This window comes from Rhodococcus sp. SJ-3, assembly GCF_051918125.1.
Lineage (GTDB): Bacteria > Actinomycetota > Actinomycetes > Mycobacteriales > Mycobacteriaceae > Rhodococcus.
Genome location: NZ_CM123306.1, coordinates 3148650 through 3206320, shown reverse-complemented (window position 1 = coordinate 3206320; position 57671 = coordinate 3148650). Strand labels below are relative to the sequence as shown.

Genomic DNA, 57671 nt, shown 5'->3' with positions numbered 1-57671 from the left:
CATCAGCGGAATCTTCTCGTAGTCGATGGGTGTCCCGAACGTGGTGATCGAGCGGACCGGTAATTCCGGGTGGGCCGCGGCAGTCAACAGCGCAAGGCTTCCCGCGATGCTCCACGCGACGAGATCGACGTTGCGTCCGCCCGACAGTTCCGCAACACGATGAATCGCCTCGGGGAGCACGTCGTCGATCCAGAATTCGAGTCCTAGGTCGCGATCGTCGTCGGTGATCTCCCCGTACTCGATGAGGAAGACGCTGCGACCGAGCCCGACGAGGTGCGCGGCGAGACTCTGCTCGGGCATCAGGTCGAAGCAGGTCGGCGACGCCGCGAGCGGCGTCACGAGCAGCACGGGGTCGCCGCCGTCCTCGGGACCGAAGCGTCGCAGTGTGCGGTGGAGACCGTCGCCGACCACGACCGACGGCGTCCGGTGCGGCTCTGCGACACCGTCCGCCACGAACATCGACCACGCGTTGTGGGCGGCCTTCGACACGAAATCCGCGATCCCCATCTGGCTCCCTACCTGCCCTACCGAATCGGCATGATGCGAAACGCAGTGTAGAGCAGGTCGGGGTCTCACTCCGGGTGCAGGCGTGGCATTCGCACGCGGAACGTCGCCCCCCGGCCGGGGATGCTGTCGACGTCGACCGTCCCGCCGTGCGCGGCGACCAGCGCGGCGACGATGGACAGTCCCAGACCACTGCCGCCCCCGGTGCCGCCGGTGCGTGAACGAGAACTGTCGGTGCGATAGAAACGCTCGAACACGCGCTCCCTGTCGATTTCCGACAGTCCGGGCCCGGTGTCGGAAACCTCGAGCACGGCATCGGCGCCGACCGTACCAACCCGGACCGTCACCGCTGCGTCGGCCGGCGTGTGGGTCAAAGCGTTGGTCACGAGGTTCCCGAGGACCTGGCGCAACCGGACATCGTCGCCCAGTACCTCCGGTGTGCCGGGCCCGTCCAGGACCTCGAGGTCGATGCTGCGGTCCGGCGCGACGACCCTCGCCCCGTGCACGGCGTCGGCAGCGATCGCGAGCAGATCCACGGGCTTGCGTTCGAGCGGTCGTTGCGCGTCGAGCCGTGCCAGCATCAGCAGGTCTTCGACGAGGACGCCCATACGGCGGGATTCGCTTTCGATGCGCGTCATCACCATGTCGGTGTCGTCGCTCGCACCCTGCTTGTAGAGCTCCGCGAATCCGCGGATCGTGGTGAGGGGCGTGCGCAGTTCATGGCTCGCGTCGGCGACGAAGCGGCGCATCCGGTCTTCCGACCGGCGAGCGGACTCCTCCGACGCGGCGGTCGCGGTGAATGCCTCCTGAATCCTGGAGAGCATCGTGTTGAGCGCGACGGAGAGCCCGCCCACCTCGGTCCTCGGATCCGTTTCAGGGACGCGCTCGTTCAGGTCGCCGGCCGCGATCGCAGCCGCCGTACGCTCGACCTCCTGTAGCGGGCGCAGACTGTGCCGGATTGCGAAATATCCGGCGATGCCGAGAAGAACGAGCACGACTCCGCCGATCACGAGTTGCAGAACGACGAGTCGGTCGACGAGGTCCTCGGTCTCCGACAAGGTCAATGCGACCGTGGTGGTGCCGCCGTCCCGATCATCGGTCGTCAGGACCCTCCACTCGACACCCGACCCGTCGGTGGAGCCCACCGTGCGCAGTCCCGCTTCGGGTACCGGAGGCAGGTCGGGAGACTCGGACTGGTCGTTGATCAGCAGCCGAACATCGCCGTCGGCGTCGGTGAGATACACGTAGAACGGACTCGGCGGACGTCCCGGGTCCGCAGCCTGCCGCGGTGGAGGAAGTAACCCCAGCGGCTTCGCCCAGGTCTGCCCGGCATCATGCAGATCCCGGTCGACGCGGGAGATCATCGACGTCTCGAACGCCGAGGTGACAGCAAAGCCCGATGCCAGCAACCCCAGTCCCGCGAGCAGGACCAGTGCCGCAACCAGCTTCAGCCGCAACGGAACAGCATGCAGTCGCAGGAGCGAACGCGAGTTCACGCCCTGGGCTCACGCATCACGTAACCCACGCCCCGCAGGGTGTGAATCAGGGGAACGTCACCGGTGTCGACTTTGCGCCGCAGGTACGACACGTACGACTCCACCACCCCCACCTCTCCCCCGAAGTCGTAGTTCCACACGTGTTCCAGGATCCGTGGCTTGCTCAGCACCGTGCCTGCGTTGACCACGAAATAGCGCAGAAGTGTGAACTCGGTGGGAGACAGCGAGACCGGCTGCCCGGCCTTGAACACCTCGTGGGTGTCGTCGTCGAGTTCGATGTCGGCGAACCTGACGCGCCCCGAGCGCTCGGACTCCGACACTTTCCCCGCACGCCGGAGAATCGTGCGCAACCGTGCGATGACCTCTTCGAGGCTGAACGGCTTGGTCACGTAATCGTCGGCGCCGAGTGTCAGCCCGGAGACTTTGTCCTCGACGGCATCCTTCGCGGTGAGGAAGAGGACCGGGGCGTCGATGCCGTCCGCGCGCAGGCGCCGCAGCATCCCGAACCCGTCCATGCCGGGCATCATGACGTCGAGAATCATCGCATCCGGACGGAAGCGGCGGGCCCGGTCGAGACCTTCGGCACCACTCGCAGCCGTCTCGACCTCGAACCCCTGGAACTTCAGGCTCACCGACAGGAGTTCGACGATCGTCGGCTCGTCGTCGACGACCAGAATGCGGGCTTCGGATTTATCGGTCACGCCGACGATTGTCGCGCCCGCCCCTGGAGTCCCGCTGGGCGTTCGCTGTGAGCTTCCTGGGAACGGATGCGGTGAGATAGCCCACCGGCCTCTTGCCGCCGTCGGCCGTCGTTCCTAGCCTGGAGCGATGGTGACCGCATCTCGGTCTCCCGGACGAGCGCACCGTACCCGGCCAGCGACAAGACGGTGCAGGAGTTGTCATCATGGCATGGATCGTCCTTGTGTTGTCCGGTGTCCTCGAGGCCGTGTGGGCCACCGCTCTGGGAAAGTCGGCGGGATTCACCCGGCTGGCTCCCAGCATCGTCTTCCTCGTTGCGCTGACGCTGAGCATGGCCGGCCTGGCCTACGCCATGCGCACTCTCCCGATCGGCACGTCCTATGCGATATGGGTCGGTATCGGCGCGGCATTGACCGTGGGGTACGCGATGGTCAGCGGTACCGAGACCGCGTCCGTCGTGAAGATCCTGTTGATCGCCGGGATCGTCGTGTGCGTCGTGGGGCTGAAAGTTCTGCACTGATCGCGGGGCCGATTTCTGTGTGTCTCCGGTTACAGTGAATTCATGAATTTGGGGTCCGTGCTCTCGGCACCGTTGCGAGTCGGCCTGGCCGCGGCAGATTCCGCTCTTCTCGTCGCCGAAACGGTCATCGGCACCATACGTGTCGCGGTGTCGCCGACGACCTATTCGGCTCTCGGCGCGGTCGGTCTGAGCGATAGTCGGGGCTCGCTCGGGTTGCTGCAGCAGGTGTCACGGTTGACCGCAGACGATCGAGGGCTCGGGCAGGCCCTGCGCCCCGGTGGGCCACTCGACCGGCTCCTCGCGACCGGCGGTCCGGTGGATCGGCTCACCGCCCCCGGCGGTCCACTCGAACGACTCCTCGAACCGGGAGGCGCACTCGACCGGATCACGGTTCCTGGTGGCCCACTCGACCGGGTTCTCGCCGACGACGGAGCCCTCGACCGGCTCCTGTCAGAGGGCGGGCTCCTCGACCGCATCACCGCGCCCGACGGCCCGCTCGAACGACTACTGGCGCAGGACGGCGCGGTCGAGCGCCTCACCGCGCCCGGCGGCCTGGTCGATACGGCGCTCCGCCCCGGCGGGGTCATGGAACGCGCACTCGCCGAAGGCGGCACGCTCGACGTACTGCTGTCCGAGCGTGGCGCCCTCGAACGCCTGCTCGCCGAAGGTGGCCCCCTCGATCAGATCGTGTCGCTGTCCGAGACCCTCGCGAGTCTCACGCCGGGCATCGTCCGGATGAACGAGAGTGTCGACACCCTGCAGGAAACTGTGGAATTGCTCCGCAGCGCGGTCGGGCCACTCGGCGATCTTGCAGGAAAGCTCCCCGGACGGTGGCTACGCAGCAGCAAGGGCGAACTGCTGCCGCCGTAACCGCCCGTCAGCGCTCGTCAGCGCTCCTCCCGGCGCAACCCCACGAGGTGTGCCGCGGCGGTGGCCGCCCGCATCGCAGCCTCGCGCAACGGCACCCCGGTGCCGAGCAGAGCCGCGAGCGTGCCTGCGAAATGGTCGCCTGCACCGGTCGTGTCGACCACGTCGACATCCGGTACCGGAATGTGTTCGACGCCGTCCGCCGTGCCGATCACCACGTCGTCGCCTCCTCGTGTCACCACAACGGAGGGGGCCATGCCCAGCAATCGCTCGACGATGACGTCGATGTGGGTGCCCGGGGCTTGTTGCGCGTAGTGCGCAGCCTCGTGCTCATTGACGACCAACGGGTCTGCTGCCCGAAGGATCTCCGGTTCGACCGGGGCCGTCGGGCTGGGATTGAACACGAACCTGCGCGCACGATCTCGCGCCCAGAGCGCCGCCGCGCGAGTCACCGACGGTGGCAACTCGAGCTGGGTGAGGACAACCGCCGGATCAAGGTCGTCCAGCGCCTCGGTGACATGCGCGGGGTCCAGGAGACCGTTCGCTCCTGCGATCACGATGATCCGGTTGCTCCCGTCCTCGGCGAGAACGACGATCGCGCGACCCGTCGCGGCGTCGAGTGCGGTCAGGTGCGACGTATCGACGCCCGCGGATCGCTGTGCGGCGCGCAGGACGTCTGCCGCATCGTCGTTGCCCACCGCCCCGACGATCGCGGTCGCGGCGAGCCGTGCGGCACCGATCGCCTGGTTGGCGCCCTTCCCGCCGGGATAGGTCGACAGACTCCGGCCGAGCACTGTCTCCCCATCGTCCGGGGCACGACTCACGAGTGCCGTAAGGTCCAGATTCAGAGATCCGACGACCGCCACGACACACTGCCGTGGCGTGCCGACGTCAGTCGGCGGCATTACCGGGTTCGAGCCCCGGGCACACCATGTGCACCACGTCGTCGGCCCAGGTCTCGTCGACCCGTCCATGCCGCAGGTATGCACCGAGGTACGAACCGACGAGTGTGGACACAGCGGTGTCGATGTCGAGGTCCGCTCGGAGCGCACCTGCATCGACAGCGGCGCGGAGCACTTCGGCCGCGACTTGGCTGCGACTGTTGATGATGTCGCGGAACGATTCGGTCAGATCCGGGTCCGCGTCGGTGAGGACCGCGCTGACGCTACCCATACCGATGTCGCTCGAGAGAGCCACGCGAAGCAGGTCGAGGGTCCACTTCACCCGGTCGTACACGCAGAGTCCGTCGGGTATGCGCGGCGCCGCGGACTGCGAATCGAGTGCGGCATCCAGTAGTTCGTCGCGGTTGGCGTACCGGCGATAGATGGTGGTCTTCGCGACACCGGACAACGCTGCGACGGACTCCACGGTGACCCGGTTCGGTCCGTGCTCGCGCAGGATCGCGAGTACCGCGCCCAGAATCCTCGCGTCCGTCCCGGCACGCGACTTGGCGGAACGTCGCGGCGATACGGACGCGGGTTCCACGTCGGCATCGACAACCATGTCCATCCCTTCTAGGGCGAGTGTTCCCCGCCAGTGCATCGAGTCTGCGGAAGATGACCCCCCGAAATCAAACACTACGAAACGATACGCTACGCTGAGCGTATCGTTTTGCCAATTTTTCAGATTTCAGGAGCTGCGCATGACAGAGATCTACGCACCCACTTCGGGATACAACTTCGATTCGGAGACGCTTCTCGAGAGCTATCGCACATACGACGCAGTGGAACGCGCGATCGACCATCTCTCCGACGAAGGCTTCGCCGTCGAGTACCTGAGGGTCGTGGGCCAGGGCGTCACCACCGTCGAACAGGTAGAAGGACGGATGACGACGGCGCGCTCGACCGCCAAAGGCGCAGGCGTTGGCGTATGGACAGGCCTGCTGTTCGGACTCCTGCTCGCCGTGTTCCTTCCGGCAAGCACCGTCGCCGGACCCATCCTCGTCGGCATTGCGTTCGGAGCTCTATGGGGCGGTGCACTCGGCTTCGTCGCCCACTACAGCACGGGCGGCAGGCGCGACTTCATCTCCCGCAAGAGCATCGAGGCGAGCCGATACGACCTGATGGTCGAAGAGGACTTCGCCGCCGAAGCTCGGGAGAAGCTCGCGCTGCGGTGAATCCATCGCCGTGCGAGTACGCGCTTTCACCCCGCCGAGCCCGCCTCGAGATGGCATGATCCGAATATGGCCGGTCCAGCGTCGAACTCCTCCCATCAGTTGTCGGTGGGTGCTGCCGTGATCGTAAGAGCCGGCGTCGCCGAGACGAGATCGACGCCCGGGAAGATCGTGGAGGATTACGGAACCTCGCAGCAGACCGTGGGCGACGACCTCGGACGCGACTGGGCCCCGATCCGACGGTGGGCGGTCGCGCTCGACAACGGGCGTCTCGTGTTCGTCGACGACGACGACCTGGAGATCGCTCCTGCCTGATCCCCGCACTCAGGCCGCGACGATCCCTGCCACCGGAATCCTGGCATCGACGGCCTGACGGAAATTGATCATCGCGCGCTCGAGATGATCCTTGTTGGTCACCAGCACAGCGCCCGTTGCGCGGCGCTCGAGCAGGACATTGTTGGTGAATCGCGCGTTCTCCACGGTGGAGGACGACTCGGATTCCTCGATGATCCGCTCGGGCGGAATACCCCGCGATACCAGCCACTCCTTCATGGCGCCTGCCTCGGTGGTGCCGTCACGCGGCACTCCCCCGGTGACGACGATAGGCGCTGTCGGATAGCGCTCCGCCGCGCGGAGGGCCGCTTCCAGCCGCTGCTCGAGCACGGGCTGAATCCTGCCGTCCTCGGTCAGGCCCGCTCCGAGAACGACGAGATGCGTACCGATCGGATTCAGATCGAGCATCACCGGAAAACGCGGAGTCAGCTCCTCCAACTCGGTGCAAGCGATGATCAACTCGTCGATCGTGCCCTGACAGAGCGGTGTGACCGACAGAATTCCGTTGACGATCGTGTCCACCGAAGGTGCTGCAGCTGCCTGCCCTGTCGAAAGTCCGAGCGTGGCTGTCGCTGCCACTGTCGCCGCGAGCACTGTCCGTCGCACACCACTCATACACGTCCACCTTCCAAGGAGCGGTCGGATTCCGGTTGGGCCGCACTGTGCCACATCCAGTGGGCCACGCGGGCATGGCACCCCTGCGATCGGGACCTGTCACCACACCCACAGGAAGATTTGAGGACCCCCGACAACGTGGCACGCCTGCTCGTGGGCGGGCGCCACCGCACAACGAGATCGACAGTGCGGCGCTCGTCAGAGGCGTGGACAAACCCGAACCGCATGTGCCAGAGTTTCGACCACAAATGAAAAGGCCCGCCGCGAGATTAGGCCCTCGCGACGGTCACTGTCCGACTAAAAGGGAGTCGAACAGTGACCGAGCATACCCATGTTCCCAGCACGGGTGGTATCCGTCGTGGGCCACGTCTGGCCGACAACTTCACCATCCTCTCCAACGCCCTCATCAACGATGAGCGCCTCAGTTTCCGTGCACGCGCAGTGCTGATCTGGCTTCTTTCCAAGCCCCACGACTGGAGTATTCGCTCCGACGCCATCGCCCGGCAGTCTCCACGCGAAGGCCGCGAAGCGATCCGCACCGCGATGCGCGAACTCGCCGAACACGGCTATCTCGTCCGCGAGAAGATCCAGGACGAGCGTGGCCGCTGGTCCACCATCCAGACCGTCTACGAAGACCCCAGACCGTCATGCCTCCGCCTCCCGTTCCGAAGCCCAGGAAATCGGATTCCGGTAAAGCGACCGACGGCGAACCGGGCGCTCTGACAAAGGACGGATCACCAAGGACCGAAACCGACAACGACGCCGCGCGGACAATCGAATCGACCGGAGACGACGCAGCAACCTCCACGTCGTTGTTGTCAGCGGCAGACTTTCTCGCCAGGAAGACTCGCGCGGTCGTCGACGAATCCTGCGCACTCTTCACCACGCTCGAATCGGCAACTCTCGCTGCGGGACTGCTCGCGTCGTACGCGCGCATCAAACCCGAGCAGAGGCGCGAGCTCACCGCGATGATCGAGCTGCACGGCATCGAAACGCTCGTCGCGGCGGCCACCCGCGCGCACCGGCCCGAGAACCCGACGATGCACGTCCACGGCTGGATCCGCCTGTGGAAGTCCTTGCCGGTCCGCCGCTCACGGCCTCGAACGAGTTCTTGCGGCAAGTGTGTGAACGGGTGGGTCGAGGACGACGAATACGAGATCGTCGGCCGCTGCGAGTGCCGACGTGCCGCGTGATGCGCGACGGGCGCCGAACTCGGTATCTCGATGCGCTGAGGTGTACACGCGCACCAACTTTCGCCTATGACGCTAGACTAAAAACAGTCTAGAAGGATGGACTGTACTGGCAAGCACCAGCCGTGACCCCGGGGATCCCCCTCACCCAACCCCTCACCAGAGCTCGAGGACAAGAACAGATGACGAACTACAAAGTCGAGGTGACCCGCGACGGCAAGTGGTGGATGGTCTCAATCCCTGCACTGGACGGACTCACCCAGGCTCGCCGTATCAGCGAAGCCGAACAGATGGCTCGCGAGTACATCGCAGTCACCACCGGCACTCGCATCGAGGACAACACCGTGACCATGCACCTTGATGTCGAGGGCGTCCCCGCCGGTGAGCGCGCCGACAGAATCCGCACCGACCGCGCCGAGGCTGCCCGCCTCGAGGCCCGCGCCCTTGCTGAAGCCAAGGCGCTCGCCCACGACCTGGCCGAACATGGCGTCCCCGTCCGCGATATCGACGCGATCCTCGGCGTCACCTTCCAACGAGCCAGCCAACTCGTGAACTCCAGACTCACAACGCCTGCGGTCGAATGCGCCCCGCCTCACGAATACGTTGAGGCACAGTGCGTCAGGGGGTCTGGATAGCAGAAAGGAGGGCTGCCCACCGCGCCCGCCGCGGGCAATTCCCCCTATCCGGAGTTGCGGCGCCCCCTATCCGAGACGCCGGCTGGCAGCGAGGGCGCCAGCCGTGCGACATTGGTTCATGAGCTTATCGGCGTTCCATGAAGAGTTGCCCCCACAGGGCGTCTCGTGAATGCCGGGCATGGCTCGATTCTTGATCTGACGGTCTGTTGTCCATACTTGTAGCCCAGCTTGGCGTTGATCAAGGTGCCGATGCATTGACACATGTGGCGGAACTGATGGCCCTCGGACGCTGGTGGGCTCGACCAGCAGCGTCCATCGCAAGTTCGTTCTGCCGCTGCCAGCGGGTAAATCGAATGCAATCTGAGAATCTGGACGCGTGGCCCACAAGGGTGGCCATACTGCACGTGACGGCCGGTCGGACTCGAGCACGACGGGCGGCATTTCGTCTGCCAAGAGATGCAGCCAAGGTCGGCGGGCTGGCGATCCAGGTTGACGAGATCGCCAAAAGTCCGTATGTCGATCCTTCGCAATCAGGCGCACCCACGTCGCGCCTCGACGTCGAGCCAAGCCACAAAACGGCTCTATTATCACTCAATCCTATTGGGCTGCAGTAGTTCTGGATGGCACCAAGATGCCGATAAGCTAGATTGTGTCAACCTAACTACTACATATACTGCATCGGATGTATCACTCCGCCCTCATATGCCTTCGGCATCCCCCAACTCAACAACCGAATCCTGCCCGGATACATCCGACATTTGGCGCGTCCCGTCGCTGACACTGAGTGACGTTTCCAGGTCGGCCTGCTGGCAAATTTCGTGCGGTATCTCACCCCCGGGAACGCACAGGTGGCGCACGCCTCTCGGAGTAGGCCGCGACGTCGTCATAGAAGTGTAAGCCTCAGGGTTGACCAGGTCGTAGGTAGCGCCGATGTGGTCTTCTGAGATAGCGGCGGCGTCGATCACTGCTGCTTGGTCGGCCCCGCCGACCGGAGCGAGTGCTCGAGAACAAGGTCGACGTCTTCCAGCCCGAAGGGACGCTCCTCGGGGTCGGAGAGGCTCACCACGCCAGCTGAGTCAGCACTATCGCGAGCGGCCATGACAGCCCGTGGATCTCACTCGCACGAAGGCGCTTTCCGACGACAGCGGGGAGACCAGAACATGATTTGTTGACCCCCTCGGTAGCACGACCGAACCCCGCGGGATGGTCATAGGCGGGCACCCGGAGCGGCATGCCCGGGTAGCGAACCGTTCCCACGTTCTCAGGCAAGCACACCAATGAGATGGCATCACCCATGCGGTGAGGGTGTCGAGGACGAGGCCGTCAAGATGACCGGTGTGCCCGTTGACGGGCCCCGCACCTCGTTCCATCGAGAGGGCCGATACAGTAGAGGCGACTGCAGTGGTTGGTTGATCAGCGTGAGGTGCCCGTAGCAGAGCGACGGTTCCCGTCGCTCCGGGGACGGTGGCATCCGCACCCACGTCGTGAATGGAGGGCGGATGAGTACATCGCGAAAGGTCGGTGGCAATGAGACGAACGCCCGCCATCGGCTCATGCAGGCAACCGCCGCAATCATGCTGGAAGAAGGATATGCTGCGGCAACATCACGCCGTGTGGCCTCCAAGGCAGGGGTGAAACAGGCCTTGGTCTATTACTATTTCCCCACGATGGACGACCTCTTCTTGGCCGTATTACGCTCCGGCACAGAGGTTTACTTGGAGCGTCAACGTCAGGCACTGGCGGAACCAGATCCATTGCGTGCCTTGTGGCGCATTAGTTCGGAGGCACACATCACCGGACTGAACACCGAATTCATGGCTCTTGCCAACCATCGAAAGGTTATCCAGGCCGAGCTCAAGGCATACATCGAACGAGTCCGCGATATCGAAACGACGGCGCTCACCGTCGCCCTGCGCGCAAACGGAGTCGACCTCACCGAGTTCCCACCAGTAGTGATGTCGATGTTCCGGAGCGCACTTGCGCGCGTCATGGTCGACGAGAAGGCCATCGGGGTCGATCTCGGCCACGACGAGGCGTTCCGTTTCATGGAACGCTACATCGACCGGTTCGATTCCCTCACTGCAACGTCCGGCACTGTACCGCCCGATTTGTCTTCCAATGATCCATCAGCGGAGCAGAACGCCACCGCTTACTGATCGTTGCAGAATGACGTCCGCAGCCTCCTCAAACAGATGATGCTGCACGCGAGTTCGAGCATGCCTTGATGCAGGTCCGCTCGTACCTCGGAACGGGTTCGTAGGCGCTTGAATTGGTGCAGGGAGGCGAAGGTTCGTTCGACGACCCAGCGCACCTTGCCGAGGCCGGATCCGTGCGCGTCCCCGCTGCATGAGATCTTCGGCGTGGCGCCCCTGGCGCGAAGCATATTTCGGTACTTGTCGTCGTCGTAGCCGCGGTCGCGAACAACCGGCGGCGCCGATTCTGCGGTCGACCGAGGCAACTGCGGATCGGTGGTACCGCTTCGATCAAAGGCATCAGCTGGGCGACATCGTGGTGGTTTCCGCCGGTCAACGACACCGCCAACGGGGTGCCGTGCCGTCGACGATCACGTGGTGCTTGCTGCCGGTACGGGCTCGATCGACCGGCGAGGGCCCAGCGTGAGCCCCCCTCTGAGGGCCCGCACGTGCGAGCCGTCGACGGCGACGTCGTCCATCTTGAGCAACCCGGCGGAGCGAAGCTCCGCGAGCAGTATCTCGTGCAGCCGCGGCCACACCCCGGCCTCGGTCCACTCCCGCAGCCTGCGCCAACAGGTCACGCTGCTACACCCGATCTTCCCTGCCGGGACGGCACGCCAGGCGACATTGGTCCGCAGAACGAACATGATGCCGGCCAACGCGACCCGGCCGTCGACCGGCTTGCGCCCAGGGAACCGGTACCGACGGGAAGATCTGGGCGGGAGCAGCGGATAGTGGCCGACGAGCATCGGTCTGCTGCACACGCCATCAGCGTCACAATGGACGTTCGGATATCGAGACGCGCCGTAGCGCACAGGACTCCTTGACATCCACATGACGTCTCGGGTCGACGGGACGGGATTCGCCACCCTCCTTCCTCTCCGAAGCTCGCCGATTCCTTCGATGACCGAAGAATACCGGGACTCGCGACGTTCCGGAAGAGAGGCCTGATCGATCGATCAGCTCAACTCGGGGTTCGACTGAGCACGCTTGAGTTCAAAAACAGCTCCGGAGCTCACTTGGGCCCAAGTAGCAAAATAACCTGAAGTCCAGCTCTCTTGGCCCTCAGCTCGACAATCCATCAAGTCTTGACTGTGTTCTGCATCTCATGTAAATCTATTCTCGATCTCGCATCCTGGTCGATCGATCAGCAACTTGATTGCTTCGCGACTATCACCGCAGAGCCGCATGTTCCCGCGTCACCGGGGATCGACGCGAGATCGGAAACTACAGAGTCGAGGCACCCTCCTCGCGGCTCTCACCCGACAACCAGGACAGGACCTCTTGACATGAGAGAAGCGTTGAGTAATGCACGTGCCGAGCGGATTTCAGGCGAGGTGATGTGGAGCGAGCCCGAGCGGCCGGGCACACCGTTCGAGCAGGCCTCGTTGGATTTTCTGTTCGGTGATGTATGGCAGCGCCCTGGACTGAGTCGAAGGAATCGGCGGTGGGTCACTCTCACGTGTGTTGCCGCGGCAGACGCGCCGGGGCCCATCGACGAGCATGTGTATGCCGCACTCGCCAGCGGCGACATCGACCTCGAGGCCATGCTCGAGTTCGTCCTGCACTTTGCGGTGTACTGCGGTTGGCCGAAGGCCTCCCACCTCGAAGGGGTCGTCGCCCGGCAGTGGGCTCGTATTCACCAGGAACGAGGCGTAGACCCAGATCCGTGGCCGAACCAGGACAACGGTGTCCTCGGTCCTTCCGACTGGGAGGACCGACTCGAGCGGGGAATACAGGAATTCATCGACGTCAACCTCACTCAAGCACCCAGTCCGACATCACCGTTCCGCCATGCCGGAATCCTGGGGTTCGTATTCGGACACGTGTGGCAGCGCCCGGGACTGACGCATGAAGAACGCCGGATCATCACCGTCGCGTCCGTTGCATTGAACGACTCTCCCAAACCGTTGCAGACCCACGTCAGTGCCGCTTTGCATTCGGGGGACATCGCCAAGGAAGAGATGGACGAGATCGTTCTGCAGTTTGCGGCGTACTACGGTTTCGCCAAAGGGGAAGCACTCCATGACGCTGCGGAAGCAGCTTGGGCGCAAGTCCCTGACTGATCTGTCCACTCCAACGGCCGATCGACATCGGTCGAAGCCGAACAGAAACCAATTGAAGGGAGACATCACGTGTCCAGAGGACTTGAAGGTCGGGTCGCGTTCATCACCGGCGCTGCGCGTGGCCAGGGTCGAGCGCACGCCGTGCGGCTCGCGCGTGAGGGTGTCGACGTCATCGGAATCGACATCTGCGAAGACATCGCATCATTGACGTATCCGAATGCCACCCGAGAAGACCTAGACGAGACCGTTCGATTGGTCGAAAAGGAAGGTCGGCGCATGGTCGGTCGAAAGGCCGATGTGAGAAAGTTCGACGAGGTCCAGTCGGCGTTCCAGGAGGGGTACGAACAGCTCGGTCGTGTCGACATCATCATCGCCAATGCCGGGATCATCCGGCTCGGGGAGGAATCGGACGATTTCCTTGCCGATTGGAACGACGTTATCGATACCAACCTCACCGGGGTGTTCCACACTGTTCGGGCTGCGCTTCCCGCGATGAGAGAAGCAGAACGTGGTGGTTCGATCGTGATCACCAGCTCAACCGCGGGTATCAAGGCTACCGGATCTCTGTTCGCAAGTGGCACAGCATATGCGGCAGCCAAGCGAGGTCTGGTAGCTCTCATGCAATCCTGGGCGAACTATCTTGCTCCGGAATGGATTCGGGTCAACACGATTCATCCGACGGGCGTCGCCAGCGGGATGACGATCAACGAAGCGATGCAAGCCATGATGGAGCAGGCGGCCGCCGGCGGAAGCAATTCGATCTCGGGCATGGAAAACGCACTGCCATTGCCGATGCTCGAACCCGACGACATCGCGGGTGCAGTCGCCTTCCTGGTGTCGGACGAGGCGAAGTTCATCACGGGAACCCAGTGGGCACTCGACGCCGGATTCTGCGTTCGCTGAGTACGAAAATCTGACGGAATGCCGAGGAGCATCATGGTTACGACCACCGACACGGCGACGACCGGCGAAAACGACCCGGCTGTTGATATCTCTCTACCTCGAGGCCTGCTCATCGGCGGCGATCTGCTCACGCAGTCTTCCGGGGGGACGCACGGCCATATTTATCCCGCAACCGGTCAGGTCAACGCGACAATCCCCCTGGCCGGCGCCACGGAGATCGATCAGGCGGTGACGGCGGGGTGGGAGGCGCATCGTGAGTGGATGTCGTTTCCTCCGGCACGACGTCGTGAGTTGTTGTTCGACGTTGCAGATGCGGTGCGGGAGAATCTATCGCAGTTTGCGCAGCTCAACACCCACGACTACGCGGTCCCGGTCTCCTACGCCGCCACCGCACCGCTGCTCGAGGAATTCCTGCGCCACTTCGCTGGCTATGTCGACAAGCCTCACGGCGCAAGTACGCCCGTGTCGGGTTCATTCGATATCAATCTGATCGAGCGCGAACCGTACGGTGTTGTGGGAGTCATAGCGCCCTGGAACGGCTCGCTGGTAGTCGCAGCAGCGTGTGTCGCGCCGGCGTTGGCCGCTGGTAATGCAGTGGTGCTGAAGCCATCCGAATTGGCACCGTTTGCCGCCATCCGTTTCGGTGAGTTGTGCTCGGAAGTCGGCCTGCCCGCTGGGCTGGTCAACGTGGTGCCGTCAGGTCCGGACGGCGGAGCCGCTCTGGTGCGTCATCCGGGGATCCGGAAGATCCATTTCACGGGTGGCACCGCCACTGCTCGGGAAGTCCTCCGAGAAGCGGCAACGAACTTGACTCCGGTCGTCGCAGAGCTCGGCGGGAAGTCGGCCGACATCGTCTTCGACGATGCAGATCTCGACCTCGCGACGGCGATATCGGCGCACCAGGGTCCTCTCATGCAATCCGGTCAGAGTTGCGCGTGTGCCAGCCGTATTCTTGTTCAGTCCTCGGTGTACGACGCCTTCGTCGAGAAGTTCGTCGCGACTGTCGGTGCAGCGAACATCGGTGATCCATTCGATCCAGCGGTGTCGTTCGGTCCGGTGATCAGTGAATCTGCCGCGGATCGTATTCTCGGCGAGATCGACCGTGCTGTGTCCGAGCGTGCCGGTGAACTCATTCTCGGAGGAAACAGAGTCGGTAGCGACAGAATCGGCGATCGACTTGCACAGGGGTACTACGTCGAACCCACGGTCTTCGCAGCGGTTGACAATGCTTCGCGTCTCGCCCGTACCGAGACGTTCGGTCCGGTTGTCTCCGTGATCAGGTTCGAGACTGAGGCCGACGCCGTGCGCATAGCCAACGACACGTCGTACGGCTTGAACGCCTTCGTGCACACGACCGATCTCGGTCGGACCCACCGTGTCGCACGCCAACTCGAGGCTGGTTCCGTATGGGTCAACCACTTCAGCGACATCTCTCCCCAGGGCCCCTACGGTGGATACAAGCAGAGCGGATTCGGTCGCACCGGCGGACTCGAAGGGCTCCACGAATTCCTTCAGGTCAAGAACATTCGCATTGCCATGCGATGAGCCCGCAGCCTCCACAAGTGAAAGTAGGACCAATGGTGACATCACCTTTGACGGTGTCTGTGGATCCCCACATGTGCGAAGCACACGCACTATGTACCGAGATCGCACCCGAGATCTTCACCCTGTCCGATGACGACGACATCGCAACGTGCGACGAGCACCCGTCGGAAGCATTACTACCCAAGGTCCGCGCCGCCGTCGACGCATGCCCACGGCAGGCAATCAGCTTCGGCACCGAGCAGTCCTGAACAGCAAGTTCCGTTTCCTCGACAGCAACCGATCGACACCACACCAATAGATGTACTGCCGAATGGTCGTCGGTATGAAACACCCGCCCCCTTTCGAAAGGTCCGCAGCCCATGACCGATCTCACGTCACTCGACTATTTCAGTGACGAGGCACTCTCTCAGAGTCCATTCGAGTACTTCGACCAGCTCAGAAGTCATAATCCGGTGTTTCGGGAGCCACACTACGGCGTGGTCGTCGTCACCGGGCACCGGGAGGTGACGGAAGCCTTCAGAAATTCCGAAGCGCTCTCTGCCGTCAATGCGATCGGAGGACCGTTTCCTCCGTTGCCGTTCGAGCCCGCAGGTGACGACATCACCGAACAGATCGAAGCGCATCGGCACCTGTTCCCGATCTTCGAGCACATGGTGACAATGGATCCGCCCGATCACACGCGTGCACGCTCGCTTCTGGGACGGATGCTTACTCCGAAACGCCTGCAGGAGAACGAGGAGTACATGTGGAAGTTGGCTGATCGCCAACTCGACGAATTCATAGATAACGGTCACTGCGAGTTTCTCGGAGAGTACGCCAAACCATTTGCCACACTTGTGATAACTGACCTGCTCGGTGTGCCCGAGCAGGATCGGGCAGAGTTCCGCGATCGACTCGCTGGCCAATCGCGTCCCAATGTCGGGTCCCTCGACCACACGCCGGTGGCCACCAACCCTCTCGAATACCTGGACGACATGTTCAGCGGCTACATCTCCGACCGTCGAAGTGAGCCCCGAGATGACATTCTCACTGGTCTGGCTACGGCCACCTATCCCGACGGATCGATTCCCTCGGTGAAGGAAGTGGTCCGGCCTGCTACGTTCCTGTTCGCTGCCGGTCAGGAGACGGTCACGAAACTCCTCAGCGCAGGGCTGCGGACATTGGGCGATCGACCCGAGTTCGAGCAGCGGCTTCGCGAGGACCGGAGCCTGATCCGGCCGTTCTTGGAGGAATCTCTGAGAATGGACAGCCCGACCAAGGTCGATTTTCGGCTGGCGCGCAAAACCACCACTATCGGCGATGTCGACATCCCGGCCGGGACTATCGTGATGTTGTGTCTCGGGGCAGCCAATCGCGATCCGCGTAAGTTCGATGACCCGAACGAATTCCAGCTGGGACGCAAGAACCTCCACGATCACGTGGCGTTCGGTCGAGGTCTGCACACATGCGCAGGCGCACCGCTTGCCCGCGTCGAGGCAAACGTGACCATGAATCGACTCCTGGACAGGACGCAGAGTTTCTCGATCAGTGAGTCCCATCACGGTCCGGCCGGCAATCGCCGATACACCTACGAATCATCTTTCCTTCTGCGAGGCCTTACAGAACTTCATATCGAGTTCACGCCGGTCGCATGACCGGTCGAGCGCTGCACGTGACCGATCGACGTACGCGGGATTTCTGCGACGCTTACAGAAATGGCTCGAACAACAGTGCCATTTGGTCACTCGTGCCACGAGTGACCTCAAAGGTGTGTCACATTCCGGCCGGTGCCGAATGTGCGACAAGTGAGGTGTAATCATGACAGGACGGGTAGAGGGAAAAGTCGCTTTCATTACGGGGGCTGCGCGAGGCCAGGGGCGCAGTCACGCCGTGAAGCTCGCGCAAGAGGGTGCAGACATCATCGCAGTAGATATCTGCAAACCGATCAGACCTGATACTTCGATTGCCCCTGCTCGGCCCGACGATCTTGCTGAGACGGCGAATCTCGTCAAAGCTCTCGGCCGGCGTATCGTCACGGCGGAAGTGGACGTGCGTGACTACGATGCGTTGAGGGCTGAAGTGGACGCCGGTGTCGAACAGTTGGGTCGGCTCGATATCATCGTGGCGAACGCGGGGATCGGCAACGGCGGTGAGACTCTGGATCGGACCGCGGAATCCGATTGGCAGGAAATGATCGACATCAACCTCTCAGGGGTGTGGAAATCGGTCAAAGCCGGAGTACCACACATTCTTTCGGGAGAACAGGGCGGATCGATCATATTGACGAGCTCGGTCGGAGGATTGAAGTCGCACGCACATATGGGTCCCTACATCGCCGCCAAACACGGCGTGGTCGGGCTGATGCGTTCGTTCGCCGTGGAATTGGGCCAGCACTTCGTCCGGGTCAATTCCGTACATCCTACGAATGTGAACTCGCCGATGTTCATGCATGAGGCGACGATGAAGATGTTCCGTCCTGACCTCGAGAATCCCGGACCAGAAGATCTCAAGGTAGCTGCGCAGACAATGCACGTACTGCCTATCGGGTGGGTCGAACCCGAGGACATCAGCAACGCGGTTCTTTTCCTGGCATCCAACGAATCGCGCTACGTCACAGGACTCCCACTTACCGTCGACGCGGGAAGCATGCTGAAATAGCGACCCGCTAGTTGTATGAGCTCATGACGTCGGGGTGGAATCGGCACGTGCTAGTAGCCGGTTTCCGGCGGTAGTGTGAGGTCGAGGGTAGTTGTAGTGGGCGTTCCAGACCGCGAGGGCCTCGGAGGGGTGTTGCTCTGAGGCCCATTCGCGGGTGTAGAGAAACCCCTCGGCAAGGATCCGGTTGTAGCGCGCACCTGCTGTTGCGCCACGGGTTGTAGGGGCGTATGAACTGGTGCCGCATTCAGGCCGGTGTCCGGTCGAGCACTGCCGAGCAGTAGCAGGAACTATTGTCGGCAATCACGCGGGTGAGCCTGACGATGCAGTGAGTGGCGAAGAACACTCGGTATGGTTGATGAAACCCACTGCCATAACCACCTTCTCGTTCGGAATAGCTTCGGTGTAGGGAAGACGTAGCCGGTGCGGGTACATCGTTTCTTACCACGAACGACGGTCATGGCGTGTTCACTGCCCCGACCGTGGATGCGTCAGCGCCATCACCAGCGATGTGGCCGGCCTTCTTGATGCCGACGTGCACCACGTGGCCGGGTTACCGCGCGACGATGGCGTTCGGGGCCGGGCCGTTCTCGGCGCCCTTCAGGTCGAGGAAGCGCCGTCGGTTGATGCCCAACCACGCCTGCCATCGGCCGACGGTCGAAACCGACACCTGATCCCCCGCGGCGGCGAGTTCGGTGGCTATGCGGCGAGCGAACCATTTCTTGCTCCGACGTAGCGATCATGGCCACCATCGGCGATCACCCGGGGGCCTCGGTGGGCGGTACACCGCGGAACGATTGATGAAACCCTATGGTTTACAGGGAATATCACGGGCTAAGGGGCGGACGGCCGCGCTAAGTAAGGGGGCTAAGACTCCACGACCTCAACCCATTAGGGACAGCCCCCGTTCGAGCGTGGTCCTTCGTCAGCGACGTCGATGTGATATCCACCTGGGATTCTGCCGCTTCGATACATACGGGTATGCACATAGGTGTTATTCGAATGCGGCAGCCCCCTTGTTCGGTGCCTGCGGCCGTTCCTAACCTGACTCTCTGACAATCTCTAAATCAGTTTCGGCATCGACGTTTTCGTGCATATCGCCGTTTTCCAAATCCGGCAGCACCCAAAGCTCGAAAGGAATCGATCCTGCCATGAGCCGAGCAGCCCGACTGTTCCGGGCCTTTTCGCCGCAGCACTGGCGCCTACGGCGGAAGGTCGCCGTGCTGCTCTGCCTGCCGGTGATCGCGGCAACCCTGTTCGGTGCGTCCCGGGTCAACCAACTGGTCGAGGAGTCCCGACACTACGCCGTTCAGTCCGAGCAGATGGCCGTCCTCCCAGCGCTCACCGAGTTCAGCACAAGCGTCGCGGGCGCTGTTGCTGCGACGGTCCTGTCGCTCCCACCGGAGCCAGGCGTGGAGACCGCCACGCAAGCCGACATTGCGATCGTCGAGTTGCTGCAGAACAGCGATCTCGAACCTCAGGTTGCGGCAGCCCTGGCGAGGGTTCTCGAAGAGGGCAGGAAACTGCTGGCCAGCGCCCAGACAGGGCAAATGGGCTCCCTTGCCGCCGGTGAACTCGTCAAGGAGTTCGTCGCCCGCACGACCAACGTCTACCGCATTATCATCAACCTTACGGCGAACCCCACGGTGCTGTCCGAAGGCGCCACCCTCCTCGATAGTTGGACAATCCAGTGGGTGTTGCTCGATCAGGCCATCGCGTTCGCTGCTTTGCGAGACGACCCCACGTCTGCGTTGCTCATGTGGTCCACTGCGATGGGTACCGAACTCGCCGAGCTGCGCGTGCTCGCTGATACGCTTCCCGATCGTGCACCCGTGGACGCGCTCATCGCCGACGTCCAGAACCGATCCGCTCTGACGGCCAATCTCGATGACGCAGCCGCAGACGTCGGAGCTCTACGCGACTCCCTGTTCACCGCGCTGGTCCGGTACCGGGAATTCGTCGACGCGTCAGCACGAAATATCACCACTACCCTCGATGACCTCGCATCCCAGGCCCGCGCGGAATCGTGGCGCGACGGCATAGCAGTCGTCACCATCCTCGGACTCGCGGTTGCCCTCGCGGTCGCCATGTCGGTCTCGCTCGTCCGGCCACTGCGACGGCTGCGCGACGACACACTGCGCGCCGCCGAACACGAACTGCCCGAGGCGATCATCCGCATCCGTGAGGGTGGTGACATCGACTCGGTGGTGCTTCCGCCGGTCCGGGCGAACCCCGTCGAAGAGGTTGGCCAGGTCGCTCGCGCCGTGGACATGATGAAGTTCGAAGCTCTACGCCTCGCCGGTGAACAGGCGCACCTACGGCGGCAGGTCAACGAGATGCTCGAAACCCTCGCGCGGCGCAACAAAACCCTCGTCGAGCAGCAGCTTTCGCTGATCGAATCGCTCGAGTTCGAGGAAAAGGATCCCGCCCGCCTACAAAGCCTGTTCGCACTTGATCACCTGGCTGCCCGGATGCGCCGCACCGGCGACTCCCTGCTCGTGCTCGCCGGAACCTGGAAGCGTCACGGCCGTATGCCCGACACACCGCTCGGCGACGTGCTACGCGGGGCCGTATCCCAGGTGGAGAGCTACGAGCGGGTGCACATAGGGGCGATGCCGGCAGGAAACCTCGTTGGCAGCGCTGTCGCCGATGTTGCCCACCTCGTCGCGGAGCTTATCGACAACGCCCTGCGCGCCTCACCACCGAACACCACGGTCAGGTTCGCGTTCTCCGGCGCGGTCGATGGCGGGATGCTCCTCGAAATAACCGACCAGGGTATAGGCATTCCCGCCCATGACCTCAACGAGCTGAACGAGCGTCTGACCGCAGACGGCGAGACCACCAGCGTCGCGACTCATCGCATGGGATTGTTCGTCGTAGGCCGACTGGCCGAACGACACGGCATCGCCGTTCGACTGCGTCCGACGTTCGATTCGGAAAGAAACAATGGGATCACGGTCAGTGTGTATCTACCTGCGAAACTACTTTCCGGTACAACTACCTCGCCTGAGCCCTACTTTATCGACCGGCCACGCCGACTGCGCAGGGACGACCGTGAACCACCGCCCAGCAAGGAGCCGCCGAACGGCATCCGAACATCCGTCCGCACCGCCCAGAACAGTCATCACAATGGCACCAGTCCGTAGTATCGACATCGAGGGTGCATCACCGTGACTCGCCCGAGCCGGAGTCGTCACCGAATCATGACCCCTGTTTGAACAACCTCACGCACGAACGAGCTTGTTCGAAACCATCGAAGTCGACGAACCTCCGCGTATCCGGCGACGGCCACACGAAGGTCCGTCGTGTGTGATCGGGACGTGACGGTGTCGGGTCCCGGACGCCTTTCGGCAGTGGTGAGCACCCCTACGAAGACCTCCGCAGGCCGTCGTACAGGAGGCCTGTGAGTCGGTCGCACTGCGCTCTGGCTTCGGGTGAGTCTTCGAGGTCCCACAGCCCGCACAGTGCGAGCAAGATGTCATCTGCACTGAGGTCTGCTCTGATCGCTCCCTCTCCGTGTCCGGCGGCAAGAAGGCTGGCGAGGGCATCGGCGGTCGTGCGATAGACCTCATCACTCACAGGCTCGGTGGCGGACACCCGGAACGCGCGTCCCATTCCTGGGCGAGTGAGACCGTACCGGCCCATCTCGCTCAGCCACTGCCGCAGCGCTTCGACCGGCGGCGCGGTGGCCAGCAAGTCGCTGGCGCGTGCGCTGTGGTCGATCGCGTCCTGATGAGAAATGGCCAGCAGCAGTGACTCTCGGGTCGGGAAGTGGCGGTACAAGGTTGCGATGCTCACCCCGGCGTCCCGGGCGACCTGTTCGAGGGAGAGTTCCCCTCCCCCGGTACCCGCGAGGGGTGCAGCCGCGGCGAGCAGCTTGGCCCTGTTGCGCTGAGCGTCGGCCCGCGGAGCGCGAGCGGCTGTAGGCATACGCCCTCCTTAAACGTAGGGTCCTACGGTTATGCTATCTACTTAAACGTAGGGCCCTACGATAACGCGCTTGCGCCTTCAGGAAGGACACTCCGTGCCCAAGATCGCAGTCACCGGCGCCACCGGAAACCTCGGCGGCCTCGTCATCGACAACCTCATCTCCTCGGGCATCGCGCCGAGCGGCGTCATCCCCTTGGTCCGTTCGGCCGAGAAGGGTGAGCGGTTCGCCACTCAGGGCATGTCGCCACGGGTGGCCAGCTACGACGATCAGGAAGGCTTCGCCAAGGCCATCGACGGGATCGACAAGCTCGTCCTGATCTCCCCGCCGTCGCTGGACAACGCCGTTCGTCTACACCAACTTCACGGCGCGGTCATGGCCGCTCACAGGGCGGAGTTGACTCAGTTGGCGTGGGTGAGCCTGTCCGATCCCGAGGAGCGCCCCTTCGGCCTGGAAGACGTCGACCTTGCCATCGAGCACTCGATCCGGGCAGCGGGTATACCGTTCACGTTCCTGCGCAATTCTGTGTATTTTGACGAGCTCGGTCCAGAACTGGCGGTCGCGGCGGACTCCGGAGAACTGCTGTCTGCCACCCAGAACCACACGATGAACTGGGCGCCGCGGGCCGACCAGGCAGCAGCGATCGCCGCAGCCGTCACCTCGGAGGGACACATCGGCGCGACCTACAACCTCGTCAGCCCCGAGCCGTACACCTACGACGACCTCGCGGCCCTGCTCAGCCTGGCCTGTGGTCGGAATATCGTCCACCGGACCGCACCCGAACCGGAGGTCGTCGCAGCACTCACCGCAGGCGGAATGGACCACGCACAGGACGTGGTCGACTACTTTCAGGGCGCGATCGCCACCGGCAAGTGCCACACGACCGGCAGCGACATAGAACTTCTCTCCGGACGTTCCGGCCGCCCCACCGCCGAGTACATCAACACCCTGATTAAACGAGCCTCGCTATAGCGCTGACCTGAAAACACACGAAAGCACGGGCTATGCACATCGCCAACCAGACCGCCCTCGTCACCGGCGACCGCGGCATCGGTCGCCAGTTCGTTCTCGAGCTGCTCGAACGTGGCGCGAGCAAGATCTACGCTCCGGCTCGTCGCCCGAGACTGTCGACTTCGACGACAGCAGGGTCGTGCCGTTCTGTCCGGACCTCTTGGACCAGGAATCGATCAACGCGGTCGCCCAGACCGCCAGCGATGTGATCTTCCTGGTCAACAACGCGGGAATCTCTACCGGCGCCTCGCTCATTGCAGGTGACCTGGGCGACGTACGCAAAGAGATGGACGCCCACTAGTGGGCACTCTCGGGGTGATTCGAGCGTTCGCACCCGTCCTGGCGACCGACGGGCGTGGAGATATCGTGAACGCCCTGTTCGCGCTGTCGTGGTTCGCCACCGCCGGCACCGGCGCCTACGCCGCCGCGAAGTCCGCTACCTGGAACATGACCAACGGTGTGCGGCTCGAACTCGCGCCCCAGGGCACCCACGTGCAGAGTGTCCTCTTCGGCGTCGCCGCGACCGACCTGGCCACGGACGGCTACACGGGTCCGATGATTGACGCGCGCGAAGTCCCCCGTCGAACCTTCGACGGACTGGCCTCAGGCGCGATCGTGTTGGTCGTGGACGAGACGACCGCATGGGTGAAGCAGGCCCTCGCCGGCGACCGCGCGGAGCTCTACACCCAGATCACAGACAAGCTCGGTGTGAGCTGAGGCAGGTCATGCTCGAGAGTGGTTGCTGGGAGTGTCCTCGCAGCTGAACGAGAGGTGTCTTCCCCGCAGGATTCGATGCATCTTAGACACCGGGCATAGGTAGATGCCCTCGTCGATCAGGTAGGCGTACATTTCGAGCGGAGCCTGCTCGCAACGCGGGCCCGGGTTTCCCCTGTCAAGGACTGCCTCCGTTGGGCCCGCGTCACGCACTACCGATTGAGCGTGTCGGTGAAATTCAACCGATGATGCTGATCAACCGATCCAAAGTTCCTCAGGCAAAGGCGAGGCGAGCGTGTACAACTCGACACCATGCACATCGGTGCCATACATGACTGAAGGAACTGCACGGACGTACCAGATACCCGGGACGGACTCGACCAGGCGTTCCTGCACGGTGTCGTATGCATCCTTCCGCTCCTCGAAGGACTCGCTCACGCGGCCGGCGTCGAGCGCTGCATCGAGCTCGGGGTCGTTGGTGCCATTGAAGTTGCCGGGTGACTGCGAGTGCAGCGCTGTCCACAACGCGAAGTCGGGATCCTGGACGACCGCGGCCGTGATGATCATGTCGAAGTCTCCGGTTACGAGCCGCGTGGTGGCTGTTGCCGCGTCGAGCATCGCAATATCCACATCGACATTGTCGTATGCCCTCAATTGTGCCTGCACTCCTTCAGCGACGGCCTTGGCGTCTGTCGTCGGGAAGGAGGTGAAGGTGAAACGAACCTGCTTGCCTTCCGCAGCCAGCTCGTCGAACAGTCGCTGGGCTTCCTCGGGGTCCGACTCCTGGATAGGGATGTCACTGAAGAAGGGCGACTCCTCTGGGAAGAGGGTCTCCGGGACTTCGCCTTCCCCGTTGTAGACAATCGTATTGAGCGCGTCGAGGTCCAGAGCCAAGCTGATAGCTCGGCGGGCTCGTACATCGTCGAAGGGTGCGCGGCGGTAGTTCATTCCGATGTTCTGGCCTCCTCCGGTGGGCACGATTTCTGTTTGGAGGCCCGCGGCTTCTGCCTGGCGGATGTTGGCGATGGTGGACTCCAGCGACAGATCGGCGGCGCCGGTGATCATCGCGTTCATACGCTGGTTGGTGTCGTGGACGCCCTTGATCGTGAGGCTCTCGAGATACGGCTTGGGCGCGTCCCAGTAGTCCGGGTTCTTCTGAAGCTCGATAGCATCTTGGCGCGTCCAGCTGACCAGTGTGAACGGTCCGGCACCGACAGGATTCTCATCGAACGCTTGCCGCCCCTTCTCCAATGCGGTCGGCGACGCGATCCAGTTCAACGCGCCCGCCACGAGCGACTCCGCGAAATGCGGGTTGGGAGCCACCAGGGTGACCTTCAGATTCGTAGCATCAACGACCTCTGTGTCGGCCACCTGGACTGCTTGCCTGGTCGATGTCGAGCCGAGAGAGGGATCGCGTAGTCGATCCCAGTTGAATTTGACCGCTGCGGCGTCGAGTGGGGTGCCATCGGTGAACGTCAGGTCGGGCCGAAGCGCAAGGTTGTACGTGGTTCCTCCGTCGATGGACGCGAAGTCGGTGGCCATCTTGTATTCGATCTCGAACGTCTCGGTGTCGTTGATCATCAACGTCCCATACAGTGCATTACCCAACGCTGCGTGGAACGCGTAGACATTGGACATCGACGCTGGGTCCAGGGACGGGGGTTCGGCATGCTGCAGAATCGTTGCGGAGCCACCAGCCACAGGGCTGCCCTCCCCCCGTCCGGGTTCACTGCTTGCGGTGTTATCTCCACAGGCTGCGACGAACAAGAGCAATGCACTGCTGCACAGCGCTGAGGCGAGCTTCGGATACGGTGCGATTCGACGCATGATCGACCTCTCGGATTTGACGCACAAACGAGTCGTGTGGATGGCGCGGACTGCAGAATGTATTCGGTCACTATAGACCGAGTGCAGATCGAATTACTCTGTGCCACTTGGGAAGCGCAGCACGACGTTAGATGGGTTCGGCCGTGGCGCCCGGAGCCTCCTCCTGTGACGACTCCTATTTGAGCAATGATCCAGCATCGATCGGCAGGGCGACACCGGTGATGAATCGAGCATCGTCGGAGGCGAGAAACAGCACCGCCGAACTCACGTCATCTGCATCGACCCACGGAGTCGGCAGCACCTGGCCGATCTGGGAGGCTTCGGCGAAGTCGTCCTTGGTTGGGTTCGGCAGGTCGGGACGAAAGAGCCGGTAGGTTTCGTCGTTGAGGAGCATCGGTGTGCTCACCTGCGTGGGGCACACGGAATTGACCCGGATACGTTTGTCACCCAGTTCCAGCGCAAGGGTCCGCATCAGGCCGATGACGCCGTGCTTCGCTGCGATGTAGTGGCCGATATGCTGTGCGCCGCGCAGGCCTCCGACGGAGCTGGTCAATATGATCGATCCCCCTCGGCCACCGGCCACGATGTGGGGAGTGGCCACCTTCGTGGTGGTCCACACGCCCGTCAGGTTGACGTCGATCATGTCGCGCCATGCCTTCTGGGTCATCTCGTCGAGCATCGCACCTTCGCTGGCCAGCCCTGCATTGGCCACAACGATATCGAGCCGACCGAACTTGGCAACGCCCTCGCGAACGGTCTCGGTCATGACATCTTCGTCGCGAACGTCCGCTTCGACGGCATGGATGCGACGTCCCAGCGCCTCAACCTGCGCTGCGGTTTCGGCGAGGTCGTCTGGTGTCGACATCGCAATCTTGACGCCGTCGAGTTGCTTACAGACATCCACTGCGATGATGTCGGCACCTTCCTTGGCCAAGCGCACCGCGTGGCTCCGTCCTTGCCCGCGAGCCGCACCGGTGATGAAGGCTACTTTCCCTTCGAGTTTCCCTGACAATCTGTGCCTCATTTCTGTACATGAGCGCCTCTTTTGAGTCGCTCGCTCCGGCCGGATTGGCGCATCCGGTTGATCCACGCGAATTTGAGAATCAGTTAGCCGACCGGTGACGCCTCCGAATCAAGAGCGGGATCATCAGTGCGACCGACGCCGCCGAAACGATCACCCCGATGGCGCGACTCCGGCTTCCTCCGATACTCAGGAGGTCTATCGGCGGTGCAGCAGCAGTATGGTCGGCGACGTGGGTAGAACTGTCGTGGCTTGCTTCCACGTCCGCGAGGTGGGTGTCGACCGATGGACGCGAATCCGGGCTGTCCGAGGCCCCCGCGCTCGAAGTTCCTGCAGATGCAATGATCTGATCTGCGAGGTTAGTGGCGAACTGCTCGAGGAGCTTGTTGGATACCTCGGCGAGCGCTCCCCGCCCGAATTGCGCAGGCTTGCCGGTGATGTCGAGTTCTGTCTCGACGAACACGTCGGTACTGGCGCCCGATTCGGACATGCGACAGGCAATGACCGCGCTTGCCGTGCCGTTTCCGCGGGCTTCTCGGCCGCTACCTTCGAAGACCACTACTTTCGTGGCTTCATCCGTGGCGCGCACTTCGATGATGCCGGTGTATTTCAGTGCGATGGGACCCACTTTGACCTTGAGGTTTCCGGAATACTTGTCTCCGTCGTGGGATGTGATGGTAGCTCCGGGAACGCAGGGAGCGACTCGTTCGATATCGAGCAGTACACGCCAGGACTCGTCGATGGGAACGGCGATACGGAAGGTGTTCTCCAGTTTCATTCAGATCCTCGTATTGGTCGAATCAACGGGTCAGGTGGTGATCGACGCGGCGCGGATGGCGGCCACAATGCCTTGATAGCCGGTGCAGCGGCAGATGCTTCCAGAAATTCCGTCACGGATCTCTTCATCGGTCGGGTCGGGATTATCCCGTAACAATGCTGTAGCGGTGACAATGAAACCCGGGGTGCAGAATCCGCACTGGAGGCCGTGGTGTTGGCGGAACGCTTCCTGGATGGGTGCGAGCGTGCCGTCGGGCGATGCGATTCCCTCGACGGTGGTGATGCAGCTACCGTCGGCCTGGACTGCGAAGAGAAGACATCCCCGTACGGCCTCACCGTCCATCAAGACCGTGCACGCGCCACAGACCCCGTGCTCGCACCCCACGTGCGTACCGGTCAATCCGCAGTTGACGCGCAAGAAGTCGGCCAACGTCAATCGGGGCGGGACGGCTGAGCGCCTCACTATGCCGTTGACCTCGATCGCAATGTCGACGTCAGTCATCTGTTGCCTCCTCGAGAGCGTTCTTCAACGCGCGTGCCACCATCGTGGCTCCGACTCGTGTGCGATACGCAGCGGAACCGTGCAGGTCGGCCGGAACCGACTCCAGGCCGGATACCGCAGAGTGGGCGACGTCGCGCACCTGCAGTTCGTCGATCGAGCATCCGACGAGGGAGCGCTCTGTGGAAGTCGCCCGGGTCGGCATCGATCCCAGGCCGAAAAGTCCTATGCTGCAGTTCTCGACTCGCGAATTGTCGTCGACCTTCACAGCTAGGCAGGCGCCCGCCAGGGCGAAGTCGCCTTTGCGGCGTGAGAATTCGTTGATTGCGAACCCCCATCTTCCCTCTCGGATCGGAAAAGTGACCTTTGTCAGGACTTCGTCATCGCGCAACGCGGTCGTCCACATTCCGGTGAAGAACTCGGAAGCCGGTATCGTTCGCCTACCGGCGGAGGACAGCGCCTCGATCTCGGCATCGAGAGTGAGTGCCACCGCGGGGTACTCCGCTGCGGCATCGGCGTGAGCGACCGAACCACCGAGTGTGCCGCGATTGCGGATCGGGAAGTGTCCGATCAGCGGGGTGGCCCGAGAGAGTAATGGTACTGTTTCGAGGACAGTGGTGGACCTGCCGACTGCGGCTTGACTTGTGGTGGAACCGACTACGACAGAGTCGGAAACATGCTCTATTCCAGCAAGGTCAGTGAGCCCTCCGATATCGATCAGGTGCTCGAACACTGCCAGTCGAAGGTTGAGCATCGGCATCAAACTCTGACCACCGGCGATGAGCTTGGCGTCTTCACCCAACTCTGCCAGGAGTTCGGCAGCTTCCTCGGGCGTTGTGGGCCGGTGGTATTCGAACGCGGAGGGTTTCACCTGTCTACCGCCTGAGCGCGCGCGGCATCGAGCATGTCGATGATCCTGGACGGACTCAACGGCAGATGATCGACCTCGACACCGAACGGCGCCAGCGCATCGGCGACAGCGTTGACCACCGCCGGCGCCGATCCGATTGCTCCACCTTCGCCCACGCCCTTGTATCCGCCTGGACCGGGTCCGGGAGTTTCGATGTGCCCCAACTCGATGACCGGAACCTCATGGACAGTGGGGAGGAGATAGTCCATGAACGTCGTGGTGATCGGGTTCCCCGTGTCGTCGTAGGCGAGATGCTCGTAGAGAGCGCCACCGATGCCTTGGACAGTCCCGCCGTAGATCTGCCCTTCGACCACGTTCGGATTGATCATGGGGCCACAATCATCACTCACTATGTAGCGCAACAGCGTTACCTCGCCCGTTTCGATGTCCACCGCGCATGTGCACACGTGGGTTGCGTTCGCCCAGATCAGCGGACTCTGCGCTCGGTATCGTTCGCTGACCTCGAGGCCGGAGGGAAGATCCGGCGGGAGAGTCAGGGTTTGGAAGTAGGCGATGTCGGCGATGTCGGCCAAGCTCAGTTCCCGGTTCGGGACACCCCGAACAGTGGCTCGGCCCTGCCGGAATTCGATATCGCCGGGGTCGACTTCGAATGTGTGCGCAGCGATAGCCAGAATCCGCTCACGCAGGAGCCCCGCGGCCTGAGCCACGGCGCCGGCAGTCATCGAACCCGATCGGCTGCCTCCGGTTCCGGCGCCGAAGGGAGTGATCGCCGTGTCGCCCTGCACCGTATTGACATCCCCGATCTCGACACCGAGCGCGTCGGCGGTCAATTGGACCACCGTCGTCTCCAGACTGTTACCGCATGAGCCACCCGCAACGTAGACGTTGACCTTGCCCGACGGCTCGATCCGAATGGTCGCGCCCTCCGTGGCGTGGTACGCAGTAGCGCCAGTGGTGGGTTCGAGGTATGTGCAGGTGCCGACCCCGATGTACCGACCGTCCTGACGCGCGAGATGCTGCTCGCGGCGGAACGCCGGGTAGTCCAGGATGTCGAGCGCCTGCTCGAATGTCTCACGCGGTGTCGCATCCGAGTACGGCATACCGTTGGGGTTCGATATCGGCAGTTCGTCGGCGCGCAGTAGATTACGCCGACGAAGTTCGATCGGATCGATCCCGAGGCGCCGCGCCGCAGTATCGAGCACCACTTCTCGGGCCATGGATTCGAATTGCCAGGGTCCGCGATAGGCCCCTCGTCCGACTGTGTTGGAGTACACCAGCTTCGTTCTGAAGGTGGCGTCAGGGATCCGGTACGGACCAGGGAACAGCATGCCGACTACGCCGCCTGCGGTCATGGGCGGTGTGATCGGGTAAGCACCCACGTTCTGCACGTGTTCGAGGTCGGCGGCAAGAATGATTCCGTCTGCATCGAACGCGAAGCGCCCGGTTCCATGTTCCTGGCGGGCCATTCCTGCAGACATCAGATGCTCTTGCCGATCTTCGATCCACTTGAGTGTGGCCCCGGCCTTCCTGGCGGCCAGCATGACGCAGATCTCCTCGCGCTGAGGTACCACTTTCTGCCCGAATCCACCCCCGGTGTCCCGCACGATCACTCGGACGTGGTGTTCGTCGATTCCGAGGACCCGTGCGCATACCAATCGAACTTCATGCGGTGCCTGAGTAGATGTCCAGACCGTCATATCGCCCGCTGCTGCCGACCACTGCGCGACTACTCCCCGGGTCTCCATCGGCATGGGCATGTGGGCCTGCTGGTGGAGGGTCTGCTCGACGTCATGCGCAGCACTGTCGAAGAGGGACTCCAAATCCGACAACGGTCGACCGGCAAGTTCGCCGGCCAGATTGCATGGAGCGTTCGCGTGCACGAGTTCGGGGTTCTCATAGGATGTTTCGTAATCGATCACCGGAGTCAGCGGCTCGTAATCGACGAGGACCCGCTCGGCCGCATCCTCCGCCACGTAGCGATCGGCGGCGATGACGAGGGCGACGGGATCTCCGACGAACCGGACTTCGCCCTCGGCGAGTGGTACACGGATCAGGGGATCGGCGACACGCTCTGCGGTGTACCTGAACTCGTGTACGCCGGAATTCAGGTCCCCAGCATCATAGATCGCGGTGACCCCATCGATGGCGAGGGCCTCCGAAATGTCGACGTCGAGAATCCGCGCGCGAGCATAGGGGCTACGCACGAAACACACATGTTGCATGCCCGGAAGGGAGATATCATCGACGAATGTTCCTGTACCGGTGAGCAAACGAGCATCCTCGATCCGCGGAATCCGGGCACCGACCGAATTGCCCGGCTCGTCGATGAAGGTCATCGGACTGCTCGCCCTTCCACCGCTTCCGGCGCGGGCATCGCCAGGCATCGAAGACTGGTGGTGGTCACTTGGTTCCTTCCGATACGTGCCGGTCACGAACCCCGTATCGCCTTCCTGCATAGAAGGACTCACATAAGGGGGTGGGGAACTGCATGGGCGTGAGAACGTTCTGAACATCGATAAGACAGAGGTGGGCGCACTGCCATGCAGTCACAAGGGCTGATGGGACTCACGTCTTGCCTGGTTCAACGATACTTCTTGGTCAAGTTAGCGGTTGTCCGAAGTGGTGTCAATCATAGATTCGTCAGTGCACTTGTTCACAGTCGGGTCCGATAAGCGTTGACAGCAAAAGGATATAGAGCTTTCGAACAAGCCGGGGGACGCCACAGAGCACAGAGGGCGCGGCGGCTCAGGCGTGGCGGCACGCAACCGATGCCGTCTCAGGGCAGGTGTAGAAGCGCCGATCCGGTCACCAGATACGTGCACAACGCCCCGGCTGCGAGACTATCCTGCAGGGCTACTTCGGCCGTGAAGCAGCGTGCTTCAGTCCCATGCCACGGGCAGTGAATGAACCCCGAAGACCACCATGTCGGTCCGGAGCGGAATCTCTGCGGCTGGGACTGCGAGTCGGAGGCCCGGCAGTCGTTTGAACAGTTCGATAAGCCCCACCCGCAGCTCTACACGCGCGAGCTGCTGCCCCAAGCACTGGTGTATGCCGTAGCCGAAGGCCATGTGCCCGGTGTCGCGCGGTCGGGTCACATCCAGCTGGCCGGGCTCCGGCCAACGCTCTTCGTCCCGGTTGGCGGTGGGCAACGAAATCACGACCGTATCCCCGGCCGGAATCTCGACCCCGCCGAGGGTGATGTCTTCCAACGCGATGCGGGTCGGGCCGGTATGCGAGACCGAGAGGTATCGCAGCAGTTCCTCGATAGCCGCGTCGATGAGTGTCGGATCGTTCCGGAGCGCAGCGAGCTGCTCCGGGTGCTCGAGTAAAGCAAAGACGCTCAGTGCAAGCATGTTCGCTGTGGTCTCGTGGCCGGCGCCGAGAAGTGTCACGCCGATGTCGATCAACTCGGCGTCGGTCAGCGGTGGATCGGCGGCCAGTTCGCCGCTGATCAAGCCGGAGAGCATGTCGTCACCGGGCTCGGCGCGTTTTGCGATGACCAGATTTCGCATGAACTCCCACAGTGCGATCCCGGCATCACGCTGCTGTTCCGGAGTGTTGTTGATGTTGAGGGTGATCGCGCTCCGCTCCTGGAACTCTGCCCGGTCTTCGTACGGCACTCCGAGGAGCTCGCAGATCACCAGGGATGGTAGAGCCAGTGCGAAATCTGTCACGAGATCGGCGGTGGTGCCGGCGCCTTGCATGGCGGTGATGAGTTCGTCGGTGATCTCGTGCACTCGCTGATCCAGGGCACGCATGCGACGCACAGTGAACTGGCTGGTGAGCACTTTCCGTAGCCGCGAGTGCTCCGGGGGGTCCATGAAGATGAACATGCCGTCGGTGCGCTGCAGGTCCGGCTGGGCGGGACAGCTGCCGGCCGTCACCTGTTCGGAGGTCAGGGACATGGCATTGGCATTGCGCACCACATCGGAGCTGAGGCGGATGTCCGAGATGGCGTTGCGAACTTCTTGATAGCCGGTAATCAGCCAGACGTGTGCGCCATTGAGCAGCGGCACCTTCGCGACCGGGCCATGTTCCTCTTGCAATCGGAACCGTGCGGCGGGCGGATCGAAAGGGCACCCGGTCCTTTCGGACATTTCGGGGGGCAGTGGTCGTCGGCCGGTCAACGATCCGATCGGGGCGGTCGTCTCGGTAGCTTTCACGGGCTGTTCCCTTCGTTGACTGTGGGTTCTCAGTGGGCGTTTCGGGGGTGACGCGGGGCGGTGAGCAGTCCGGTGATGGCGTCGGTGATGGCCTCGCCGATCATCTGCCAGTCGGCCGGGGCCCCGATGGTTGCGGCAAGTCGCTCCTGCTCGGCGCAGGTATGCATGACCGCCATGCGCATGGCCTGCCTACGCACAAGGGACTCGGCCGGTGGAAGCTCCGGCACACCGGCCCAGGCGTCGTAATCGGGGGTCGGTACCAGGTTGCCGGTCAGGATTTCATCGCGGAAAACCGGATCGACGGCAACCTGGGCATTGAATCGTGCATTCCAGCTGGGATTACCGAGTTCGGCCAGGTGCTCAGTGTAGGGCAGCACGAGGCTCGCCAAATGGTCGCGAGGATTGGTCGAGCCGCGCACTTGCTCCGCCATCTCGCGTGCGCGGGCAGCGACCGGCTCCCCGTGTTTCCGCACGATGGCGCGGATCAGATCCGCACGGGTGCCGATGTGGTACTTCAGCGCAGAATTATTGCCTTGCCCGGCCGCCTCGACAATGTGGCGCATCGACACCAGGGACAGACCCTGTTCGGCAAACAACCGTTCTGCGGTGGTGAGTAGTAGCTCTCGCGTGGCCTCGCGCTGTTCCTTGCGTGAAACAGGCCGAGGGGAGTCGGGGGACGAATCGTCGGTCATGAGCAACATTCTGTCGTCCATGACGATCCGCATGTTCCCACCTCTCAACTTTTCTCAGACAGACATCTGACTTATGTTGTACCGTACCCGTGAGGCACATCACATGACAATAGTTCTCACCGATCAATATGCGTCAAACTCGAACGACTACAAGGAGATACCCAATGAAGGTGGTCGCTGATACTCAGAAGTGCATCGGCTCCGGGATGTGCGTGCTGCACATGCCGGAGGTGTTCGACCAGCGTGACGACGACGGCGTAGTGGTGCTGTTGACCGAGAACCCCGGGCCCGAACTGCACAACGACGTCCGGGAGTCGGCCATCGCCTGCCCGGCTTCCGCTATCCATATCGTCGAACCATGAACCGTGTCGTGACCGTCGGCGCCTCCGCGGCTGGTCTTGCTACCGTGGAAGCGCCGCGCCGAATGGTCACCAAGGCAAGATCAGCCTGATCGGTGACGAACCGAGTGCACCCTACGACCCGACCTCCGCTATCCACACAATGGCTCGCCGGAGAATGGAGCACCGACCGGCTTCGCTTGCGAAAACCGGAAGACCTGGAGGCGTTGGACCTGGATTTGCGTCTCGGTGCGCCCGCCACCGATGTGGACCAGGTCAGGCAGACGATGACCGTGGCCGACGGCGACTCAGTGCAATACGACCAACTGGTGATCGCGACCAGTGTCCGGCCGCGCCGCATGCCCGGAACCACGAACCTCGCCGGCACAGAATTGTCGCTCACCGACGGTGTGGTCTGCGAACAGTACTGTGCCGCAACCCCCGTGGTGCATGACGACAGCGACGTCGCGCTGGAACAACCCATTCCTCGACAGGTCGATGCGCATCGAACATCGGACACATCCGGGTGAAAGCGCACTCACCGTCGCGCATAACATCCTGAATCCAGGCCGCCCTCGGGCGCTTGCTGCAACCCCCGACCTCTGGTCGGACCGGTACGAGATGAACCTGTCGTAAACAATCACGGGTGTCGACCGAGAGTGCGTTCCGAGCACACGACGGTGGCAATTCGCTCGTAACCGCTGTCGTGTACCAGCACGGAGAGCACATGGTCCACCGCCAGGTCCGGAACGCGAAGGCGGTGACAGCCCGGTGGATGCGCTGGGGTGAACTCCGGTCGGGCATCGATGTTGAGTTGCGCGGCGAACGCGGTCCCCTCAGTGGTTCGATGAGACAACCTACAACAGGGAATGGATGTTCCGGAGGAATCATGAGACTTCAGCAATCACTTGATACACCCGGAGTCCGTGCCCCGACCCGCGTTCACCACGAGCATCCGCCGCGTCCAGCTGCCCGATCTTTCAGCTGCGGCACCGACGCCGAGGCCGGTTCGAGAACAAGATGTGGCTGCGATCGTACAACTGGCCTGCGCGCTCGTCAGACGCTCACCTGAACGACCATCCCGCACGGTGCGGGAAACAAAAGAACTAGGGCGGCGACTGTGGTCGATCGCCGTGCGGATCACCCGCCGTGCCTAGTACCGCGGTAAACCACGCCGCCCCAGCAACATCGGTCAAGGTCCTGGTCTCTGCGCTGAACCGACTCGATACGCTACAAGCACCGGTGCAACCAGCGGAGACGTATTCGACCGCATGAAACGACGTTGTCGCCTTCGAGGCCGTGGACCTCGAATTCACCCGACCGTGTCGGGCAACTGGCCCCGGCCGTATACCGAATCCATGATGGCAAAACCCAATCCCAGCACGCTCAGGACGGTGCACAGTCCGCGCGAAGAATCGAGGCTATTCTCTTGACAGGGGCGCCAGGTATACTTCCGGCGAGAGTGCATCGTGGTCGGCGACTGCTGTACCGAGCCGGTGTAACAGGATTTCGATCAGGTTCGGCGCGACCTTCGTCGTAATCCCCCAAAGGAAGAACCCCCGCAGTATCCCTCGGCTCATCGCTCGCCACGCAACGTCCCGTGAAGGTGGAGTGATGCCCTGAGCCGCAAGGCAATCCAGATAATGCCAAAGAAGGTCCTTCTCACTGCCGCGCCGGTCATTCACAGTCAGAGCGGTAGCAATGTGCGTCCCGACGTCGAGGTACCACATACCGCGCTGCACGAGCTGCCAGTCAACCAGGCTCAATGCCCCCGCAGCATCCAAGAACGTATTACCAACATGGGCGTCGCCGTGGATGACGCACCAATCCGAAGATATCTGTTCCGCTTCCAAGGAGGCGACCAGTGAGCTGTACGCACGGGTCAGCCGAGGCGCGTCACTGACTCCCTCAGGGACTCGTCGGCCGTTCGGGCCGTGAAAGTTCCCAGCTATCCGAGCGGTGATCGCATCACCACCCCAAGCCCTCAACGCACCCGCCAGGTTCGAAGTCAGCCAATGCTTCTCAGACCACGCAGAGTTACCCCAGGTTGATGCGTGGAGTTTAGCGAACTGGCTCAGGCTATCGGCTACCTGATCTGGACTGATGTAGCTGGCAGCGTCAAGAAATGCGCCTCCTTCAGCCACAATATCTTCGGTCACCACAACCCCGTGACGCGCAGCGGTGTCGAAATCCGCGTACACACTTCGTAGCGTTCGCACGCCACTATCTGCCGCGAGGTCTCGGTAGAAGCAAGCTTCTCGCTCACCCACGAATCGAGCCGCACGACTCTGTTCGTTGAAATACCCTTTGACACACAGCCGTGAAGACAAGCCCTCAGGGATTCCCCCCTCGCACACGATGGTGAATCGCGCGTTGGTCGACACCCGGTCCACAACAGGTCCCGGTATCACTTCTCGCACAACAATCCCTGGGAAACGTGGCTGCAATGCGGAGGTCAGCCACTGTGGGGACGTCGCCTGCTCCAGGGTGTCGGGGACCACTGCAGTCATGAGCGAACCAACTTCGCGCAAGCACTCGTCCGCGGCGCCGATTCAGGCGATCCCGCGTTTCGCCCACTAACGCGCCTGCATGTGGTAGAACGTTGTATCCTCATAAGGAGAATGTAATACTCGCGAGCAAATATTCCAATGGCTCTCCGAGATTCCACGGAAGCTCAGGTTCAGACCAGGATGCTGTCCCGAACCTCGACAGTGGCAGTGAAGACCTCGGCGATGCGGCTCCACAGTGTCAGCGCTCCAGACACCGCAACCGCTTGAGGTATGGCGCAGTAGTCGCGCGGGTCCGAGTCTTGCACAGGTTGCGAACGCGGAATATGGCGCACGCGTATGAGTTACTTGTTGCCGCATCGTGATCGGTGTTCACCGCGGATCGAGGATTCAGATCAGCGGGTGACCGGCGCGAGGCCGACGTAGGCGACCGGATGTCCGACGGTGTCGAATTGTCTGCCGGAGGTTCGGTGATGGGCGAGCGCTGGTGCTGACCCGACTCCGGGGCGTCGAGGCCAGGACCGAGCGAAGAGGTCGGAACGCTGTTATCCGAGCACCCAGCGCCCTTGGGGAAGGGTCAACGCGTAGTGAAGGCGCCGCCGTTCACCTGCAATGTCTGACCTGTTATATGCGCGGCGCCCGGTGATGCCAAAAAGTATGCCAGTGCAGCAACGTCTTCGGGTGTTCCTCGCCTCTTGTTCTGTGTGAGGGATACCAGGTCACGCTCTCTCTGCGCGGTCAGTTGACCTCTGAAGAACTCCGTGTCGGCGATGAATCCGGGGGAAATAGCGTTGGCCGTGATCCCTCGGTGGCCATATTCCTTTGCGAGGCCGACTGTCCAGGAGCTGACTGCGGCCTTCGCGGAACCGTACGATCCGGATCCACTCTCCGCAGCGGCAGAGCCGATGTTGATGATTCTTCCATTGTCGTTGATGCGTGGCCCCAACTCGCTGACCGTCAGCACTGCGGTGACGACGTTGGCCACATAGTTTTCGAGCCACGCATCTCGTACACCATCGAGCCCCACTGGTGATGCTTGGTCGAAACCTGTGTTACCACCAGCGTTGTTCACGATGACATCCAAATCGGCCGGGATCCTCCTTGCTGCGGACGATACCTGTTCAGGGCTGGAATGGTCACAAACCACGTATGCGATATCCAGTTCTTCCGCCGTTGCTCGCAAGGTGGCTTCAGTTCGGCCTGTGATGACAATCCGAGCGTCAGCAGCACTCCGGAACTCTCTGGCGATGGCCTTCCCGATACCAGTGGCTCCGCCAGTTATCAGAACGTGCACAAAGACCTCGATTCTTCATTCGGATTTCTGAACCCCGCGCAGAGCGGTCGTCGCTCCACGGGTGAGTGGTGTGGGTGGTGCGGTTGTGCATTGTTCTCCGACAGGGGCATTCGGACATAACGTCAGGTGTGACACGCACTGCGGCGCGGGCGCTGTCCTAGTCCGGTCGGCGATGGGCTTCGGCGATCTCCTCGTGTTCATCGCAATACTCGCGACGAGATCTGAGTTGAAAGTATGTTACTCGAGCCCACCCAGATAGGCTGCCGGCGCCTGCCTCTGAGCGGCCGGCTGTCACCAATCGGGACGATGTCACGAAAGAACCAACTCGAACTGATCATATGGGGTTGGCTTACAGATTTCCTTGCACACCGATTATCGGTGCTGACGATCACAGACTCTCACCCTATCGAGACCAATACGACCCACAATAACGCAAGTCGCTACCGCCGCAGACTGTCCGCGGTCGGACAAGGGAGCGAAGGCGGCATCGGGCGGTTCCACGCACGCAGTCCGTCAGCGCTGTAGATCGCCACCCGACCAACAAAGGGTTCCGCGACCCACGAAGGAATACAGATGTGTCCGCGATGGCCGGAGCAACTGGTGACAGCACCTACTGCCCGCCGCTGTGTCCCGTAGAGCTTCACCGGAAGTTCTGCTCATACCCCTGTGACCGCGAAGTCACGAAGCGCATGCCTTTGGACTATTCTCGGGGTGATCTGCCTTGTTGTGGTGCGTGATCGGCAACCATGTGGAGAGGTAAGGGATGCGAGACTCCCATGTGCTGATGTTCGAGGCTCGAGGGCGTAGCTCGCGGTCCGCATCGATCGATGTGCAGTCAGTCGAAGCCGACAATCCACGAGTACAGACGGGCCCGCATGGGCACAATGATCTCGAGTTGTTGTACTTTCGGACTGGTTCGGGCCCGCACATGGTGATGAATCGTCCGGTGCCTGTGGCCCCGGGCGATGTAGTACTGCTGCCTCCTGGGGTGGTGCACGATCTGTCTATGGTGGACGACGCCACCGGATGGGCGGTGGAATTTTCGCCAACCGTGCTGGAAGGGATGACTGGACTCGGTCAGTCGTTGCAGCTGTGGCGGTCGAACCCGCTGCTAAGTCCGTTCCTGGCGGCGGAATCTGGGGTGGGCGCCGGTCTCTTTCATGTCGAGGTCACCGACCGACCCCGATGGGAGGGATTGTTGCAGGGGCTCGACGTAGAGTTCCGAGGGCTCCGTTCCGGTGGTGATCTGGCAGTGCGCGCCTATCTGCTGTTGGTGTTGCTCGAGGTGGCCAGGTTGGCCGGCGATGTGGAAGGAGAACTGAGGCACCGCCAGGAACCGGTGCTGGCGGACGCATTCGGGGTGATCGAAAAGCACTTCGCGCAGGAGTTGTCGGCCCGGGATGTGGCCGACGCGGTGGGGATGTCACCGGGGCATCTGACCACGGTGGTCCGAGAGCGAACGGGTCGGACGATCGGTGAGTGGATCACCGAACGTCGGATGACGGAAGCACGGCTGTTGTTGTCCGGTACCGATCTGTCGGTGGAGACGATCGCTCGCCGGGTAGGTTTTCGGGATCCGGCGTACTTCAATCGCCGTTTCCGACAGGTGCATGGTGTCTCGCCGGGGGTGTGGCGCAAGTGATGAGGTGATGAGAGTGGCGCGTGCGATGTCGGGCAAAGGGCACCGAAGTTTGCCGTAGCGCTCATCAGCCCGGACAGTGCCCCGGCGAGCACCGTGGGCGTAGCGACGTTGTGAGCGATGCACCGGGGACGGTACCGCCGGGCAGAAGGGCGGAGATGGGTGCCGCGGTCACGACGGCAAGGCCTGTTCCGCTGAGGCGTTACAGGAGCGCACCGCACATGACTGCTGGGGAGTGCGAAGGATAGATGCCACAGCGCTCATGCGATCTGCCGGTGTCGCCGGACTCTGCGTCGATCGGATTCGGTCAGTCCACCCCATATACCGTGAGGTTGTCCGGTGTCGACTGCGAAACGTCGACAGTGCTCGAGGACCGAGCAACGAGAGCAGATGCGTCGAGCCATGCGCTCTCGCCTGGTCCGGGCGCCGTAACTTTCCGTCGCAGGGCCGAAGAACGTGTCGATGTCGAAGCCGGTGCAGCGAGCCTGGACGCGCCAATCGAGGAAGGTGTCATGTGCGTTCACTCATTACGAAGATCGGTCTCGAGGGTGACAGGTGTGCGAGCGAACCTGCCGCGTCGACGGCTGCGGACGGCACAGACGCCGCAAGTCCGAACGCATGTCGAGAGTAACCGGGAATCATTCTCGATCGCGGTGGTTAAGCGTTGGTAGTACTCGTCAGAACCGATGCCGAAACGGATGAAGATTTCTGTGTCGGGTCCACCGTTCCACTGGAGCCAGCGGACGGCGAAGTCGACCATCGCAAGCAGATCGAAACTAGATCACCCATCCGTGTTCGACGGGAGGTGCCACCTGCTCAGTGCAGGGTCACCCGCGTAGTCAGCTGGTGCGGGCGCCGATACCGACCTGCATCAGGTCCTCGCCGACAATGAGGTCTCCGGAGAATCCGGCGGAGGCGGCAAGCCAGCGTTCACGGGGGTTGTTTCCCGGGGCCAGGTGGGACAAGACAAGCGACTTCGCACCAGCTTGTTCAGCGATGGGGCCGACCTGCTCGATGGTGGTGTGGGAATGCAGCAGATGCTCGATGAACCCCTCTTCTTCCGGGCTGTACGGTGGCTCGCCGTACAGAGCACGCACCCAGTCGGCGTCGATGACTTCGTGGACGAGGATGTCGGTCTCCTGAGCGAGACGGACCAGATTCGGGCTAGGTGCGGTATCCCCGGAGAACGTGATGGATCCGTCGTCCGTGTCGAAGCGGAAGGCGAAGGCAGGGTAGACAGCGCCGTGGTCTACGAGGGTCGCGCTGACTTTGACGCGGTCGTCTTCCATGATGACGAAGGGGTCCATGTCGGGGAACTGGTTATCGTTGGCGCGCGCCCCGACCTGAGCGGGAATGTCGATGTCGTGGGTCCGGATCAGGTGATCGAGGGACGGCTTTCCGGAATCACGGAGCCGGTCGTTGATGTCGGTGGCGAAAGCCTGGGTGAGATAGGTGGTCATATCGACAGTGCCGGGCGTGGGATTGTCCGGGTTGACGGCAGCGACATCGCTGGGTCCGGTGATCGCCGGCAGTGCACCGCGGTCTCCGGGGCCGTAGACACCGACCGGTTCGGGGCCGGGGAGGCCGTGGTACCAGCCGGACAGCACGATGTTGAAGTAGTCCATGGTGTGGTCGGAGTGCAGGTGGGTGAGAAATATGTCGCGCAAACCCTCGTACCCGTGGAAATCCCCGCTTTGTCCGAGCTGTGCCATGCGCAGTTGATGGGCCACCCCCATTCCGCAGTCCACGAGGTAGAACGCGTCACCGACGACGACGGCGGTGGCGATGCCGTGCCGGGCTCGGTCGCTGCCGTTGTGCGGGTCGATCCATGTCATCGGACCGCCGGCAGTGCCGAGCAGGACCGCTCGAGTGCGATACGAACGTGCCTGCTGGACATAATCGAACGAGGGCGCAGGCGTCTGCGCCGAGCTGGAAGCAGTAGAGGGGGCACAACCGGCGAGGGCGGTCGTCGCTCCCACAGCCATGACCCCTGCCAACAGTCCACGGCGGGACAGTGACTGCCTGTGGGCCTGGTGAATCACATTGCACATGAAAGATGTCCTTCACAAGGAGCGATATACCGAACTGTGGCACCGAAGATGGGTGTTGCGGTCGTCATAGTGAGCGCCGAATGTCGAGAGCCTGTATCGATCGGGTTGCCTGGCCGTACTACCGCTTCCCGGCTCACCGGACGGTGAGCCGGGACACCGCAGAGTGGGGTCAGGCCGGCACAGGGCTGCCGTGGTGGATCTCGTGGACCTCGCGGACGCCGCGCTCGATACCGGTGCCCGGGTCCTTGTGGAATACCCCTTCCTTCATGATTCCGACGATGCGGTCCTTGTCCTGCAGGACAGTGATGTCGGCCAGCGGGTCGCCGTCGATCAGGATCAGATCAGCGCAGTAACCGGGCTTGATCTGTCCGAGTTCGTCAGGCATCCCCATGATTTCGCCACCGAGCTTGGTTGCCGACAACAGAGCATCCTTGGGGCTGAAATCGAGCAGGTTCACGAAATGCGCGAGATCGCGGGCGTAGGTTCCGTGAGGTGTCCACGCGAATCCGTAGTCGCCGCCGGGGAGCACACGAATGCCACGAGCCTTCATTTTCTTGAGCCCTTCGATGGCGCACTCGAGTTCGTAGCGGTAGCCCGCGGCTTCGGCCGCTTCGGGCGGGTAGCCGAACGCTCCGGCATCCTCGAGGGTTGCCACGAGCCAGTTGATTCCGGGTGCAACGAAAATGCGGTCCTTCTGTGCCTCCATCATGTCCAGGCCTTCCTCGTCAGTGAAGGAGGCGTGGTAGATGATGTCGACGCCGTTGCGCAGCGACATTTTCACACTTTCGCCGGAGCGGGCGTGGCTGCACACCCGAAGTCCCCGGCGGTGTGCTTCGGTGACGGCCGCGGCGGTTTCCTCGTCGGAGAAGTAATTGTCCTTGGCATGCTGGTTTCCGGTGATGTCTTCGCCGGACATCGACAGCTTGACGAGGTCTGCGCCGAGTTCGACGTTGCGGCGCACCGCTTTACGCATTTCCTCCGGCCCGTCGGCAAAGGCGGTGATGCCATTGACCAATGCGCCGCCGGTCACGGCGATCTCCTGGCAGTTCGCCAGGTAGCGTGGGCCGGGAATCTGGCCGCTGTTGATGGCGTCTCGGATGACCACATCCAGTCGTGGCTTGGCGGCAGCGGCACCGACGCACATGGTGTAGCCGTGGTCGATGTAGGTCAACGCGGAGCGGGCCGAGAGCAGGGTGTGTTCCTCGACGCCCATCGTTCCGAGGCCGGGCAGATCGGCGGAGTTCGTCCAGGAGAAGTGGGTGTGGGCATCGCACAGGGCGGGCATCAGGAACTTCCCTCCGCCATCGATGATCCGCGCGCCGGTGCGGTCGACGGCGCCGGTGCGGGCGGTGACCTCGGTGATGCGGCCGTCGGCGACGCGGGCCTCGCCGATGTAGGGATCGGCATCGGTGGCATCGAAGATACGGACGTTGGTGAACACAGTGGTGGACATCGGTCCACCTCCTTTCGGGAAGCGCAATGGGGTGAGCGAGAAGGTGGCGCCCGGGGCGAGGCCGTCCCACAGGGGGCAGGGTCGGCTCCCGCCCCGGCGTGCGCCGGTCGGTTGGCTGCAGGAGTGTGCTGGTCAGCGGCTCAGGAAGTCGACGAGCATCGCCGTGACGCGGGCGGGGTCCTCGACGGTGTGCCAATGGCCGACGCGGTCGAGAATCTCGAGGCGGGAGTCGGTGATCGACTCGGCCAACTGCTCGTTGACGGCAGTGGGACTGACCTTGTCCTCGTCTCCGGTGATCAGCAGGGTCGGTGCGACGATGTCGGTGAACTTCGGTTCGGTGGCGGCGGCGAGGGCTTCGCAGGCGTTCGCGTAGCCGGCCGGGTCCTGCCCGAGCAGCAGTTCTCGCACTGCGGCGACGGCGACCGGGCGGGCGGCCTTGGTTTCGGTCGAGAGTGCAGCGGCGACGATGGTGTCGGCCACTGCCTGCATGCCGCCTTCTCGGACGGTGCGGGCGCGGGCTCGTGTGGCGGACTGTGCCTGCTCGTTTTGGGCCCGCACCGCGCCCAGCAGCGCCAGATGCCCGACCCGGTCGGGGTGGGTGGCCGCGAATGTGGTGGCGACCAGGGTGCCCATCGAGTGAGCTACGAGGTCGACTTGGTCGAGTCCTTCGGTGTCGAGCAGCGCGGCGAGTTCGTCGACCCAGTTCTCGATGCTGTTCGGCCCGAGCGCCGGGGAACGTCCGTGGCCGGACAGGTCGTAGCGCAGCACGGTGTGTTGCTCGGCCAGAGCCTCGACCTGCGGTTCGTATACCGTACTGGCGCCGCCGAGTCCGTGGATCAGCACTACAGCGGGGCCGCTTCCTGTCTTCTCCACGAACAGCCGGCCAGAGCCGATTCGGGTGAGAGCCTCGGGTGCGTCGACACCCGCGATCACATTGCGTAGTTCGCCGAGTCCTGGGGCAGAGACGATCATCTCGTCGCCGGGGGCCAGATACTTCGGCGGGTCGAATCCGATTCCGACTCCGACGGGTGTGCCGGTTGCGATCACATCTCCGGGTTCCAGGGTAATTCCTGCCGAGAGGGTCTCGATGATGGTGGGCACATCGAAGATCAGCTGGGCAGTGTTGGCGTCCTGACGCAACTCACCGTTGATGCGGGTCTGCAGCTGCAGGTCGTCGATGTCGATCTCGTCGACGGACACGGCCCACGGCCCCATCGGACAGAACGTGTCGAGCGACTTGCCGATGAACCATTGCTTGTGGGAATGCTGCAGGTCACGGGCGGTGACATCGTTGATCAGCGTGTAACCCCACACGTAGTTCATCGCCTCGTCCTTGGAGACCTTCGAGGCGCGCTTGCCGATGATCACGCCGATCTCACCCTCGTAGTCGAGGGTGGAAGTGATGTCGACGTGCGGGTCCACCAGCTCACCGGAGGCGATCACTGACGCTGCCGGCTTGGTGAACACCACGGGGTACTCGGGGACCGGATTGGTGTTGTTGTCCGTGGCATCGAAACCGCTGCGCGCGAATTCGGCAGCATGTTCGGAGTAGTTGCGTCCGACGCAGAAGATGTTGCGGTGCGGGATGATCGGGGCCAGCAGCGCACCTGCCGTGGCGGTGTCGTCGGCTGCGAGTCGGGCAAGCGCGTCAGGGCCCGCGGCGATGATCTGCTGCAGCGTTTCCACCGGGACCCCGGTGTCGGTGAAGGCAACCGGGCGAGCAGTGCCATTGTCATCGACCGCGCAGACGCGCGCGCCTTCGGGAGTCTGAATTCGGGAAAAACGCACGGAAGTCCTCCTGTAGAACCAATGCCGACCAATCGGCGCAATCGGATGTGAACTCCACACTAAAGCCCAATAATGTGACTCACAACACACAATCTTGCAGGCGATTCCGGCGTTGTTGGATTATTTTTGGTTGGAATTGGTTGAAAGGTGAAGTGGTGATGAGCCCGGTCGGATCGGCAGCGCAAGCGTTGCGTCACATCGAACGCCTCCTCGGGGAAGGCGGATTTCTGCCCGGTGATCAGCTCCCTACCGAGCGGGAGCTCGTCGCGACGACAGGGTTCGGCCGAAGTGCCGTCCGGGAGGCCCTACGCCATCTTGCCGAGACCGGAATGGTGACCAGACATGTCGGCCGCGGCACATTCCTGTCCAGCCCTTCAGTGCCAGCCTTCGAGATGAGCAGTATCCCTGGCCCGGCCGACATCATGGCGGCACGACTATCGATCGAACCAGCCCTCATGCCGGCCGTGGTACTCGCCGCGTCCGCCGCGGACCTCGCAAACTTGGAGCACATCCTCCACGAAGGTGAAAACGCTCCTTCTGCATCGGAATTCGAACAGTGGGATATTCGTTTCCATCACGGACTTGCCGTGGCGACTCGAAATGAGGTGCTCATCGGCATCAGCCGCCATCTCATCCGATGTCGGGAACAGCCGATCTGGGGCAGTCTGAAGAGCCGCACGTTCACTACCGGCATCCGCGATGCGTATTGCGTCGAGCACGCGGCCATCTTCCATGCCATCGAAGATCGCGATCCTGCCGCAGCCGCCAAGCACATGCGAGAACATCTCGTTCACGTTCAGCACACGTTGACCGACGGGACGCGCTGATTCCGCACCCACCCAACCCGTGCTGACCGGGACACCTTGATCGTCGGCGCATCCGTTGTTCGCCTCCGCTGTCGGGAGGACCGGCCGACTGCAGCGAGCCACGTGTGGATTGGGGATCCGGGCCCTGCACCGGTGACGCGATAACGAGCTTCTCCGGACCGGCATCTCTCAGCTGAGAGACCGCACGATGATGTCAACGCGTAGGCCGCATGAAATGTCAGCACGAATCGAGTGCGCGGAAGCCCGGGACCTCGACTTCGCTGAAGTGCACCCAGCAGCCGCCCAGAGCCTCCGCGCACTCGGGGGCACTCCATCCGTCCTCGCGGTGCCACACGCACAGCACCTCATGAAGTCATCTGTCGAGCATGCCTCTACCCCCATCGCCGCATGAAGTCAGCAAAACCGTCAGGACTGGGGGAAGGACCGTAGTCACCGGAACCGTTGCTCCCCGGCTCGGACGCAAGACCCCGACCTGGGCAAAGCCCCAGTTCGGCGCGAATTCCGGATTATGCTCGGACCGAACTCCACTGACTTCAAGCGGGAAAACTCACTGACGCCCTGTGGGGAAAGTCTGTCGACGGCACGTGAATACTGACCCCGGCACGGCATGGTGGGTTCTAGTCAGTTTTCAGGTGCCGTTGACAAAGTCCAGTTCGCCGAACTGACATCCCGGTGGGAAGTCTCAGTCGGGTTGTCAGTCTTCGCTGCATCTCGACAACACCCAAATCTGATATTCCGGGCATCTTTCTGTCCTGGGTGTTTGTCACTCACGGTTTCTGAGGGATGACCGACGTAGGTTGTCATTTACGCACCGTCTCCACCAAACCTCCTAGTGAGCGCGTTTCCTCGCACAGAGGAGTCGGAGCAGACCGGTAGCCACTGGTCTCGTGCACAGCGACCAGCCGAATACCCCACCGCGGAGCGTTCCCGTGCCCGTAGAGACGTCTCTGGCACCGTCCTCTGCCACCCAAGGCTTCACGCCTCGAGCCCACGCCCTTGCTGAAGCCAAAGCGCTCGCCCACGACCTGGCCGAACAGGGCATTCCTGTCTGCGACATCGGCGCGATCCTCGGCGTCACTTTCCAACGAGCCAGCCAACTCGTGAACTCGTAACTCCACACCACCTCGGCCGAAAACGCCCGCCTCACGAATGCGTTGAGTCGCAGTGCGTCACGGGGGTCTGGAAAGCAGAAAGGCGAACCCTGACCACTGTTTCGACTGGCCAGAGCTCATTCACTGGAGCCCCCGGTTCCCCTTTCCCGGGCGGAAAACTCCCTCGCTACCTATATCGTCTACGAGTTTCGACCGGATCGAGGGGTTCACCGACGAGCGGCGGAACGAGTATCTGTTCGCAACCGACATGAGCGAGGTCGAACCTCCAAGCAAGCCCGCGGGAGCATGTACCCGTCCCCGGTCGCATTCATCACCGTCCGCGACGGGACCGACCATCCGCCGCAAAACCCACCATCCGTCGACGTCCGGATAACTCGATCTGCCGGTAGGCAGGGCCGGTCGTCACATCCCGGGTCTGGTGAAGCCCGTCCGACGCGCTCAGGACGGCACCGCCTGCCACCTGAAGGCGACCGCAGGAACCGCGAGACGACTCAATCTCTGCAGCCCTCGTCCCCTCCGCCGACCACCATCCCGACGTCGGCGGGCCCGTTCGGGTACACGCCGCCGATCGACACTCGAGTCGCCGACGGGTTCCGGTTCCCGAACTTTCAGTGCGGCCCGCGCGGCGGCATTCATCCGCTCGTCGAACGTGCGCACGTGCGGCTCGCCGCATTCAAGGACCCGTGGGGCACATTGCCGTGGTGGTTCGAGGAGAACGCCATCCCCGACGCAGTGTCGAGAAGATGCGGGGCAAAATTTGGGCAAGAACGCGATCGGGGCCGCTCTCCCTTCCGGAGAAACGACCCCTGGCCAGCGTCGGAGCGGGTCCTGATGTGGAGCCCCCTGTCAGGATTGAACTGACGACCGCTCGCTTACAAGGCGAGTGCTCTACCACTGAGCTAAGGAGGCATTTCAAGCGCGGCCCATCATATAGTGCGTCACACTCGCCGCGCACACCCGGCCCGTTTGGCTACCGTGGGTCTCATGCGTTTCACCCCTGACTGCCACGGATTCGTAGGTGACGGTTGCCGGTGAACTTCCTCAACGACGCCGCCAATCTGATCTTCGGCAAGCGCCGCGCGACCATCGACGCGGTCACCGCCGCACCCGCGCCACTTCAACCGATCGATCTGACGGACGATGCGGTCGTTGCCGAGGCTCTGGACGTCGCTGTGCGCGTGGGTGAGGTTCTGCTCGCAGCGGGCACCGGCGCGATCGACACCTCCGAACAGGTACGGTTCGTCGCCGCCACCTACGGTCTGGCCCAGTGCGATGTCGACGTCACCTACAACTCGATCGTGCTGTCGGCCTATCGCGGGCAGACGATGCCCCCGGCCAGCACCATGCGTGTCGTGCAGTACCGATCCATGGATTTCACTCGCCTGGCGGCGGTCGATCGTCTCACCCGGAGGATCCGACGCGACGCTATCTCACCTGCGCAGGCCCATGAGGAACTCATGGCGCTCACCAGCGCGCCCCACCCCTACAACCGCTGGGTTGCAACGGTCGCGTGGTCGGGCATGGCCGCTGCGATCTCCGTGTTGCTCGGCGGTGGGTTCCTCGTTGCCTTGGTGGCCTTCGCATCGACGTTCGTGATCGACCGTGCCAACCGATTCCTCAACGGTGTAGGGCTGCCGTTCTTCTTCCAGCACGTCGTCGGCGGCATCATCGCCACTGCGCCGGCCATCACGTTGTACGGATTCCGCGAAGCACTCGGTATCGATATTTCGCCGGGGCTGATCATCGCGGCGGGCGTCACCGTGCTGCTGTCCGGACTCTCCCTGGTGGGTTCGGTGCAGGACGCCATCACGGGGGCGCCGATCACTGCGTCCGCGCGGTTCTTCGAATTGTTGATGATGACCGGCGGGATCATCGCCGGTGTGGCGACGACGCTGCGCATCGCCGAGGTGTTCGGGGCCGAGCTTCCCCTGATCACTTATGCCCCACTGCCCGATCTGACACAGCTGCCGACGAAGGTCACAGCCGGTGCGGCGGCCGCATTGTTCTACGCGCTGGCCTGTTACGCGGAGCGCCGGGCCCTCACGGTGGCCGGGCTCGCCGGCGCAGCGGGTGCTCTCGTCTACCAGTTGTCGCTGGGGCTGAGTCTCGGGCCGATCGTGTCGTCCGCGATCGCCGCGACGGTCATCGGCTTCGCCGGTGGTCTGATGGCGCGCCGCGCTCTGATCCCGCCACTCGTCGTCGCCGTTGCCGGTATCACTCCTCTTCTGCCGGGTCTGGCTCTGTACCGGGGTCTGTACGCAATGCTGCGCAACGAGGTGACCACCGGCATGACAGCGCTGTTCTCGGCGTTCGGTATCGGATGCGCTCTCGCCGCGGGCGTGACGCTCGGTGAGTGGCTCGCCCGGACGACGCGGCATCCCCGCGTTCTCCTCGGGGCCGCAGCGAGCGGGTTGCGCCGACCGCAGATGCGCCGGACCGGTTCGCGGACCGCCATGGAGGAAGCAGAAGATCGTCCCAGCGCCACCGCCACCACCGGGCCGATTCCGGTCATCGACGGCACCGGCCCCCTACCCATCATCGAAGGAACCGGGCCACTTCCGACGTCACCGATCTCCACCACCGCGCCGATACCCGCACAAAAGACGAGAGTCACGCAGCGTATTCGTCGGCTGCGTGACTCTCGTCGAATGTAGAAGAAGTGTCTAGGCGCTACCCTCGCGGGCCTTCTCGTCGGCCTCCATCGCATCGCGCAGGCTCTTGGGACGCATGTCGGTCCAGTTCTGCTCGACGTACTCGACGCACGCGGCGCGCGACTCTTCGCCGAATACCACCCGCCACCCCTGCGGGACCTCGGCGAAGGTCGGCCACAGCGAGTACTGCTCCTCGTCGTTCACGAGAACGTAGAAGCGGCCGTCTTCGTCGTCAAATGGATTCGTGCTCATCTCGCCTCACTTGTTGCGTAGGTGTGCTGGCTCGGTATTCTATCAAGCTCGCCGATCTCCGCCCGCTCCACCGATTGCCCCCGTAGTCGGCGTTCGAGGACCGAAGAGAGAACCTCTCCTGCACGAACTGCCGCATTCGACAATAGCGACGCAGTCAAACCGTGAGTCTTCTCCGTCCCTCCCAGCAGGTACACGTCGGCCGCGACATCGGCAGGCAGTTCCAGACGATAGTCGCGCGCCACCGGCGGCACCGGGGTATTCCACGCGAGGTCTCCGAGCATCGAACCGAGCGATGCCGGCTCGAAGCCGGTCGCAAGGACAACGGCGTCGCACTCCAGTGTGTCGGACGAGCCGTCCAGGCTGTTACGAATCTGCACTTCGATGCCCGTAGAGGTCTCCGTGGTGGCGAGCACCTCGGATGCGCGGCGCATGAACAGACGGCGCGGCCCACGCACCCTTTCGCGGTATTCGGCTGCGTACAGCGCTTCGATCAGTTCGGGCGCCACGACCGCATAGTTGGTGCCCTTGTGCAGCGCGAGGAGCCGCTCGCGTTCCTCGAACGGAGCCGAGTGCAGTTCGTCGACCACCTCGGGGTCGAAGATCCGGTTGGCGTACGGGCTGTCGTCGGCGGGGCTGTAACCGAAGCGGCCGAAGACGTTGTGGACCTCGGCCTGCGGATAGTTGGCGTGGAGGTACTGCACCACCTCGGCAGCGCTCTGACCGGCACCGACCACGACGAACCGCTGGTGGACCGGAGACGGCATCTCGTCGAGGTGGAACAGGAAGTCGTGGTTGTGGAAGCAGCGTGACGACTCGGTTGCCCAGGAAGGAACGCGAGCCCGGAGGCCGACACCCATCACGACCGTCCGAGCGTGCACGACACTGCCGTCTGCAGTGCGGATCGTGAACAGGTCGGCACTTCCGCGCGCGTTGCGCAGTGGCTCGACGGCCACGATGTCGGCGTCGTAGCGAACCTCGGTCCCGACCCGTCGGGCGGCCCACTGCAGGTAGTCCTGGAATTCGAGGCGAGTGGGGAAGAACGTCTGATGGTTGACGAAGTCGACCAGCCGGCCGTGCTCGTGAAGGTAGGAGAAGAAGCTGTAGCTGCTGGTCGGATTACGGAAGGTGACCAGATCCTTGGGAAACGCGATCTGCATGGTCGAGCCCTCGAGGAGCATTCCGGGATGCCACGCGAACTCGGGACGGCGTTCGAAGAAACACGCGCGGATCTCGTTGCCGAGGGAGGTTTCGTTGTGTTCCTCGATCGCGATGGCCAACGCAAGATTCGCAGGACCGAAACCGATGCCGACGAGGTCGAAGACTTCCCCATGCGGGTCGCCCTGCACCTCCGATTGACCGGTGAATGTACTTGATCGGTCGATCATCACTCAACTTCCGTAGTCGGGGGCAATGCTGCCCGCAGCCGGCTCGCCTCAACACCCCTGAACAAAGCTCAGGCTAACCTTGGTTCGGCGAGCGTACCAAGCGAAGCGCTCCCGATGGGGACCGTCGTTTCGGACACGCCCACGGCCTGCCCGAAAAGCCGGGAAAAGCACGAGCGCGGCAGAACCCCACAGGGATTCCGCCGCGCTCGCATCACACGGTCCGGGTCGCTTGTTCCGGTCGGACCTTCTAGTCGGCCAGGAAGTCCAGCAGCAGTTTGTTCACAGCTTCGGGTCGTTCGAGGTATCCGTAGTGACCGGCGTCCGGGACCTCCTCGTACCTGGCGTTCGGGATCGCATCGGCGACCTCACGCGTCAGGTACGACGGGATCATCCGATCGTCGGCGAAGCCGACCGACAGGCACGGCACCCGCACCGACCGGTAGGCGGCACGACGGTCGAACTCACGGTCCATCCCGAGCTGAGCCCGCACGCCTGGCGAGACACGACCACCGCTGAACTCGAATACGTCGAGCCAGTCGCGGGCAGTGTTCTCGTCGGCCAGCGACGCAGGCGACAGGTTCATCACCGCGGTGAGCGCGGCCTTGTACTTCGCGGGCAATTCCACCCCGCTGTCGTACAGCTGACGCTCTCCCTCGGTCAGCGTGATCTGGAAGCGGTCCATCCGAGCATGCCCCGCGAGGAAAACGGCCTTCCGCACCAGATCCGGCCGGGCAAGCGCGAGTTCCTGCGCTACGCGCGAACCCATGGACGTTCCGACGACGTGCGCCGGGCCGCCGAGCAACTCGATCAGACCCGCCGTGTCCTTGACCATGTCCTCGATGGTGATACCACCGAGACTCTCCCCCGACGGCGCGATGCCGCGATTGTCGAACGTCGCGACGCGATATCCCTCCTTCACCAGCGCGGGAACCTGATGCAGATCCCACACGCGGCCAGGGCTACCGGTCCCCATGATCAGGACGACCAGGTCGCCGGAACCCTTGACCTGGTAATTCAGTGGGATTCCGTTGATCGTGGCGATGGGCATGAAAACCTTCCTCGGCGAATAGCGAACAGCGCCACATCTCGACACGTGGCGCAACCCCCGCTACACCGTACCGTGATGGCTCGTCGCTCCACGCCTCCACGCACCTGACTCGATCCAGCGCAAGGCGGGTGGCGTTGACGCGTCCGATTCTCATAGAGTCGGGTAGAGCGCCTGCTCACAGCAGTCACCCCGGGAGGACAATCATGGCCGCGGAACCCACGGCGAAAGACATCGTCGACGAGGAGATCGAACCCCTCGCCGACGAAACCGCACGCCAGGCGCAGCGCGTCGTCGCCGCATATGCCGAGGATGCGGACGAGTGCCGCATGCTCCTGTCGATGCTCGGCATCGGCCCGCTCGACAAGAACTGAACCAACGAACCGTAGGCGGAGAGGACACGATGTGACGACCGGCGAGGCGGAACCGCGCCAAGATTCCGACACGTTCACCGAATCGGACTTCGTGGTCGTCGCGAACCGCCTCCCGGTCGACCTCGAACGGCTCCCGGACGGCTCCACCCGCTGGAAACGCAGTCCGGGTGGTCTCGTCACCGCGCTGGAGCCGATCCTGCGCAGTAACCGCGGCGCATGGGTGGGCTGGGCAGGTGTTGCGGATGCAGACATCGACCCCATCGTCGAAGACGACATGGTCCTGCACCCCGTCCCGCTCAGCGCTGACGAGATAGCCGACTACTACGAAGGTTTCTCCAACGCCACCTTGTGGCCGCTCTACCACGATGTGATCGTGCGCCCCGAGTACCGGCGCGAGTGGTGGAACGCCTACGTCGAGGTGAATCGGCGATTCGCAGAAGCAACGGCGAAAGCCTCCGCGCACGGCGCGACGGTGTGGATCCAGGACTACCAGCTCCAGTTGGTCCCGAAGATGCTCCGAATGCTGCGGCCGGATCTCACCATCGGGTTCTTTCTTCACATCCCGTTCCCGCCGGTCGAGCTGTTCATGCAGATGCCGTGGCGCACCGAGATCGTCGAAGGCCTTCTCGGCGCCGATCTCATCGGGTTCCATCTCGCGGGCGGTGCAACGAACTTCCTGTATCTCGCCCGCTGCCTGGCCGGGCATCAGACCTCCCGTGGGACGGTCGGTGTGCGCTCCAAACTCGGTGTGGTGCAGGTCGGTTTCCGCACCGTCAGGGTGGGAGCTTTCCCTATTTCCATTGCGTCGGGAGCGCTGGACGAGCAGTCCCGAAGCAAATCGATCCGTGCCCGCGCCAAGGCAATCCGCAAGGAACTCGGAAATCCGGCCAAAGTGCTGCTCGGCGTCGACCGGCTCGATTACACCAAAGGAATCGATATTCGCCTCGATGCCCTTCGAGAACTCATCGCCGAAGGCCGCGTCGACCCCACCGAAACGGTGATGGTTCAGCTGGCGACACCGAGCCGTGAACGAGTCGAATCGTATGTGCAGATGCGCGGCGAGATCGAGATGGTTGTCAGTCGCATCAACGGCGAATACGCCGAGGTCGGTCGCCCGGTCGTGCATTACATTCACCGCCCGGTGCCCCGCGAAGACCTGATCGCATTCTTCGTCGCAGCCGACGCAATGCTCGTCACCCCACTCCGCGACGGCATGAACCTCGTCGCCAAGGAATACATCGCCTGTCGCAGCGACCTGGGCGGAGCACTCGTTCTCAGCGAATTCACCGGTGCTGCCGAGGAATTGAAGCAGGCGTACCAGTGCAACCCGCACGACCTCGAAGACGTCAAAGACAAACTCGAGGCCGCGCTGACGCAGACCCGTGAGGAGGGCCGCAAGCGGATGCGGGCTCTTCGCCGCCAGGTTCTGACCCACGACGTGGATCGGTGGGCCCGAGCGTTTCTCGACGCACTCGCCCACCAGGGGGCCGCCGGTCCCGCGCTGGTCGCCCCCGCGGAAACCGGCGAGCCGATCTGACCGCCCGTCCTAGATGGGTGTCAATCGGTTCACGAGCCAACGCCCGTCCTGGTTTTCGAGCTCCACACGTACCCGGCTCCCGCTGCTCACGGCTTCCGGGTTCTCGGAACTGGTGGTGATCTGGTTCAGGAACAGCAACGTCACTGCGTGATCGGCGTCGGCCGACACCACCGAGGAGGCCTGCACACTCACCTGCACGCTGATCGACTTCTCTTTGGCTCCGGGCGCGATGATGTTCTGCATCAGGTTCATGTACTCGTCGCGGAAGTCGCCGGTGAGTCCCTCGGCCGCGGCAGCTGCCTGCTCGTCGACGTTCTCGAAGTCGTAGGCGAGCATCGCAACCGACTGTTCCTCCGCCGCAGCCACAGCCTCGGCTCTGGCCGATTCGGCCGCGCTGTCCTGGATCTTGCCGTACCCCAGCCACCCGACGAGGACCGCGACGACAAGAACGACCACACCGAGGGCACCTGCGATCAGCGGCAGCCGCGACGTCGACGACGTCGCATCGCTACCGGCCGACGTGTTGCCCCCGGCCTCCGCCTTGTCTTCGACATCCGTGTCGACAGCTGTCACGGGCTCTTCCTTCCGATCATCGCTCACGGCACGAACTCCACCTTCGACGCCAGCAACCGGCCGTCCTCGTCACAGACCGTGACGCGGAGGCGGAAATCGCGGGGCTCCGGTTCGGACTGCTCGGCGTTGCTCACCATTGCGCGAGACGCGACCAGCGACGCCGTGCACGCGCCGTCCTCGTTCTGGATGCCTGCTTCGAGCACCTCCCCCGTGGTGGTGACACCCGCCTGCTGCACGACCTCGACGAACGGCCCTTCACGACCTTCGAACTCTGCCTTGAAGTCGCCGGTAGCGCCCTCCATGAGCCGTTTGACATCGGCGTCGGCTGTGTCGGCCTGAATATTCGTCAGGTTGAGCACGGTCTGTCGCGCAGCCTGCAGATACTCCTCGCGACGGTCGCTGTGATCGGCTGCCGATTGTCGTTCGAACAGCAACCACGCTCCCGCCGCGACGAGCGCGACGATCAGCACCGATGCGACGATCGTGGCGGGTTTGGCCCACCGCGGAGCGGTAGCGGCATTCTCGCGTACTTCGGGTTCACCGGCCTTGCTCAGCTCGACCTTGGTCGGCTCGACCTTGCCCGCGTCGGCGGTGTCTGCTTCGGGGTTCTCGTTCTCGTCAGCCATCAGCCCTGTTGTGCCTTCATATAGGTTTCCAAACTCGTCCCATCTCCGAGGTCGGTGTGCCGGAACACAGTGCCGTCCGGTCCAATGTACGTGCCGGTTTCCGGATCGACCCGGCGCGCGGTCACGCCTGCGGGCGCCGCATCGGCGTCACCCTCGGAATACGACGCGGGGGTCGGCATGTCGTTCTCCGACTGCACCGGCGTGGGGGCACCCCGCCACGGGTTGTCCGAGTAGCCCGGCGTGTAGCCCGTACGGCACATCTCGGGGGTCGGCGCCCGCCGGCCGGGGTACTCCATGCACGGTACATTCCGCGCACCACGTACTGCATTCGGATCCGATTGCGGCAGTTGACAGAAGATGTTGTCTGGAGTGTCCACCACCGAGGTGTCCGCTGGGCTGCGCCACTGGTCGGGCGGAACGAAACCGGACAGGCACGGCGGCGGGTCGTGCAATTGCAGATGGAAGTCGACAACCGCACCGTCCTCCGCGGGGCCGCCGCCTGCAGCGGTGATCAGAGCGGTCGTCATCGGCGGGTACAGCACCAGAATCTGCTCGATCCCCGCGTTGTAGATCACCCCGACTTCACCGACGCTCACCAGATTGGCGAGCAGCAGCGGCAATGTCGGACGCAGCTCCTGCAGAAGAGTTTCCGCCTCCGCGGCAGCCGCGGGCCCCTTCTCCATGAGTGCGCGCAGATCCGGATCGCTCTCGCGGAGCCGATCGGTGAAGGTCACCATATCGCGGGTCCACGAGCGGATCGAATCACTCGTGACCACCTGGGTGTCCAGCAGGGGCCCGATTTCGTCCAGGAGGCGGCGTGTTTCGACGGAATTCGCCGACGCCTCCTGCACGAACAAACGCGTCGAGTCGATCAGCTGCTGCAGTTCCGGCCCGGTCCCGTTGAACGCGTCGAATGCCTCGTCGACGACGGTCTGCAATCGCGTGTCGGAGATGCTGGCGAGCAGGACATCCGCCTGATCGAGCAGTGCCCCGACCTCCTGGGGCACCGTCGTGCGATCGAGGGGAATCACATCGCCGTCGCCGAGGTGTTGGTCCGACGACGAATTCTCATGCGGCACAAGATCGACGTACTGTTCACCGACCGCGGAAACACTGCGTACCGCTGCGTCGACATCGGCCGGAATCTTCTGTCCTGAATCAATGGACAACATCGCGTCGACACCCACCGGCGACAAGGTCACGCTCGTGACCGTGCCGACGGTGTTCCCTCGATACGTCACGTTCGAATGCGGATAGAGGCCACCGGTCGATGCCAATTCGACGGTGACGTTGTACTGACCGATGCCCACCAGTTGTGGAAGGCGCACGTACACCAGCGACATGACCACCAGCCCGATCACGGTGAGCACCGCGAAAATCGAGAGCTGGATACGGACGAACCTGGTGAGCATCATGGCGCAGGCACCTCCCATGGCAGCCCTGGAATCTTGATCTCGCCGATTCCCGGGATCGTCACTGTTCCTTCCGGGACAGGCGGCGCAGCCGGAGGCGGTGCCAACGGCGCTTGGAAGGGGTCGACCGCCTGCGCCGCAAGACCGGCATCCGTACCGAGGATGCCTTCGGGGCCTGCCAGTCGTCCGGCCAGTGGAGTTCCGGTCAGGAAGTTCAGGTCGAGCCGGTCGAGAGTCAGATCGATCGTCATTGCAAGATTCGCGTAGTCGCCGCGGATGATCTGGTCGATGCCCGCCTGCGGGAACGGATAGGTCAACAGCACACCGAGCACCTCGGTCAATGCACTGCCTGAATCTGCGAGTGCACGCAGCGTCGGAGACAGCGCCTGCAGGTTGGTCTTCAGATCGTCACCGCTGTTCTCGACGAGCCGGCTCGCGGTTGTGCTCAGCTCGCCGAGCGAGGTGATGGCCGATGTGAGGTTCTGCCGTTGGTCGGTGAGCACACCGAGAGCCGGGGGAAGCTCCTCCAACGCTCGAACGAGCGTTTCGTTCTGATTGTTCACCGTGGACGCGAGACGATCCATCCCCTCTAGCGCCGACACGATGTCCTCGCGTTGCGTGTCGAGTGTGGAGACGAGCTCGTCGAGGCGCGGTAGCAGATCTCGAATCGAATCCTCACGACCGACGAGAGCCGCATTGAGCTCGGTGGTGATGTCGTTGATCTGTGCGAGGCCACCACCATTGAGCACGACCGACAGTGAGGACAGGGTCTGCTCCGTCGTGGGATACGCACCCGCGCGCTCGATCGGGATGATGTCGCCCGGCTCGAGCCGGCCTTCGGGCGGTTCTGTGGTCGGTGCCGCGAGTTCGAGATGTTGCGACCCGAGAAGCGACGTCTGACCGATGCGCGCCGTCGCATTGGCGGGCAATTCGACGTCGCCCTCGAGCGACACCGTCACCAATGCGTGCCAGTTCTCGACCTCGATGTTCTC

54 protein-coding genes, 1 tRNA gene, 3 pseudogenes and 1 riboswitch (2 of these 59 cut by a window edge) are annotated in these 57671 nt (G+C 63.0%); of the genes and pseudogenes, 27 read left to right on the top strand and 31 right to left on the bottom strand.

What is annotated here, in order from left to right; genetic code table 11:
• The 3 genes from ACTDXD_RS14860 to ACTDXD_RS14850 all read right to left on the bottom strand — a co-directional run.
• Window positions 1-507: the beginning of an alpha/beta fold hydrolase gene (locus ACTDXD_RS14860; RefSeq protein ID WP_440123096.1), read on the bottom strand. It extends 615 nt beyond the left edge of the window; the window shows 507 of its 1122 coding nt (coding positions 1-507); its start codon is at window positions 505-507; the stop codon falls past the left edge of the window.
• Window positions 508-572: 65 nt separating this feature from the next.
• Entirely contained in the window at window positions 573-2000 is a 1428-nt protein-coding gene (locus tag ACTDXD_RS14855) for a sensor histidine kinase (RefSeq protein ID WP_440123095.1), read from the bottom strand.
• Window positions 1997-2701, bottom strand: a complete 705-nt coding sequence (locus tag ACTDXD_RS14850; RefSeq protein ID WP_440123094.1) for a response regulator transcription factor — start codon at window positions 2699-2701, stop codon at window positions 1997-1999. The genes ACTDXD_RS14855 and ACTDXD_RS14850 overlap by 4 nt, the downstream gene beginning before the upstream one ends.
• Before the next feature lie 127 nt (window positions 2702-2828).
• A riboswitch (guanidine-III (ykkC-III) riboswitch) is annotated at window positions 2829-2894 on the top strand.
• A 10-nt stretch (window positions 2895-2904) separates the two neighbouring features.
• Here ACTDXD_RS14850 and ACTDXD_RS14845 point away from each other — a divergent pair.
• Window positions 2905-3219: a DMT family transporter gene (locus ACTDXD_RS14845; RefSeq protein ID WP_440123093.1), complete on the top strand. Its 315-nt coding sequence runs from the start codon at window positions 2905-2907 to the stop codon at window positions 3217-3219.
• A gap of 42 nt (window positions 3220-3261) precedes the next feature.
• The gene (locus tag ACTDXD_RS14840) at window positions 3262-4089 is read left to right on the top strand and encodes an ABC transporter (protein WP_440123092.1); all 828 of its coding nucleotides are present in this window, start codon (window positions 3262-3264) and stop codon (window positions 4087-4089) included.
• Between the two features lie 17 nt (window positions 4090-4106).
• Here ACTDXD_RS14840 and ACTDXD_RS14835 read toward each other — a convergent pair whose 3' ends face one another.
• Both ACTDXD_RS14835 and ACTDXD_RS14830 read right to left on the bottom strand, forming a co-directional pair.
• Entirely contained in the window at window positions 4107-4910 is an 804-nt protein-coding gene (locus ACTDXD_RS14835; RefSeq protein ID WP_440123091.1) for a ribokinase, read from the bottom strand.
• A gap of 67 nt (window positions 4911-4977) precedes the next feature.
• On the bottom strand, window positions 4978-5589 hold the full coding sequence (locus tag ACTDXD_RS14830; RefSeq protein ID WP_440123090.1) for a TetR/AcrR family transcriptional regulator: 612 nt from the start codon (window positions 5587-5589) through the stop codon (window positions 4978-4980).
• A 139-nt stretch (window positions 5590-5728) separates the two neighbouring features.
• Between ACTDXD_RS14830 and ACTDXD_RS14825 the strand changes: the two genes are divergently transcribed.
• Complete coding sequence (locus tag ACTDXD_RS14825) at window positions 5729-6202, top strand: general stress protein (RefSeq protein ID WP_440123089.1); 474 nt, start codon at window positions 5729-5731, stop codon at window positions 6200-6202.
• Window positions 6203-6268: 66 nt separating this feature from the next.
• The gene (locus tag ACTDXD_RS14820; protein ID WP_440123088.1) at window positions 6269-6514 is read left to right on the top strand and encodes a hypothetical protein; all 246 of its coding nucleotides are present in this window, start codon (window positions 6269-6271) and stop codon (window positions 6512-6514) included.
• Between the two features lie 9 nt (window positions 6515-6523).
• On the opposite strand, the gene ACTDXD_RS14815 is transcribed toward ACTDXD_RS14820, so the two are convergent.
• On the bottom strand, window positions 6524-7147 hold the full coding sequence (locus ACTDXD_RS14815; RefSeq protein WP_440123087.1) for a YdcF family protein: 624 nt from the start codon (window positions 7145-7147) through the stop codon (window positions 6524-6526).
• A gap of 315 nt (window positions 7148-7462) precedes the next feature.
• Between ACTDXD_RS14815 and ACTDXD_RS14810 the strand changes: the two genes are divergently transcribed.
• The 4 genes from ACTDXD_RS14810 to ACTDXD_RS14795 all read left to right on the top strand — a co-directional run bounded on the left by ACTDXD_RS14810 (window position 7463) and on the right by ACTDXD_RS14795 (window position 11128).
• Entirely contained in the window at window positions 7463-7870 is a 408-nt protein-coding gene (locus ACTDXD_RS14810; RefSeq protein WP_440123086.1) for a hypothetical protein, read from the top strand.
• An 89-nt stretch (window positions 7871-7959) separates the two neighbouring features.
• A complete protein-coding gene (locus ACTDXD_RS14805) occupies window positions 7960-8340 on the top strand; it encodes a hypothetical protein (protein WP_440123085.1) in 381 nt (126 codons plus the stop codon).
• Window positions 8341-8519: 179 nt separating this feature from the next.
• A complete protein-coding gene (locus ACTDXD_RS14800) occupies window positions 8520-8972 on the top strand; it encodes a HicB family toxin-antitoxin system (protein ID WP_440123084.1) in 453 nt (150 codons plus the stop codon).
• 1499 nt (window positions 8973-10471) lie between these two features.
• On the top strand, window positions 10472-11128 hold the full coding sequence (locus tag ACTDXD_RS14795) for a TetR/AcrR family transcriptional regulator (protein WP_440123083.1): 657 nt from the start codon (window positions 10472-10474) through the stop codon (window positions 11126-11128).
• On the opposite strand, the pseudogene ACTDXD_RS14790 reads toward ACTDXD_RS14795, so the two are convergent.
• A pseudogene (locus ACTDXD_RS14790) lies at window positions 11122-11913 on the bottom strand (IS5 family transposase). The gene ACTDXD_RS14795 and the pseudogene ACTDXD_RS14790 overlap by 7 nt on opposite strands.
• A 540-nt stretch (window positions 11914-12453) precedes the next feature.
• On the opposite strand from ACTDXD_RS14790, the gene ACTDXD_RS14785 reads away from it, so the two are divergent.
• The 7 genes from ACTDXD_RS14785 to ACTDXD_RS14755 all read left to right on the top strand — a co-directional run bounded on the left by ACTDXD_RS14785 (window position 12454) and on the right by ACTDXD_RS14755 (window position 21458).
• Window positions 12454-13230, top strand: coding sequence for a carboxymuconolactone decarboxylase family protein (locus ACTDXD_RS14785; RefSeq protein ID WP_440123082.1), 777 nt, complete (start codon window positions 12454-12456; stop codon window positions 13228-13230).
• Between the two features lie 69 nt (window positions 13231-13299).
• Complete coding sequence (locus ACTDXD_RS14780; protein WP_440123081.1) at window positions 13300-14133, top strand: mycofactocin-coupled SDR family oxidoreductase; 834 nt, start codon at window positions 13300-13302, stop codon at window positions 14131-14133.
• Between the two features lie 33 nt (window positions 14134-14166).
• The gene (locus tag ACTDXD_RS14775; protein WP_440123080.1) at window positions 14167-15678 is read left to right on the top strand and encodes an aldehyde dehydrogenase family protein; all 1512 of its coding nucleotides are present in this window, start codon (window positions 14167-14169) and stop codon (window positions 15676-15678) included.
• A gap of 47 nt (window positions 15679-15725) precedes the next feature.
• Complete coding sequence (locus tag ACTDXD_RS14770) at window positions 15726-15926, top strand: ferredoxin (RefSeq protein WP_440127655.1); 201 nt, start codon at window positions 15726-15728, stop codon at window positions 15924-15926.
• 111 nt (window positions 15927-16037) lie between these two features.
• Window positions 16038-17312, top strand: coding sequence for a cytochrome P450 (locus ACTDXD_RS14765; RefSeq protein ID WP_440123079.1), 1275 nt, complete (start codon window positions 16038-16040; stop codon window positions 17310-17312).
• Window positions 17313-17475: 163 nt separating this feature from the next.
• Entirely contained in the window at window positions 17476-18315 is an 840-nt protein-coding gene (locus tag ACTDXD_RS14760; RefSeq protein WP_440123078.1) for a mycofactocin-coupled SDR family oxidoreductase, read from the top strand.
• A 1148-nt stretch (window positions 18316-19463) separates the two neighbouring features.
• Complete coding sequence (locus ACTDXD_RS14755) at window positions 19464-21458, top strand: sensor histidine kinase (protein WP_440123077.1); 1995 nt, start codon at window positions 19464-19466, stop codon at window positions 21456-21458.
• Window positions 21459-21678: 220 nt separating this feature from the next.
• On the opposite strand, the gene ACTDXD_RS14750 is transcribed toward ACTDXD_RS14755, so the two are convergent.
• Complete coding sequence (locus ACTDXD_RS14750; protein WP_440123076.1) at window positions 21679-22242, bottom strand: TetR/AcrR family transcriptional regulator; 564 nt, start codon at window positions 22240-22242, stop codon at window positions 21679-21681.
• Window positions 22243-22336: 94 nt separating this feature from the next.
• On the opposite strand from ACTDXD_RS14750, the gene ACTDXD_RS14745 reads away from it, so the two are divergent.
• The 3 genes from ACTDXD_RS14745 (at window position 22337) to ACTDXD_RS14735 (ending at window position 23968) form a co-directional block, all read left to right on the top strand.
• A complete protein-coding gene (locus tag ACTDXD_RS14745) occupies window positions 22337-23212 on the top strand; it encodes an NmrA family NAD(P)-binding protein (RefSeq protein ID WP_440123075.1) in 876 nt (291 codons plus the stop codon).
• Between the two features lie 199 nt (window positions 23213-23411).
• A complete protein-coding gene (locus ACTDXD_RS14740; protein WP_440123074.1) occupies window positions 23412-23552 on the top strand; it encodes a hypothetical protein in 141 nt (46 codons plus the stop codon).
• Window positions 23552-23968 carry an SDR family NAD(P)-dependent oxidoreductase gene (locus ACTDXD_RS14735; protein WP_440123073.1) on the top strand — a complete coding sequence of 139 codons (417 nt, stop codon included), beginning with the start codon at window positions 23552-23554 and terminating at the stop codon, window positions 23966-23968. Before ACTDXD_RS14740 ends, ACTDXD_RS14735 begins: the two co-directional genes overlap by 1 nt.
• Window positions 23969-24220: 252 nt before the next feature.
• Here ACTDXD_RS14735 and ACTDXD_RS14730 read toward each other — a convergent pair whose 3' ends face one another.
• From ACTDXD_RS14730 to ACTDXD_RS14695, 8 genes are all read right to left on the bottom strand, one after another.
• Window positions 24221-25603, bottom strand: a complete 1383-nt coding sequence (locus tag ACTDXD_RS14730; protein ID WP_440123072.1) for an ABC transporter substrate-binding protein — start codon at window positions 25601-25603, stop codon at window positions 24221-24223.
• A 364-nt stretch (window positions 25604-25967) separates the two neighbouring features.
• Window positions 25968-26804 carry a mycofactocin-coupled SDR family oxidoreductase gene (locus ACTDXD_RS14725; protein WP_440127654.1) on the bottom strand — a complete coding sequence of 279 codons (837 nt, stop codon included), beginning with the start codon at window positions 26802-26804 and terminating at the stop codon, window positions 25968-25970.
• Between the two features lie 91 nt (window positions 26805-26895).
• The gene (locus tag ACTDXD_RS14720) at window positions 26896-27591 is read right to left on the bottom strand and encodes an SRPBCC family protein (RefSeq protein WP_440123071.1); all 696 of its coding nucleotides are present in this window, start codon (window positions 27589-27591) and stop codon (window positions 26896-26898) included.
• A gap of 30 nt (window positions 27592-27621) precedes the next feature.
• Window positions 27622-28092, bottom strand: a complete 471-nt coding sequence (locus ACTDXD_RS14715; protein ID WP_440123070.1) for a (2Fe-2S)-binding protein — start codon at window positions 28090-28092, stop codon at window positions 27622-27624.
• Window positions 28085-28960, bottom strand: a complete 876-nt coding sequence (locus tag ACTDXD_RS14710) for an FAD binding domain-containing protein (protein WP_440123069.1) — start codon at window positions 28958-28960, stop codon at window positions 28085-28087. The genes ACTDXD_RS14715 and ACTDXD_RS14710 overlap by 8 nt, the downstream gene beginning before the upstream one ends.
• On the bottom strand, window positions 28957-31296 hold the full coding sequence (locus tag ACTDXD_RS14705) for a xanthine dehydrogenase family protein molybdopterin-binding subunit (RefSeq protein WP_440123068.1): 2340 nt from the start codon (window positions 31294-31296) through the stop codon (window positions 28957-28959). Before ACTDXD_RS14705 ends, ACTDXD_RS14710 begins: the two co-directional genes overlap by 4 nt.
• 543 nt (window positions 31297-31839) lie before the next feature.
• Window positions 31840-33006: a cytochrome P450 gene (locus ACTDXD_RS14700; RefSeq protein WP_440123067.1), complete on the bottom strand. Its 1167-nt coding sequence runs from the start codon at window positions 33004-33006 to the stop codon at window positions 31840-31842.
• Window positions 33007-33152: 146 nt separating this feature from the next.
• Window positions 33153-33815 carry a TetR/AcrR family transcriptional regulator gene (locus ACTDXD_RS14695; RefSeq protein WP_440123066.1) on the bottom strand — a complete coding sequence of 221 codons (663 nt, stop codon included), beginning with the start codon at window positions 33813-33815 and terminating at the stop codon, window positions 33153-33155.
• 164 nt (window positions 33816-33979) lie between these two features.
• Between ACTDXD_RS14695 and ACTDXD_RS14690 the strand changes: the two genes are divergently transcribed.
• Window positions 33980-34177 (top strand): ferredoxin, encoded by a 198-nt coding sequence (locus ACTDXD_RS14690; protein WP_440123065.1) that lies wholly within the window; start codon window positions 33980-33982, stop codon window positions 34175-34177.
• Between the two features lie 203 nt (window positions 34178-34380).
• Window positions 34381-34683, top strand: a complete 303-nt coding sequence (locus ACTDXD_RS14685) for a hypothetical protein (RefSeq protein ID WP_440123064.1) — start codon at window positions 34381-34383, stop codon at window positions 34681-34683.
• 119 nt (window positions 34684-34802) lie between these two features.
• Here ACTDXD_RS14685 and ACTDXD_RS14680 read toward each other — a convergent pair.
• The 3 genes and pseudogenes from ACTDXD_RS14680 to ACTDXD_RS14670 all read right to left on the bottom strand — a co-directional run.
• A pseudogene (locus ACTDXD_RS14680) lies at window positions 34803-35024 on the bottom strand (hypothetical protein); the annotation flags it as partial.
• 550 nt (window positions 35025-35574) lie between these two features.
• Complete coding sequence (locus ACTDXD_RS14675; RefSeq protein ID WP_440123063.1) at window positions 35575-36663, bottom strand: phosphotransferase family protein; 1089 nt, start codon at window positions 36661-36663, stop codon at window positions 35575-35577.
• A 574-nt stretch (window positions 36664-37237) separates the two neighbouring features.
• A complete protein-coding gene (locus ACTDXD_RS14670; RefSeq protein WP_440123062.1) occupies window positions 37238-37954 on the bottom strand; it encodes an SDR family NAD(P)-dependent oxidoreductase in 717 nt (238 codons plus the stop codon).
• Window positions 37955-38717: 763 nt separating this feature from the next.
• Here ACTDXD_RS14670 and ACTDXD_RS14665 point away from each other — a divergent pair.
• Both ACTDXD_RS14665 and ACTDXD_RS14660 read left to right on the top strand, forming a co-directional pair.
• Window positions 38718-39011: pseudogene (locus tag ACTDXD_RS14665) on the top strand (AraC family ligand binding domain-containing protein); the annotation flags it as partial.
• A 6-nt stretch (window positions 39012-39017) separates the two neighbouring features.
• The gene (locus ACTDXD_RS14660; protein WP_440127653.1) at window positions 39018-39596 is read left to right on the top strand and encodes a helix-turn-helix transcriptional regulator; all 579 of its coding nucleotides are present in this window, start codon (window positions 39018-39020) and stop codon (window positions 39594-39596) included.
• Window positions 39597-39853: 257 nt separating this feature from the next.
• Here the strand turns inward: ACTDXD_RS14660 and ACTDXD_RS14655 are convergent, their stop codons facing one another.
• The 4 genes from ACTDXD_RS14655 to ACTDXD_RS14640 all read right to left on the bottom strand — a co-directional run bounded on the left by ACTDXD_RS14655 (window position 39854) and on the right by ACTDXD_RS14640 (window position 44885).
• Window positions 39854-40117: a WhiB family transcriptional regulator gene (locus ACTDXD_RS14655; protein ID WP_440123061.1), complete on the bottom strand. Its 264-nt coding sequence runs from the start codon at window positions 40115-40117 to the stop codon at window positions 39854-39856.
• A gap of 315 nt (window positions 40118-40432) precedes the next feature.
• Window positions 40433-41428 (bottom strand): MBL fold metallo-hydrolase, encoded by a 996-nt coding sequence (locus tag ACTDXD_RS14650; RefSeq protein WP_440123060.1) that lies wholly within the window; start codon window positions 41426-41428, stop codon window positions 40433-40435.
• Window positions 41429-41813: 385 nt separating this feature from the next.
• Complete coding sequence (locus ACTDXD_RS14645; RefSeq protein WP_440123059.1) at window positions 41814-43097, bottom strand: amidohydrolase family protein; 1284 nt, start codon at window positions 43095-43097, stop codon at window positions 41814-41816.
• A gap of 132 nt (window positions 43098-43229) precedes the next feature.
• The gene (locus tag ACTDXD_RS14640) at window positions 43230-44885 is read right to left on the bottom strand and encodes a bifunctional fumarylacetoacetate hydrolase/alpha/beta hydrolase family protein (protein ID WP_440123058.1); all 1656 of its coding nucleotides are present in this window, start codon (window positions 44883-44885) and stop codon (window positions 43230-43232) included.
• A gap of 74 nt (window positions 44886-44959) precedes the next feature.
• Between ACTDXD_RS14640 and ACTDXD_RS14635 the strand changes: the two genes are divergently transcribed.
• Together ACTDXD_RS14635 and ACTDXD_RS14630 are read left to right on the top strand one after the other, a co-directional pair.
• Entirely contained in the window at window positions 44960-45712 is a 753-nt protein-coding gene (locus tag ACTDXD_RS14635) for a FadR/GntR family transcriptional regulator (RefSeq protein WP_440123057.1), read from the top strand.
• A gap of 929 nt (window positions 45713-46641) precedes the next feature.
• Window positions 46642-46824 (top strand): hypothetical protein, encoded by a 183-nt coding sequence (locus tag ACTDXD_RS14630; protein WP_440123056.1) that lies wholly within the window; start codon window positions 46642-46644, stop codon window positions 46822-46824.
• Window positions 46825-47658: 834 nt separating this feature from the next.
• On the opposite strand, the gene ACTDXD_RS14625 is transcribed toward ACTDXD_RS14630, so the two are convergent.
• Window positions 47659-47733, bottom strand: a tRNA-Thr gene (locus ACTDXD_RS14625).
• Between the two features lie 122 nt (window positions 47734-47855).
• Here ACTDXD_RS14625 and ACTDXD_RS14620 point away from each other — a divergent pair.
• The gene (locus tag ACTDXD_RS14620; protein WP_440123055.1) at window positions 47856-49478 is read left to right on the top strand and encodes a threonine/serine ThrE exporter family protein; all 1623 of its coding nucleotides are present in this window, start codon (window positions 47856-47858) and stop codon (window positions 49476-49478) included.
• 9 nt (window positions 49479-49487) lie between these two features.
• Here the strand turns inward: ACTDXD_RS14620 and ACTDXD_RS14615 are convergent, their stop codons facing one another.
• The 3 genes from ACTDXD_RS14615 to ACTDXD_RS14605 all read right to left on the bottom strand — a co-directional run bounded on the left by ACTDXD_RS14615 (window position 49488) and on the right by ACTDXD_RS14605 (window position 52160).
• Window positions 49488-49727: an MbtH family protein gene (locus ACTDXD_RS14615; RefSeq protein WP_247272680.1), complete on the bottom strand. Its 240-nt coding sequence runs from the start codon at window positions 49725-49727 to the stop codon at window positions 49488-49490.
• A complete protein-coding gene (locus ACTDXD_RS14610; protein ID WP_440123054.1) occupies window positions 49724-51112 on the bottom strand; it encodes a lysine N(6)-hydroxylase/L-ornithine N(5)-oxygenase family protein in 1389 nt (462 codons plus the stop codon). Before ACTDXD_RS14610 ends, ACTDXD_RS14615 begins: the two co-directional genes overlap by 4 nt.
• Window positions 51113-51359: 247 nt before the next feature.
• On the bottom strand, window positions 51360-52160 hold the full coding sequence (locus ACTDXD_RS14605; RefSeq protein WP_440123053.1) for an alpha/beta fold hydrolase: 801 nt from the start codon (window positions 52158-52160) through the stop codon (window positions 51360-51362).
• Window positions 52161-52363: 203 nt separating this feature from the next.
• Between ACTDXD_RS14605 and ACTDXD_RS14600 the strand changes: the two genes are divergently transcribed.
• A complete protein-coding gene (locus ACTDXD_RS14600) occupies window positions 52364-52531 on the top strand; it encodes a hypothetical protein (protein ID WP_169688201.1) in 168 nt (55 codons plus the stop codon).
• Window positions 52532-52562: 31 nt separating this feature from the next.
• Window positions 52563-54068, top strand: a complete 1506-nt coding sequence (locus tag ACTDXD_RS14595) for an alpha,alpha-trehalose-phosphate synthase (UDP-forming) (RefSeq protein ID WP_440123052.1) — start codon at window positions 52563-52565, stop codon at window positions 54066-54068.
• Between the two features lie 9 nt (window positions 54069-54077).
• Here ACTDXD_RS14595 and ACTDXD_RS14590 read toward each other — a convergent pair whose 3' ends face one another.
• The 4 genes from ACTDXD_RS14590 to ACTDXD_RS14575 all read right to left on the bottom strand — a co-directional run.
• Window positions 54078-54551: a twin-arginine translocation pathway signal gene (locus ACTDXD_RS14590; RefSeq protein ID WP_440127652.1), complete on the bottom strand. Its 474-nt coding sequence runs from the start codon at window positions 54549-54551 to the stop codon at window positions 54078-54080.
• A gap of 113 nt (window positions 54552-54664) precedes the next feature.
• The gene (locus ACTDXD_RS14585; RefSeq protein WP_440123051.1) at window positions 54665-55267 is read right to left on the bottom strand and encodes a hypothetical protein; all 603 of its coding nucleotides are present in this window, start codon (window positions 55265-55267) and stop codon (window positions 54665-54667) included.
• Window positions 55267-56682, bottom strand: a complete 1416-nt coding sequence (locus ACTDXD_RS14580) for an MCE family protein (RefSeq protein ID WP_440123050.1) — start codon at window positions 56680-56682, stop codon at window positions 55267-55269. The genes ACTDXD_RS14585 and ACTDXD_RS14580 overlap by 1 nt, the downstream gene beginning before the upstream one ends.
• Window positions 56679-57671, bottom strand: the 3' portion of a protein-coding gene (locus ACTDXD_RS14575) for an MCE family protein (RefSeq protein WP_440123049.1). Its footprint extends 219 nt past the window's final position; the window shows 993 of its 1212 coding nt (coding positions 220-1212); its start codon lies beyond the right edge, outside the window; its stop codon occupies window positions 56679-56681. Before ACTDXD_RS14575 ends, ACTDXD_RS14580 begins: the two co-directional genes overlap by 4 nt.

Coding starts and splice junctions, on each gene's coding strand:
- ACTDXD_RS14845 (WP_440123093.1), top strand. CDS start 2,905: ATGGCATGGATCGTCCTTGTGTTGTCCGGTGTCCTCGAGGCCGTGTGG.
- ACTDXD_RS14840 (WP_440123092.1), top strand. CDS start 3,262: ATGAATTTGGGGTCCGTGCTCTCGGCACCGTTGCGAGTCGGCCTGGCC.
- ACTDXD_RS14830 (WP_440123090.1), bottom strand. CDS start 5,589: ATGGTTGTCGATGCCGACGTGGAACCCGCGTCCGTATCGCCGCGACGT.
- ACTDXD_RS14825 (WP_440123089.1), top strand. CDS start 5,729: ATGACAGAGATCTACGCACCCACTTCGGGATACAACTTCGATTCGGAG.
- ACTDXD_RS14820 (WP_440123088.1), top strand. CDS start 6,269: ATGGCCGGTCCAGCGTCGAACTCCTCCCATCAGTTGTCGGTGGGTGCT.
- ACTDXD_RS14815 (WP_440123087.1), bottom strand. CDS start 7,147: ATGAGTGGTGTGCGACGGACAGTGCTCGCGGCGACAGTGGCAGCGACA.
- ACTDXD_RS14800 (WP_440123084.1), top strand. CDS start 8,520: ATGACGAACTACAAAGTCGAGGTGACCCGCGACGGCAAGTGGTGGATG.
- ACTDXD_RS14795 (WP_440123083.1), top strand. CDS start 10,472: ATGAGTACATCGCGAAAGGTCGGTGGCAATGAGACGAACGCCCGCCAT.
- ACTDXD_RS14785 (WP_440123082.1), top strand. CDS start 12,454: ATGAGAGAAGCGTTGAGTAATGCACGTGCCGAGCGGATTTCAGGCGAG.
- ACTDXD_RS14775 (WP_440123080.1), top strand. CDS start 14,167: ATGGTTACGACCACCGACACGGCGACGACCGGCGAAAACGACCCGGCT.
- ACTDXD_RS14765 (WP_440123079.1), top strand. CDS start 16,038: ATGACCGATCTCACGTCACTCGACTATTTCAGTGACGAGGCACTCTCT.
- ACTDXD_RS14760 (WP_440123078.1), top strand. CDS start 17,476: ATGACAGGACGGGTAGAGGGAAAAGTCGCTTTCATTACGGGGGCTGCG.
- ACTDXD_RS14755 (WP_440123077.1), top strand. CDS start 19,464: ATGAGCCGAGCAGCCCGACTGTTCCGGGCCTTTTCGCCGCAGCACTGG.
- ACTDXD_RS14750 (WP_440123076.1), bottom strand. CDS start 22,242: ATGCCTACAGCCGCTCGCGCTCCGCGGGCCGACGCTCAGCGCAACAGG.
- ACTDXD_RS14730 (WP_440123072.1), bottom strand. CDS start 25,603: ATGTCCAATGTCTACGCGTTCCACGCAGCGTTGGGTAATGCACTGTAT.
- ACTDXD_RS14720 (WP_440123071.1), bottom strand. CDS start 27,591: ATGAAACTGGAGAACACCTTCCGTATCGCCGTTCCCATCGACGAGTCC.
- ACTDXD_RS14715 (WP_440123070.1), bottom strand. CDS start 28,092: ATGACTGACGTCGACATTGCGATCGAGGTCAACGGCATAGTGAGGCGC.
- ACTDXD_RS14705 (WP_440123068.1), bottom strand. CDS start 31,296: ATGACCTTCATCGACGAGCCGGGCAATTCGGTCGGTGCCCGGATTCCG.
- ACTDXD_RS14695 (WP_440123066.1), bottom strand. CDS start 33,815: ATGACCGACGATTCGTCCCCCGACTCCCCTCGGCCTGTTTCACGCAAG.
- ACTDXD_RS14690 (WP_440123065.1), top strand. CDS start 33,980: ATGAAGGTGGTCGCTGATACTCAGAAGTGCATCGGCTCCGGGATGTGC.
- ACTDXD_RS14675 (WP_440123063.1), bottom strand. CDS start 36,663: ATGACTGCAGTGGTCCCCGACACCCTGGAGCAGGCGACGTCCCCACAG.
- ACTDXD_RS14660 (WP_440127653.1), top strand. CDS start 39,018: ATGACTGGACTCGGTCAGTCGTTGCAGCTGTGGCGGTCGAACCCGCTG.
- ACTDXD_RS14650 (WP_440123060.1), bottom strand. CDS start 41,428: ATGACATGGATCGACCCGCACAACGGCAGCGACCGAGCCCGGCACGGC.
- ACTDXD_RS14645 (WP_440123059.1), bottom strand. CDS start 43,097: ATGTCCACCACTGTGTTCACCAACGTCCGTATCTTCGATGCCACCGAT.
- ACTDXD_RS14615 (WP_247272680.1), bottom strand. CDS start 49,727: ATGAGCACGAATCCATTTGACGACGAAGACGGCCGCTTCTACGTTCTC.
- ACTDXD_RS14610 (WP_440123054.1), bottom strand. CDS start 51,112: ATGATCGACCGATCAAGTACATTCACCGGTCAATCGGAGGTGCAGGGC.
- ACTDXD_RS14605 (WP_440123053.1), bottom strand. CDS start 52,160: ATGCCCATCGCCACGATCAACGGAATCCCACTGAATTACCAGGTCAAG.
- ACTDXD_RS14600 (WP_169688201.1), top strand. CDS start 52,364: ATGGCCGCGGAACCCACGGCGAAAGACATCGTCGACGAGGAGATCGAA.
- ACTDXD_RS14585 (WP_440123051.1), bottom strand. CDS start 55,267: ATGGCTGACGAGAACGAGAACCCCGAAGCAGACACCGCCGACGCGGGC.
- ACTDXD_RS14580 (WP_440123050.1), bottom strand. CDS start 56,682: ATGATGCTCACCAGGTTCGTCCGTATCCAGCTCTCGATTTTCGCGGTG.